The organism is Phocaeicola fibrisolvens, assembly GCF_025567125.1.
Lineage (GTDB): Bacteria > Bacteroidota > Bacteroidia > Bacteroidales > Bacteroidaceae > Phocaeicola > Phocaeicola fibrisolvens.
Window position 1 is genome coordinate 57,672 of record NZ_JAOQJI010000008.1, and the last position, 57,671, is coordinate 115,342.

The window sequence follows — 57,671 nt, forward strand, 5'->3', positions numbered from 1 at the left end:
GGAAGAATTGTATGATGTGCAGTTCATCTTGTCGCCGGATATTGATAAAACAGTGACATATTCAGGGGTACTAGGTCGGAAGAAAAGTATTACAGAAGTTTTGGATATTCTGAAGGAAACCATCCATATAGATTATAAAATCCATAATAACACCATATTTATATCCACGAGATAATATGAAAATAAAGAATATGCTGACTGTGTGCTGCTGTGTTTTGACCTTGTTCGGATGTCAGCATCAAAATGTGATAACCAAGACAGAGGACTATGCCCGATGGGTCAATCTCTTCATTGGTACGGGTGGACATGGGCATACTTTTCCGGGTCCTGTGGTTCCTCATGGTATGATACAGCCTGGGCCTGATACCCGGATTGACGGATGGGATGCCTGTGCGGGTTATCATTATGCGGATTCTACGGTGAATGGCTTTTCTCATACACATCTCAGTGGAACAGGTTGTGCAGATTATGGCGATGTGCTGATTATGCCGACTGTAGGAGAACAAATGTATGAAGAACAAGAACTGAATAGTCAGCAATTACCTTACGCATCTTCTTTTTCACATAAAAATGAGACGGCTGTTCCTGGTTATTATTCCGTTTGGCTTGATCGTTATCATGTCAAGGCGGAATTGTCGGCTACTCCACGGGCAGCCATACATCGGTATACTTTTCCTTCTCATGCACATTCTGGGTTTATCGTGGATATGGATTATTCCATACAACGGCAGAAAAATCTTGACATGGCATTGAATGTACTTAGTGATACAGAATTGTGTGGAAGTAAAGAAACGCAATATTGGGCTTCCAATCAGAAGATTTATTTTTATGCTAAATTTTCAAAACCATTTAGTTACACAATCGTTTCGGATACATTGACAGACAGGAATGGACAGTCTTTTCCACGTTGCAAAGCGCTTTTGCAATTTGCAACGGCGAAAGATGAGCAAGTAATGGTGAAGGTCGGAATTTCTGCGGTGGATATAGAAGGAGCAAAAAACAATGTAAATGCAGAAATCCCTGACTGGAATTTTGAGAAAGTGAAATCGGAAGCTTACTCTGCATGGAATAATTATTTGTCGAAAGTGGAAATAACAACTACAGACAAAGATGAGAAAACAAAGTTTTATACGGCCTTGTATCATACGGCAATCAGTCCAAACTTGTGTACAGATACAGATGGACGTTATTTAGGTATGGACCTTAAGGTGCACCAAGGTCGTGTGGAAGAACCTGTTTATACTAATTTCTCTTTGTGGAATACGTTCAGGGCACTTCATCCACTTTTGTCAATTATTGCTCCTAAATTGAACAATCAGTTCATAAATTCGTTGTTATTAAAAAACCGTGAAGGAGGCATTCTTCCGATGTGGGATTTGGCATCCAATTATACGGGAACGATGATTGGTTATCATGCTGTCTCATTGCTTGCCGATGCTTATGTGAAAGGCTATGCAGATTTTGATTTGGATGAGGCCTATGGGGCTTGTTTGAGGGCAGCAGAATATGATACGACCGGTATACAATGTCCTTCTTCGGTGTTACCTTGTTTAATGCCTATGTCAAAATATTATAAGAATAAAATTGGATATATACCTTGTGACAGAGAGAATGAATCAGTGGCGAAGGCCTTGGAGTATGCGTATGATGATTTTTGCATTTCTATTTTGGCTGAAGCAGATAGTGATTTCAGAAATTATGAAAAATATAACAGATATGCGAAAGCTTATAAACTCTACTTCGATCCTGTTACCCGATTTATGCGTGGATTGGATTCAGAAGGAGAATGGCATACCCCTTTCAATCCTAGATTTTCGAATCACAGTAATGATGACTATTGTGAAGGGACAGCTTGGCAATGGACTTGGTTTGTGCCTCATGATATAGAAGGTTTAATTGATTTGATGGGAGGACAGCAAGCTTTTGTTGAAAAACTGGATTCATTGTTTACTGTAGATTCTACTATGGAAGGAAATCTGATTTCTGCGGATGTCACAGGATTGATTGGGCAATATGCACATGAGAATGAACCCAGTCATCATGTCATTCATTTATATAATTATGCAGGAAGACCTTGGAGAACCCAAGAGTTGGCAGATTATGTCTGCCGTAATCTGTATCGTAACGCTCCGGATGGACTGACTGGCAATGAAGATTGTGGTCAGATGTCGGCGTGGTATGTTTTGAATGCAATGGGCTTTTATCAGGTCTGTCCGGGAAAGCCTGTGTATTCTATTGGCAGGCCTTTGTTTGATAAAACAGTCATCAAGTTGGCAGATGGAAAGCGTTTTGTGATTAAAACAAAGAATAATTCGGTGAAGAATAAATATATAAAGTCGGCTACTTTAAACCAGCATCCGTTGCATACTCCATTTCTTACTCATGGGGACATCATGAAAGGAGGAATCTTGGAATTTGTAATGACCGATGTTCCCTCTACATGGGGACAATAAGGTGCAAGTTGGGCAATACAATAACTGAGAATAAAGATCCTTAAATTTATAATATGATGAAAAATATACTGTGTTTTATATTGTTATGTGCAGGTTTGTTGCCTGTCTTTTCGAAAGATTATACGGAATTTGTCAATCCTTTGGTAGGCACTCAGTCTACTTTTGAACTGTCTGCGGGGAACACTTATCCCGCAATAGCCCGTCCGTGGGGAATGAATTTTTGGACTCCACAGACAGGAAAGATGGGCGACGGTTGGCAATATACGTATACAGCCAACCGTATTTGTGGCTTTAAGCAGACTCATCAGCCCAGCCCATGGATGAATGATTATGGTCAGTTTTCCATCATGCCGATAACTGGTGCTCCGGTTTTTGAAGAAGGAAAGCGGGCAAGTTGGTTTTCACATAAGGCTGAAGAAGCCAAGTCCTACTATTATAAGGTTTATCTGGCGGATCATGATGTATTGGCAGAAGTCACTCCTACTGAGCGAGCAGCGATGTTTCGTTTTACGTTTCCGGAGAATCGTCATTCCTATGTGGTCGTGGACGCGTTCCATAAAGGAAATTTCAAAGAAGCACCTTATGTAAAAATAGATAAGGAGCATAATCGGATTGTGGGATACACCACTAGGAATAGCGGTGGTGTACCGGATAATTTCAAAAACTATTTTGTGGTGGAGTTTGACAAGCCATTTACTTATATGGCCACCGCTGCAGATACGGTTGTAGCTGAAAACGTATGTGAACTTCAAGCAGACCATTGTGGCGCTATTATAGGGTTTAGTACGCATAAAGGAGAAATTGTACATGCTCGTGTAGCTTCTTCTTTCATCAGTCTGGAGCAAGCGTTGTTGAATCTGAATGAACTGGGTGAGGATGACTTTGATACTTTGGTTGCGAAAGGAAGACAGTCTTGGAATGAAGTGTTGGGAAGAATTGAAGTGGATGGAGGAACGGTGGACCAATATCGCACGTTCTATTCTTGTCTTTATCGTTCGTTGTTGTTCCCGAGAAAATTCTATGAAGTAAATGCCTCAGGAGAAATCGTACATTACAGTCCTTATAATGGAAAAGTGTTGCCGGGATATATGTATACAGATACAGGTTTCTGGGATACATTCAGGTGTTTGTTTCCTTTATTAAACTTGGTGTATCCTTCTGTCAATAAAGAAATCCAGGAGGGATTGATGAATGCCTACAAGGAAAGCGGTTTTTTCCCTGAATGGGCAAGTCCAGGACACCGAGGTTGTATGATAGGAAATAATTCAGCTTCTGTATTGGTCGATGCATATTTGAAAGGCGTGAAGGTGGACGACGTTGCCACTTTGTATCAAGGCTTGTTGCATGGTGCCAATAGTGTACATCCACAGGTTTCTTCTACGGGTCGGTTAGGTTATGAGTATTACAATACCTTGGGATATGTACCCTATGATGTGAAAATCAATGAGAATGCAGCTCGTACTTTAGAATATGCCTACGATGACTGGTGTATTTACCAGCTGGCAAAAGCGTTGAAACGTCCGAAAAAAGAAATAGAACTGTATGCAAAGCGTGCGATGAATTACCGGCACTTGTTTGACAAAGAAACCTATCTGATGCGCGGTAAGAATAAGGATGGAAAATTCATGGAGCCTTTTTCTCCTTTAAAATGGGGGGATGCCTTTACCGAAGGAAATAGTTGGCATTATTCGTGGTCGGTATTTCATGATCCGCAGGGGCTGATCGACCTGATGGGAGGAGAAACCAACTTTGTGACAATGTTGGATTCTGTATTTTCGGTTCCTCCTGTGTTTGATGACAGCTACTATGGGCAGGTCATTCATGAAATTCGTGAGATGACCGTGATGAACATGGGCAATTATGCACATGGCAATCAACCTATCCAACACATGATTTATTTATATAACTATGCCCGTCAGCCCTGGAAGGCACAATATTGGCTGAGAAAGGTGATGGATACACTTTATTCGGCTACCCCCGATGGATATTGCGGTGACGAAGATAATGGCCAGACATCTGCATGGTATGTGTTTTCTGCATTGGGATTCTATCCCGTTTGTCCAGGGACAGAACAATACGTTCTAGGAACTCCTTTGTTTAAAAAAGCGGTATTACATTTGGAAAATGGAAAGAATGTGTGTATCTATGCAAATGAAAACTCTTCGGAAAATATGTATATTCATAGGATGGAATATAATAAAAAGGAATATACCCGAAACTATGTAACACATTCCGATTTGATGCAAGGGGGAACAATTGATTTTCAGATGTCATCTGTTCCTAACTATGAAAGAGGAATACAAATGGACGACGTCCCTTATTCCTTCTCAATTGAAAGAAAAAACCTTAAAAAATAATCTGATATGAATCATACAAGAAAAAAATCACCGATATCATGGGTTCCTACGGCTTATTTTGCCATGGGACTTCCTTTTGTGGTATTGAATATGGTTACCGTATTGATGTTCAAGGGCCTGGAAGTGGATGACAAATTGATAACCTTTTGGACTTCATTGATTCTTTTGCCTTGGACATTGAAACCTTTGTGGAGTCCCTTTTTGGAATTGTTCCGCACAAAGAAATTTTTTGTAGTAGTGACTCAATTGGTTACAGGAGTCACATTTGGGTTGGTTGCATTTTCATTGGGCCTTTCCCATTTCTTCAGTGTATCAATTGCTTTGCTGGCTGTAATCGCTTTCAGTGGAGCCACTCATGACATCGCTTGTGACGGAGTATATATGAGTGAACTTTCCAATGAAGACCAGGCAAAATTTATAGGATGGCAAGGAGCTTTTTATAATATCGCTAAAATCATAGCTACGGGAGGCTTGGTATATCTTGCAGGATACCTCATTGAAGCGAATGCGGAGGCAGGTTCTTTGGAAGCCAGCAAGAAAGCTTGGATGATTATTCTGCTGATATTGTCGGGGACTATGATACTTTTGGGAATCTATCACTATTTTGCATTGCCTTCTACTCAGAATGTAAAAGTAAAAAAGATAGAAAGAAACAATAAAGAGGTCTTGAAAGAACTGGGACAGGTGTTGATGGATTTCTTTCGTAAGACGCATATTGTGTATTATATCTGTTTTATCATCTTATATCGTTTTGCCGAAGGTTTCGTCATGAAAATTGTGCCTCTTTTTTTGAAGGCAGATCGTACGATGGGAGGGCTGGGGCTCAATGAAAAAGAAATAGGTCTTTATTATGGAACCTATGGGGCTGCCGCATTTGTTTTAGGATCTTTGCTGGCAGGATATTACATTGCACGTAGGGGATTGAAAAACACCTTGTTTACTTTGTGCTGCATTTTCAACCTTCCTTTTGTTGTGTATGCCTTGTTTGCTTATTTACAGCCGGAAAGTGGTTGGGTTATATGCTCAGGGATTGTGTTTGAATATTTTGGATACGGTTTTGGCTTTGTCGGTCTAACTTTGTTTATGATGCAGCAGGTTGCACCGGGCAAGCATCAGATGGCTCATTATGCTTTTGCTTCAGGTATTATGAATTTTGGTGTAATGATTCCCGGAATGCTGAGCGGATGGGTATGTGAGAGTCTAGGAAACTGGTTTGATAAACCTGGAGGATACGAACCTTTTTTTATCTTTGTACTCATAGCCACCATCCCTGCTTTCTTGATTACTTATTTCATTCCGTTTAAGTATGATAATGCTGGAAATTTGATAAAAGGTGAACGAGAATATATAAATTAATTATAAAAATATAGAATATGGAAAAGAATTTTGTAATGCCTTGGGAAGAGCGCCCGGCTGATTGTAAGGAAGTGATGTGGCGGTATTCCAAGAATCCGGTCATTGGACGGTACCAGATACCTACATCGAACAGTATTTTCAATAGTGCGGTAGTCCCTTTCAAGGATGGGTTTGCAGGTGTGTTCCGTTGCGATAACCGGGCCGTGCAGATGAATATCTTTGCAGGTTTCAGCAAGGACGGTATCCACTGGGAAATCAATCACGAACCGATTAAGTTCCAACCCGGAAATACCGATATGATTGAGTCGGAATACAAATACGACCCCCGTGTCACTTGGATTGAAGACCGTTATTGGATTACATGGTGCAACGGTTATCACGGCCCTACCATCGGCATCGGCTATACCTTCGATTTCAAGGAATTCTATCAGTGTGAGAATGCTTTCTTGCCTTTCAACCGCAACGGTGTGCTTTTCCCGCAGAAGATCAACGGTAAATATGCCATGTTGAGCCGTCCGAGCGACAACGGGCATACTCCTTTCGGGGATATCTATATCAGCTACAGTCCCGACATGAAATACTGGGGTGAGCACCGCTGTGTGATGAAAGTGACACCCTTCCCGGAGAGCGCCTGGCAGTGTACGAAGATTGGAGCCGGTTCCGTACCATTCTTGACCGAAGAGGGCTGGCTGATGTTCTATCATGGTGTCATCACCACCTGCAACGGTTTCCGCTACTCCATGGGAGCTGCTATTCTGGATAAGGACCATCCGGAAAAGGTGCTTTATCGCACCCGCGATTATCTGCTGGCTCCTGCAGCTCCTTATGAACTGCAGGGCGATGTGCCCAATGTGGTGTTTCCGTGTGCAGCTCTTCAGGACGGGGAAAGAGTAGCAGTGTATTACGGTGCGGCAGATACAGTGGTTGGAATGGCTTTCGGCTATATCTCTGAAATCATTGATTTTGTAAAACGTACTTCTATTGTGTAAACATAAATTATGACAGGCAGTCCCCATAGTCTTCAGACCAGGGGATAGCCTTTTATTTTCTAAGCCTATGAAAAAACTAATTGCATGTCTGAATTTTTTGTTTGTGGGGCTATGTGTACAAGCCCAGGAACCAGTAGATTATGTCGACCCGTTTATCGGAACCACTAATTTCGGTACGTGTAATCCGGGAGCTGTGTGTCCGAACGGCTTGATGTCGGTCGTTCCGTTCAATGTGATGGGTTCGACAGACAACAAGTATGACAAGGATGCCCGCTGGTGGTCTACGCCCTACGACTATACGAACAGCTATTTTACGGGATTGTCTCATGTCAATCTGAGTGGGGTGGGATGTCCCGAATTGGGGTCTTTGCTGTTGATGCCTACCACCGGGGAACTGGATGTGGATTATCATCACTATGGCAGCAAGTATGAAAAGGAAACCGCTTCACCGGGATACTATAGCCTGCAACTGACAAAATACAAAGTGAAAGTGGAAGCTACTTCTACCCTGCGGACAGGATTGACCCGTTTCACTTTTCCGAAAGGAAAGAGCCACATCCTGATGAACCTGGGAGAGGGACTGACCAATGAGTCGGGGGCCTATCTGCGCCGGGTGAACGACCGGGAGATAGAAGGCATGAAACTGTTGGGCACTTTCTGTTATAATCCGCAGGCTGTCTTTCCCATTTATTTCGTGATGCGAATCAACAAGGCTCCGCAACAGACAGGGTATTGGAAATTCCAGCGTAAGATGAACGGCATAGAGGCCGAATGGGACAAAGACAACGGAAAATACAAGTTGTACACGCAGTACGACCGTGATTTGGCTGGCGACGACATCGGTGCCTGGTTCACCTTCGACACGGAAGAAAACGAACAGATAGAAGTGGCTGTGGGTGTTTCTTTTGTCAGCATGGAGAATGCCCGTCAGAATCTGGAAGCCGAGCAGCATGGAGCCGGTTTCGATGAAATCCATGCCAGTGCCCGTAACAAGTGGAACGACGACCTGAGCCGCATCACTGTGGAAGGGGGTACGAAGGCACAGAAAACTGTGTTCTACACGGCCTTGTATCACACCTTGATTCATCCGAACATCTTGCAGGATGTGAACGGAGAATATCCGGCAATGGAAACGGGAGAAACCAAGACCACGAAAAACAACCGCTATACGGTGTATTCGTTGTGGGACACGTACCGCAACCTGCATCAGTTGATGACACTGGTGTATCCGGAGCGTCAGATTGATATGGTGCGTACCATGATTGACATGTACAAAGAACATGGTTGGCTGCCCAAGTGGGAACTCTACGGACGGGAAACCCTCACCATGGAAGGTGACCCCAGTCTGCCGGTCATTGTGGACACGTGGATGAAAGGTTTGCGTGATTTCGACATGGAAACTGCTTACGAAGCCATGCGGAAGTCGGCCACCCTGCCTGGAAAGGACAATTTGATGCGCCCAGACAACGACGACTATATGAGCAAGGGGTATGTACCTTTGATGGAGCAGTTCGACAATTCCGTGTCGCATGCGCTGGAATATTACATTGCCGATTATGCCCTGTACACACTGGCCAAGAGCTTGGGAAAGAAAGCCGATGCCGACTTGTTCTACAAGCGCTCCATGGGCTATAAGCATTATTATTGCAAGGAGTTTGGTACTCTTCGTCCCATCTTGCCCGATGGCACGTTCTATTCTCCGTTCGACCCACTGCAAGGACAGAACTTTGAACCTAGCCCGGGCTTCCATGAAGGGAATTCCTGGAACTACACCTTTTATGTGCCTCACGATGTAAAAGGGCTGGCCCGATTGATGGGCGGACAGAAAAAGTTTGTCGACAAGCTGCAGATGGTATTCGACAAAGGCTATTACGATCCGGCCAATGAACCGGACATAGCTTATCCTTACCTGTTCAGCTACTTCAAGGGCGAAGAATGGCGTACCCAGAAAACGGTGCGTGAACTGTTGGCCAAGTATTTCACTCCCAAACCTGACGGTATTCCCGGAAACGACGATGCCGGTACCATGTCAGCCTGGGCCGTATTCAGCATGATGGGCCTTTATCCCGATTGTCCGGGCGTACCGGAATACACGCTGACCGACCCGACTTTCGACCGGATTACCATCCGTCTGAATCCTGATTTTTATGGAAAGGATAAATTGATCATTGAAAAGAAGGAAAGTGGCTCACCGGAAGGGTACATACAAAAAATAGAACTTGGTGGGAAAAAATGTAATTACAGAATTAATCACGCTGAGTTAGTAAAGGCCGGAACATTGATTTTTTATAAATAAGTTTTTTTATAAGGTTTCAATCAGCATTGTTGCAAGGTTTTAGGAACTTGGTGACAATGCTGATTTTTATTGGAAAAGATTTTAGAAGAAAGAAAGGGCATAAAGCGTAAAAAAAATGAAGAAAGAGTAAGTATTTTGAGTAGGTGTAATTGTTATATGCATGTAAAACCAAAACAAGAAATACTATGATGTTTAACCTTAAAAAGAAAAGCATTTCGAACAAGAATTCGTTACTTGGTTCGAGAAAACTTCTCAGAGCGTTATTGATTGCTGCATTGGCAGTACCGCCGTTTCAGGTCTCGTTTGCTCAGTTTACCCTCTCTTTATCCAATTCCAATTTAGGGACGGTGATAAGGCAAATTAAAGCCCAGTCAAATTATCGTTTCTTTTATGATGATGAGCTTGCGGCTATTCCTGTGACTTCATTGAAAGTTTCTAATTCATCTTTGACCAATGTGCTTGATAAAGCGCTGAGTGGAAAGGGAATAACCTACAGGATTGACGATAATGTAGTCTATTTGTCCAGGACGTCAAAGGAAAAAACAACGGAGCCCCGTTCGACGCAACAGCAAAAAACTGTATCTGGTAAGATTACTGATTTAAAAGGAGAGCCTTTGATTGGAGTTACGGTTTTAGAAAAAGGTACTACCAATGGTACAATTACAGATTTTGATGGAAACTATAGTTTGAGTCTGTCTAATCCCAATGCCGTGCTTCAGTTTTCTTATGTAGGCTATAAGTCTATTGAACTTGTTGCCAATAAACCGATGCTGAATTTGTCTTTGAGTGAGGATACAGAAGTGCTTGAAGAAGTTGTTGTCACTGCGTTGGGAATTAAGCGTTCTGAAAAGGCTTTGTCTTATAACGTACAGCAAGTCAATGCGGATGATATTACCGGAAATAAAGATGTTAACTTTGTCAACTCTTTGAGTGGTAAGGTTGCAGGTGTGAATATTAATGCCTCCTCTTCTGGAGTTGGTGGCGTTTCAAAAGTAGTAATGCGTGGTACAAAATCCATTATGCAGTCTTCCAATGCACTTTATGTGATTGATGGAGTTCCTATTTTCTCAGGTCGAAGTAATAAAGGTGGTACAGAATTTGATTCTCAGGGTGCCACAGAGCCGATTGCTGATATTAATCCAGAAGATATTGAATCAATGTCTGTTTTGACAGGTGCGGCAGCGGCAGCTTTGTATGGTTCGGATGCCGCCAATGGAGCTATTGTCATTACCACAAAAAAAGGGAAAGAAGGTAAATTGAGTATTACAGTTAACAGTAACACGGAATTTACATCTCCATTTGTAATGCCTCGTTTTCAGACTAGATATGGAACAGGTTCAGATGGAATATATAGTTCGACTAGTGCACGTAGTTGGGGAGCACATTTGACAGAGGCGAATTATTATGGCTATAATCCGGCTGACGATTATTTCCAGATGGGAATCATTGGAACTGAAAGCGTCTCATTGTCTACTGGAACGGAAAAAAATCAGACATATGCATCTGCAGCAGCAGTAAATTCAAAAGGTATTATTCCAAATAATAAATATAATCGTTATAATTTCACAGTGCGTAACACTACTTCATTCTTGAATGATAAGATGAAGCTGGATGTCAGTGCTAGCTACATTTTGCAGAATGATCAAAACATGACTAACCAGGGAACCTATAATAATCCATTGGTGGGAGCTTATTTGTATCCAAGAGGAAACGATTGGGAAGATATAACGATGTATGAACGCTATGATTCGGCTCGTAAGATTTATACACAGTATTGGCCGGTTGGAGATGAAGCGATGGCTATGCAAAATCCATATTGGATTAATTATCGTAATTTGCGTAATAATAAGAAGGACCGCTATATGTTAAGTGCTGGATTAAGTTATCAGATACTTGATTGGTTAAGTGTGAGTGGCCGTGTACGTTTGGATAATTCAAATAATGATTATACAGAAAAATTTTATGCATCAACTAACACTCAGTTAACGGAACAATCTAGCAGAGGTTTATATGGTATAACTCGTACACAAGAAAAGCAACTGTATGCAGACTTTCTTGTGAATATTAATAAAACATTTGGAACGGACTGGAGTTTACAAGCTAATTTTGGTGGATCATTTTCTGATATGCGATCTGATGCCTTAAAAGTACGTGGTCCTATAGCAGATGGTAGTGAGGCTTTTGGTGATGAGCCGGTGGGTTATACGAATTTCTTTGCTGTACAGAATCTGAGTCCAAGTAAAAGTACTCGTTTACAAGAGGGATGGCGTGAGCAGACTCAATCGTTGTTTGCTTCTGCCGAGTTAGGTTATAAGAGTACATATTATTTGACATTAACTGGGCGTAATGATTGGCCTTCTCAATTGGCTGGTCCAAATTCAGAAAGTAGTTCATTCTTTTATCCTTCAGTGGGTGCATCTGTGGTTCTTTCAGAATTAATGCCAAACTTGAATCACGACTATCTTTCTTATATGAAAATTCGTGGTTCGTGGGCTTCTGTGGGTAATCCATTTGAACGTTATATTGCTAATCCTCATTATGAGTGGGTTAATAACTCATGGAGTATAACTACTCAGTATCCGTTGTATAATTTGAAACCTGAACGTACTCAGTCGTTTGAGGTTGGTTTGACATTACGTTTCTTGAAACATTTTGATTTAGATGTTACCTATTATAATGCGAAAACCATGAATCAAACCTTTAATCCACAGTTGCCGGTTAGTGGGTGGTCTGCAATGTATATTCAAACAGGTGCTGTAAGGAATCAAGGAATTGAGCTTTCTTTGGGATATAAGAATACGTGGAGAGATTTTACATGGGATACAGGCATTACTTATTCAATGAATAAGAACAAAATTATAGAACTTGCTGACAATGCGATAAATCCTGTTACGGGTGAGATCTTTTCTTTGTCAACCTTGAATATGGGAGGTTTAGGAGAAACAAGATTCTTATTGAAAGAAGGAGGAACAATGGGCGATATTTACTCATTGATTGATTTAAAGAGAGATAGTAATGGAGCGATTTATACTGATAGAGAGGGAAAATTAGCGACAGAAACTATTCAGGATCCCAATCAGTATATAAAATTAGGAAGTGTTCTTCCTGATGGTAATTTGGCTTGGCGTAATAATTTTTCTTGGAAAGGCTTTAATTTAGGATTTTTGGTAACAGCTCGTTTGGGTGGAGTTGTTTATTCAAGAACACAGGCCATGCTTGATTATTATGGTGTGTCTGAGGCTTCTGCAAAGGCTCGTGATTTAGGTTATGTAGTTGTGAATGGAAATGATCGTGTGAGTCCAGAAACATGGTATAGTACTATTGGGGCTGGAACAGCTATTCCTCAGTATTATACTTACTCTGCTACAAATGTACGTTTGCAAGAAGCTTCTTTGAGCTATACTTTTCCTCGTAAAATGTTGAGAGATATCTGTGATATCAAGGTCTCTATTATCGGACGTAATCTATGGATGATTTATAATAAGGCTCCATTTGATCCTGAGACTGTGGCTTCTACAGATAATTTCTATCAAGGAATTGATTATTTCATGATGCCTGCATTACGTAATATTGGATTTAGCTTGAGCTTTAAATTTTAAATATGAAGAATTATGAAAAAAACAATATTAAATAAATTTTTATTAGGCTCTCTAATTCTTGTTTCTATCTCCTGTACAGACAAGTATTTAGATATAAATTCAGATCCCTATCAGCCTGGAAGTCTTGAAAATGATGATTATGCATTGGGATCAGCAATGACTCAGTTGGCTAGCTGTGTGGTATCATCCGATGTCAATACGGCACAGTTTACAGATTGTTTATTAGGAGGCCCTATGGGGGGATATTTTGCAGATTCGAATAAGGGATTTTCAGAGACAATTTCTAATTTCAATGCTAAGAATGACTGGACACGTGTATTTTTAATCAGCGATAAGATAATTCCTGTATTGTATGGAAATTTAAACTCGGTTCAAATAGTGTCTAATAATACTGGAAATCCGGTGCCATACGCTATAGCTCAAATTATTAAGGTCGCAGCTATGAGTCGTGTAACAGATACTTATGGTCCGATTCCTTACTCAAAGATTGGCTCTGATGGTAAAATCACTATTCCTTATGACTCTCAGGAAGAGGTCTATAATAAATTTTTTGAGGAATTGGATAATGCTATAAATGTGTTGTTAGAGAACAAAGGTGCATTGCTGGTTTCAACTGCTGATTATGTGTATGGTGGGGATGTGGAGAAATGGTTAAAATTTGCTAACTCGTTGCGTCTACGTCTTGCTATGCGTATAGCATACGCTAATCCTACTAAGGCAAAAGAAATAGCAGAGGCATGTATAACGAGTGAAGCAGGATTAATTACAGCAAATGTAGACAATGCAGCTTGGAATTATTTTGGCTCTATTACTAACTCGTTATTTACGGCGCTTCGATATAATGCAGAAACTAGTGGTGGAGATACGCATGCGGCAGCTGATATAATTTGTTACATGAATGGATACAATGACAATCGTCGTGCTAGTTATTTTGAATTAGCTAGTAATGGAGAATATGTAGGTTTAAGACGTGGAATCGATATTACCAAGGATGCCATTGCAAATCATTTTGTGGATTATTCTACAGTGAAGATTTCTGCTTCGGATCCTATTTTATGGATGAATGCGGCTGAAGTTTCTTTCTTGCGTGCTGAAGGTATTGCGATTTTTGGCTTTAATATGGGAGGAAGTGCAGAAGAGTTTTATAATCAAGGTATTCGTTTGTCCTTTGAACAATGGAAAGCTGATGGGGTTGATGAATATCTTTCTAATAGCACTCGCATCCCAGCCACTTATGTTGATCCGTTTGCTGGACAAAATTATAATACGAAATTGTCTACTATTACTGTAAAATGGGATGAAAAAGCAACAAAGGAAGAAAAGCAGGAACGTATTATTATTCAAAAATGGATTGCTAATTGGATGCTGGGTAATGAAGCTTGGGCTGATTATCGCCGAACTGGATATCCTCATTTGATTCCGGCAACCGATGAGGGTAATAAGAGCGGGGGTATAGTAGATTCTCAGAGGGGTGCACGTCGTATGCCATATCCCAATGAGGAGTACACAAGTAATTTAGAAAATGTAAATTATGCGGTTGCTAATTATTTGAAAGGGCCCGATAATATGTCTACAGATGTTTGGTGGGCATGTAAAAAATAATGTTAACAATTAAATACAATGTTATATGAAAACGAAATTAATTAATAGGCTGTTTGGAGCTGTATTATATACCTCAGTTCTTTCTTTGCCAGCGTGTACTGATTGGACTGAGCCGGAAAGTCTGACTTTGCATAGTTCTTCATTGGAAGAGCAAAATTCACAACTTTACCAAGATTACTTACTGGATTTGAAAAATTATAAGGCTAGTGAACATAAAGTGATGATTGTATCGTTTGATAATCCAGGGAACAATCCAAGTAAGCAAGCTGAACATCTGACAACTTTGCCTGATAGCATTGATTTTATTAATTTGAATAATCCGGATAATTTGAATGAAGAAATTATGCTTGAGATGGAGCAAATCAAGAATGATAAAGGTACTAAAACCTTGTATACGATTAGTCATGATGCATTTGAGACAGCATGGACTGCTAAATTAAAAGAGGAAGGTGGAGAATCTTTAACAGAAGAAGATGCGTTAAAATACTTGGGTGATTGTACAGATAAGGCTCTGGAACTTTGTGAAAAATACCATTATGATGGTATTATAGTTGAATATACCGGACGTTCTTTAGTGAGTATGACAGAAAGTGTTTTGGCTGAATACAATGCACGTCAGCAGAACTTTTTTAATCGCATTATAGAATGGAAGCAAAAGAATGAAGGGAAATCTTTATTGTTGTATGGAAATGTGCAATATTTAGTTCCTGAAAACATGAATATGCTTTCTAACTTCAATTATATTATATTGAAGAGTTTAGGTTCAACAAATGCCGATGATTTGAGTGTGAAAGCTTATCTTGCAGTGCAGGCTGGAATGGATGCTGTGGCAGGACAAGAAGGGGCAATTAATCCGGTTCCGGCAGATCGTTTTGTTGCTTGTGTGGAAACTCCACGTCCAGAAGATAAAGAACAGACTTATGGTTATTGGAGTACTATTGATGCCAATGGGGGAAAAACGTTGGCCACTTATGGTGCTGCACAATGGGTGGCTGCTAACTCTACAGATTTTGTTCGAAAAGGAGTGTATATCCAGAATGCCCATAACGATTATTATGATAATGCTTTTGTTTATCAGCATATTCGAGAAGCTATTCAGATTATGAATCCTAATAAATAATAATGAATTATGAAATTGTTAAGATATAGTTTTTTATTGTCACTGGTAGCCATGTTTTGGGGATGCCAGTCAAATAACATTGATGAGGAACATCACTATACAAATCATTTGTATATTACGTCTGATGCTATATGTAGTGACTTGTTAATTAAAGATGATGTTGTTGAATCTACTAGAAAGATTGATTACCGGATAGCTTCTCCTATATCCAATGACGTTCAGATGTCGTTCGAAGCCGTACCATCTATGACTGCAGCTTATAATTTGAGTTACAATGACAATGCAATAGCTTTGGATGAGAAATATTATGAGATACCTCAAAAGACAGCAACCATTAAGGCTGGTGATGTGACAGGAGAAAGCGTGGTAATTAATTTTAAAAATACGAATGAGTTGGATTCGGAACATCGTTATGTATTACCTGTGACGATTAGTACGGCTAGTAATATCGATATATTGCAAAGTAAACGTACGGTATTTTATGTATTTAAGGGAGCAGCGTTGATAAATGTAGTGGCTAATATTCGTAAGATTTATTTTCCGATAAACTGGTCAATTGATGTTAGTTCATTGTCTACGATTACAGTGGAAGCATTGGTGCGTGCCAGTGACTGGGAAGATGGTCGTGATAATGCATTGAGTTCCGTTTTTGGTATTGAAGGAACATTCTTAGTCAGAATTGGTGATGCAGACCGTCCGAGAAATCAATTACAGTTAGTTGCTCCTGGAGGCAATTTCCCAAATCCTAATGTAGCTCCAGGGCTTCCAACCAATGAATGGGTTCATATTGCTATTGTTTATGATGCAACAACAAGAGAACGCTTATATTATCAGAATGGAGTCTTGGTTGCGTCAGATAATGCAGCTTCTTCTTCTGTAAATCTTTCTAGAGGTTGTTATGTGGGTTATTCTTATGATAGTACTCGTTGGTTACCAGGAGAGATTTCGGAACTTAGAATTTGGAGTAAGCAAAGAAGTGCGGATGAAATTGCTAATAGCGCATATTATGTGGATCCGAAGTCTGAAGGATTAATTGCTTATTGGAGATTTAATGAAGGGACAGGTAGTGTAATTCATGATTATACTGGACATGGAAATGATATTACAGGAAGTGGAGAGCCTGCTTGGGTAAATGTGGAATTGCCGGAAAAATAACAATCTGATAACTAATGAAAATCTACCATTATGAAAACTAAATATTTGAATTCATTTTTAGGAGTTACAGCATTTTGTATGGGCGTAATGTTTTTGACGTCCTCTTGTGCCGAAGATTTGGAGGTAGGCAAGGCGATAGATGAATCGGCTTATGCTGGAATTTATGAGAATCATGCTTATTTGCGTGATGTGAAACAAAATCTATCTTCTCCTGTGATAGAACTTTATGAAGAGAGTTATGACACTTCTGTAAAAATGGGATTGAGTAAAGCCGCTACAAGTACAACTTCTGCAAAGGTTGTGATTGATGCTGATTATTTAAAGACTTATAACGAAGATCATCAAACGGATTTTGAATTATATCCGCAGGAATTGGTCTCTTTTGCTGACGGAGGAATATTGAAATTTGTTTCAGGAGCAAAGACTGCAGAGGTTGGCATGACAATTTCTGGTGGAACTGAAGTTTTGGAGGGTAAGACTTATGCGATTCCTGTAGCTATATCCGAACCGAGTGAAGATATATCTGCTACGGATTCTCAATCTACACATTGTATGTATTTGGTAAAAGATATGCGAAATGCCTCGGATGCATATAAAGGTGAAGATGCGGTAAAAGGATATTTGTTTTTTGAGGTAAATGGAGTGAATCCATTGAATGCTTTTTCGTTTGAACTGGAAAATGGGAAATTGCTTTGGGATGTTGTCGTTCTTTTTGCTGCAAATATCAACTATGATAGTGATGCTGGGCGTCCTTTTGTGAAATGTAATCCTAATGTGCAATATCTGTTGGATAATAATGAAACTTTTTTGCAGCCTTTACGTAAAAGAGGTGTAAAAGTTTTGTTGGGTTTACTTGGAAATCATGATATGGCTGGATTGGCACAGTTATCTGAGCAAGGAGCTAAAGATTTTGCTCGTGAAGTGGCACAATATTGTAAAGCGTATAACTTGGATGGCATTAATTATGATGATGAATATTCAACATATCCAGATTTGAATAACCCAGCTTTTGAGAGTCCTGGAACAAGTGCTGCTGCTCGACTTTGTTATGAAACAAAATTAGCTATGCCCGATAAATTAGTAACTGTGTTTGCTTATGGAAATATGTATGGTGTTTCAGAAGTAAATGGAGTTGATGTAGATGAATGGCTTGATATCATTGTTCCTAACTATGGAGGTTCAGCTTATCCGATAGGTAATATGACAAATAAGAAGTGTGCAGGTATGGCTTTGGAATTTAATTTAGGTATAGGAGGGTCGTTGACATCGAGTTCCGCTCAAAGGTTAATAAGCGAAGGTTACGGCTGGTTTATGGGATTTGCTCCGAGTCCAGAGAATTATGGTATGATATTTTCACGTTTGAGTGGGGCTTCTACTCTTTATGGCTCATCATTGAAGGATCCTACCATATTTTATAAGAAGGATGATCCAACTCCTTATTCATGGCCAACCGATATGTGATAATAATTTAATAACATATAATGGTATGTGGTGACTAGAGTAATTGCATACCATTATATTCCTCAATATAAATTACGCTATGAAACATTTTACATTTAGAATAACTTTAGTTTGCTCTTTTATATGCTTGGCGGGTTTAAATTTTTCTTGCCAAGAAGATGAGACACTTAACTTAGTGAAATATCCAGAGAATCCGATACAAATTAATTGTGAAGGTAATTCTGACGTTAAAGTCACTGGAACTTATGATGAGAATGGAAAACTGATTTTTAGTACACCTTTGCAAAAAACATGGAAGATTTCTTTAGCTACTCCTTCTCCCGAAGAGGTTTCTATGAAAGTTGCTCCTGTGCTGGTAAATATTCCACAAGATAAAATAGCGTTGAGTACAGATCTGTTGACTATTCCTGCTGGATTTGCTTCTGGAGATGTGACGATTGGACTTAAAGATGATGATATTTCATTTATTGAAGATAATCTTTCTGCTCAAACTTATGAACTTGGTCTTGAAATTACAGATGCAGAAGGGCTGAATTTGAATACTGAATCAGCTAAGGGGCGATTGATCATTGAGAAAGAACAATATCAGTCTCATATTGTGATGGCTGGTAATGAAGGTAATTCAATTCAAATGAAAAGAATTTATTTGAATAATGATATTATGGGAGATCCTATCTCTTATTCTTTTAAATTGCAATTGGATAAGCCTGCTAAAGAAGATTTGGTTATAAATTTTACAACGGAAGGTATTTCTGATGAGTTTAAAAGTTCTGCTGTCTTTACGCCATCTTCTGTAACAATTCCTGTTGGCAGTAAGGAATCAGAAGAAATAAATTGGACAATAACAAATGATTTTATGAAAACAACAGCGGAAGATGAGAATTTTGATATTGTCTTAAAAGGAGAATTGGGTACTACGAATTTAGCTACCTTAGAGGGTGATAATGCGACTATTAATATACATGTGGTTAAAACATCATCTATCTTGGAACTTGTAAATAGTATTCTTCAGGGGAAACTCGATAGAAGTAATTGGAGTGTTGAATTAGGAGACGGTTGGTCAGGAGATGGTTTAAACTTAATAGATAACGATTCATATTATAGTAGTGTTAGTTTCCCAGAAGTGGAAAATAATGTGGGAGAAATAGTGCTGGATATGAAGAATGTTTATAATCTAGTTGGAATAAAGACTAGTTTCTTATATAAATATGATTGGTATACAGGACGGACCTTCTTCTATTCTCCTGTAAAAACAGAAATTCAAGTATCTGTTGATAAAGTGCAATGGACTTCTTTGGGAACTTTAGAGGCAGATGGAAACTATAGCCACTATATTAGGTTTATGGTTCCTACACAAGCTAGATATGTGAAATATAAAGGAACAGTTAATTCTGAATTAGGCCTAATTCAGTTGACAGACATGTGTCTTTACAGTGAAGAGGAATAAAATATAAATTACATTGAAAAGCGGTAAAATGATTACGTGGAATTTCTTGTTCTGTGGCAATCATTTTAGCCGCTTTTTGTATTCCGTAAGCGCTTATTTATGAGAATTTTAAAAATAATTTTTGTCTTTTTGATATGTGTAATATGGGGATGTAATGGTTATTGTGCAGTTGTTTCTTCTCCAGATGGACATATTAGGCTTACTTTTACACTTGATGGATATAGTCAGTTATCATATTCAATTAGTGTGGATGATTCACTGTTTATTGCTCCTTCGGCTTTGGGCTTGGTAGAAAAGAACGGTTTGCCTTTATCTCGCAGTTTAGCCGTTGCACATGTGGATTTTAGCTCAGAGGATGAAGTGTGGAAGCAACCTTGGGGAGAAAATAAGAACATCAGGAACAAGTATAACGAGATGGCTGTGCATCTGTCTGATGGTGCTCGAGTGGATTTGACTTTGCGTTTCAGAGTGTTTGATGACGGGATAGGATTCAGGTATGAATATGATATACATAATGTGGACAGTGTGTTTGTGATGGATGAACTGACAGAGTTCAATATAGTCCAAAATGGACTTTCTTGGTCTATTCCAGCTAGTTTTGAAACGTATGAATTATTGTATCGTACATTACCGATTAGTGAAATAGAAACAGCTAATACTCCTATGACGTTCAAATCAGGTAAGGTATATGCCAGTATTCATGAAGCGGCTTTGACAGATTTTCCTGAGATGACTTTGAAATCGATGGGAGGTTGTAAGTTTAAGGCGGAATTGGCTCCTTGGCCAGATGGTGTGAAAGCTCGCATGGCAGGAGGTCGGTTTCATACGCCATGGCGTACTATACAGATTGCTCCGGAAGCAATAGGACTGATTAATTCTTCGTTGATTTTGAATTTGAATGAACCTTGCAAGCTAGCAACGACCGATTGGATTCGTCCAATGAAATACATTGGAATTTGGTGGGGTATGCATTTGGGAGTAGAAAGCTGGCAGAATGATGAACGACATGGGGCCACAACGGCCAATGCCAAACGTTATATTGATTTTGCAGCAAAGAACCATATTGATGCCGTAGTTTTTGAAGGTTGGAATCAAGGATGGGAAAACTGGGGCGGTTCGCAGTACTTTGATTATACCCAGCCATATGATGACTTTGATATATTGGATATTGCACGTTATGCCAAAGAAAAGGGAGTGGAAATTATCGGTCACCACGAAACAGGAGGAAATATATTAAATTATGAGCGTCAGTTGGATGAGGCTTATAAATGGTATGCTGACCTAGGTATTCATGTAGTAAAAACAGGGTATGCCGGAGGACTTCCCATGGGATATAATCATCATGGACAGTTTAGTGTAAGGCATTATCGTAAAGTAGTGGAAACGGCTGCCAAGTATCATACAGTTCTTGACGTACATGAACCTATAAAGGATACGGGCATACGTCGCACTTTCCCTAATATGATGACTCGTGAGGGAGCTAGAGGGATGGAGTGGAATGCTTGGAGTGAGGGAAATCCGCCTTCCCATCATGTGTTGTTACCTTTTACTCGTTTATTGGCTGGTCCGATGGATTATACTCCTGGAATCTTTGACATTACTTACGAACGAGCTAAGGCTTCACCGTTTCGGAAGCAATGGAACATGAAGGATAGTAAAGATTGTCGGGTGAATACCACGCTGGCTAAGCAAATTGCTGGATGGGTTATCTTGTATTCTCCTTTGCAGATGGCTTCAGATATGATTGAAAATTATGAAGGACATCCGGCATTCCAGTTTTTCCGTGATTTTGATCCAGATTGTGACTGGTCGAAAGCACTGGCTGGTGAGCCTGGTGAATATGTAGTTATTGCTCGGAAAGCAGGTGAACGTTTTTTCTTGGGGGCTGCCACCAACGAGGAAGGCAGAACGATAGAGGTACCGTTGACTTTTTTGGAAAATGGGCGGAAATATCAGGCACGGATTTATGCAGATGGAGAAGATACAGATTGGGAGACTAATCCGGTTGCTTATCGTTTGGAAGAACGGATAGTCACCTCACAAGATACCCTAAAAATCAGCATGGCGAATGGAGGCGGTCAGGCAGTCAGTTTCTTACCCTTCTGACCGTACGACGTACGACGAAGATGCTGACTTCGTATAAAATAACAATAGGGAATGTGACAATCAGCATGGTAAACACGTCTGAGGTAGGAGTGATGATGGCAGCTATAATCATTGCGACCACCCAGGCGTGTTTTCTGTATCGTGCCATGAAGTCGGCAGAAAGAATGCCGAATCGGGCCAGTAGCCATGTCAGAATGGGTATCTCGAATGTGATGCCCATCATCAGGCTCAGCATGTTCAGCGTGTCGATGTAAGAACTGAGCAGGATGGTGTTTTCCACTTCCTGACTCACCTGGTAGCTGGACAGGAAACGGAACGTGAAGGGGAAAATCAGAAAATAGCTGAACAGCACTCCTGTCAGAAACAGCAGGTAACCCCAGAATACCAGCCGACGGGAATATTTCTTTTCATTCTGATATAATGCCGGCGAGATAAAATGAAACAGTTGGTAAAGAATATAAGGAGATGCCAGTAAGATGCCGGCATAGAATGACACACTCATGTGTGTTAGAAATTGTCCGGAGAGCTGGGTGTTGATGAGCTTTACCGGTAAGTTCTCTACTTCCAGTCCGGGGATATGAAGTACCTGCCCGATCCATGCGAAGAAGCGATACGTGCAGAAATTACTTTCTTTGGGAGCAAGAATCACGTCAAAAAGTTCGTCTTTGAAACAGAAGGCCAGTAGCATGAGTAGGACAACGGCGCATGCAATATGGATAATCGTCTTGCGCAGTACATCCAGATGGTCCCAAAAGGTCATCTCTGTGGGTTGGGTTGGTTTCACAGCTGTTATTTCTCCTTTTTCTCGTTGGATGCGACTTCTTCTTTCTTTTCGTTGGTGTCTTTCGGGTCCTCATCCATTCCGTTCATGCCATCCTTAAAGTTTTTCACTCCTTTTCCAAGGCCTTTCATCAGTTCGGGAATTTTCTTCCCGCCGAATAACAGCAGGATGATCAGTGCGATGAACAATAATTCCTGGGTCCCGATTCCCAGAAGCAATAATGTCGTATTCATGTATTTTCGTGTATAAATGAATGGTTTGCTTTCAGTTGATTCTCTTACAAAAATATGGATTGTTTTTTATATGCGCAAATGTAATGGTACAGCTATTTCTGTTTTTCCACAAAAATGATAGGATTGGGCACATTTTTATAACTCCCCTTGTGATTAGTTTCTTTTCTTATGTTATTTTCTGTATTTCATAGTATGGGATTTGTATTTCACAGTGTGAAATATATATCCCACACTGTGGTTTTTGTATCCCACAGTGTGGAACAGAGAAATCTCCTTGATGTTTGAAAGAAAATGCAGGGAGGAATAAAAAAATCCTCCGGGAACATCAAAAAGACATTTCCCGGAGGATTTCTGCTGTTCTTATGGGGTAATACTTATTTCTTTGTCAGTGATACATTGTCAATCAATGCTTTGGAGTCTTTTGTCTGAAGCTGGATGACAATTACGAAATCGCCCAGTGTGCTGTCGGATACGGGAGCTTCAGTCACTGTACCGCCTTTGTCTTCTACACCCTTGATGCTGGCAAATGCATTGACGGTTTTTGAGAAGTCGAAAGTGGCTGATACTTTTGACCATCTGCCTGCCTTTTTGATGATGCGGCTGAAAGCTGCTGCCGACTGGTTCTTGGTAGATTCGTCATTGATGTCGAAACCTTCACGCATGATGAACAGGTTTTCAGTCTTGGCATCACGGATGAAGAAACGTACCTGTGCATTGTCTGTCAGTGCTTTCATGTCGAAAGAAAGTGTATAGACTGCTTTCTCTGCACCTTTGATGCGCTGTCCCAGATAAGCTTTGTACCAAGAGTTGTCGGTTGTATTTTCAATCTGTACAGCGTTTCCGTGCTTTTCGTCATCGGTAACCGGACTGATAGTTGTGGCACCGTTAGTCTTGTCAAATGCAAACCAGTCTTCTGTAGAAGGAATGGATGCATAAGTCTTTTCATTATTCAACGGAGTGTCGAAGTTTCCATTCTTTACCAAATTTTGTGCGTGAACTCCCATTGCCAGGAAGGCCATTGCTGCTACTACAAAAACTTTTTTCATATTGTTTACACGATTATTTGATTTATTGGTACAAATATAGTAAAACCTTCAAATATACAACGCGATTTTTTTGATAGTTTATAGTTTTAAAATACCCTCTAAGGTAAAAAGTTAAGAAATTTTCTTCGTATTTCTTATAATAATCAATAATGTCAGTTTAAAAAGCTGCTTCCAGTGGCTTTATGCAAGAATGTAAATCACTGGAAGCGGTGGGAATATAAATGGATTATTATTTAAACTTGAGACGGAGAGTCTGCACGACTTCTGCACCTTTGTTCATCCCCTTGGCTTTGATTCGGACAACGGCCTGGCCTTTTTTGCCGTTGGAACGTATGACGGCCAGTGCACGGCCTTTCCATAAATGATGTGTCTGGTCGAAAGTGGGGTCTACGTCTTTGATGTCTGCGTTGCCTAAGGCTTGCAAAGTGCCTGCTCCTTGTACGGAAACAGACAGAAGGTTATCGGCTATTGGGACTATATGACCGGCTTCATCGATTGCTTCTATTACCAGGAAGGAGAGGTCTTGTCCGTCGGCATGCAGTACCTCTCTGTCTGCTGTCAGACGAAGAGAGACTGGAGCACCGGCGGTAGACAAAGTGGTGGTTTCCATTACTTTTCCGTCGCGTAGACCTTCTGCTTTCAGCACTCCCGCTTTGTAAGGCAGTGAGAAGATGGCTTTCATTTCGTTGACGGACTTTTCTGCTATCAGTTGGTTGTCCAGATAAAGGCGGACTGTGGGGTAATGGGAATAGACTTCCACTTCAATGGGTTTGTTCTCATGGCCGGGCCAGTTCCAACATTCAAATGTGGGCCAGGTAGACCAGGAGGTAGTCCGTATCTTGCCTTTGTATCCGTCGGGTTCTTTGACGGCAATGTATAGATGTTCCTTCCCGTTTTCATTCCAGAGCATGGAACGGTAATGGCTGATGGGTTTGCGTTGGCCGGTCAGATCAATGTCTCCGCAATAGGAGGCATGCCATGGATAGAGCGGGCGATGATAGTGTTCGCCAGGCAGGTCACCATCGTAGTACCAGCGTCCGATGCCGGATTCACCGATATAATCCATGGCTGTCCACACAAAATCGCCGATGACGTATGGATGGTCTTTTACGGTTCGGAAATTTCTCCATGCATCGTTCGGAAATGATTCTGTCTGTACCATTACTCGGGAAGGAGCACGCAGGTGGTCACTTTCTGCCTTGTGTATCATATAGTTGTAACCCACAATGTCGTGGGCTTCAGCCAACGGGTCGTAGATTTCCCAGTCACTGTCCCAGGCCGCGAGTGCGGACGTGACCGGACGGGTAGGGTCCAGTTTCCGGCAAAGCGCAGCCAGTTTGCGGGCGGTAGTCACAATCTCTATCTTTTTGCGTTCAATGACCTCATTACCGATACTCCAACAGAAGATACTGGGATGGTTGCGGTCCCGGAGAATCATTGCTTTTAAATCGCGTTCCCACCATTCGTCGAACAAGGTGTGATAATCATAGGTATTCTTTGCCTCACGCCATCCGTCGAATGCTTCATCGATGACCAGCAATCCCACTTGGTCACAAGCATGGAGGAAAGCCTCCGAAGGTACATTGTGGGAAGTACGTACGGCATTGAATCCTGCCTGTTTCATCAGTTCTGCCTTCCGGAATTCTGCGCGGTCGTATGCGGCTGTTCCCAGTATGCCGTTGTCGTGATGCAGGCATCCGCCGTTCAGCAAGATGGATTTTCCATTCAGAAGAAGGCCTTTTTCGGCTGAATAGGTTATTGTGCGGAAGCCGAAAGTTTCGTCTGCACGGTCCAGGGTGTTCCCTTGCTCGGCTACTGTGACTTGTGCGGTATACAGGTTCGGGGATTCGGGACTCCAGGCTTTGGCTTCCGGAACCTGGAAGCGTTGTTCGGCCGTGATGTGTGCTTGGGGTTGCAGGTCATAAGTGCTCTTCTTGACTTGTCCGGCTATTTCCATGGAAACCTCGACTGTTTTGCGCTCTGCACTTTCATTCACAATTTCCGTCTTTACTATGGCTGTCTGCAAGTCGGGTGTCTGAATCTGGATGCCCCAGTCGGCTACATGGACTGGATTTTTTTCTATCCACCAGACGTTCCTGTAAATGCCCGATCCGGTGTACCATCGGCAGTTTTTCTGTTTTGAATTGTCGACACGTACCGCAAGGATATTCTTTCCGGTTTTCACATAAGGGGTGATATCGACAAAGAAAGAAGAATAGCCATAAGGATGTCCGCCTGCACGCTGTCCGTTGACGTATACATCTGAATTCATGTACACCCCTTCAAAATAGAGTTGCAGTTTCTTTCCATTGGCTTCTTTAGGTACATTGAACGTTTTTCGGTACCAGCCGGTTCCGGTAGGCAGATAGCCGCCGTCGTTTCCTGCCGGAGCCTCTTTGTCGAATTTTTGTTCGATGCTCCAGTCGTGTGGCAGTACCAGTTTCTTCCATGAAGCATCATCGAAGGTTTCATTTTTGGCGATTAGGGTATCACCTAACCAAAATCTCCATCCCTCATTGAATAATTGTTTCCCGGATGATGCTGAAACCGACAGTACGATTATCCACATCATTCCTAAAATAAGCAGTCGTTTTCTCATAATATTTAGTATTGTTCTTCATACGTAATCGCAAAGATAAATAAACTGTTTGGAAATCTGGTGATATTTAATCAGTTTGAAAGGTAGATGGTGTGCAAAGTAAAAGAATATGATATAAGCTGGTCTGTCAGCTGAAATGTCAGGAAGATGTCAGTAAAGTTTTTTGGTCGTTATAGGCTACGGAATGTAGTTTTGTGATTGAAGTTAAAAAATAGATTGAAGTGGAATATGAAGGGAAATGTGCATTATGTAGGAATGCGTCGTTTTTTGATTCTGTTTGTGTTGGCTCTTGTGGCAGGCTCTCTTTTTATCACGCAGAAAAAGGAGAAAGACGAAACTCCGCTTCCCGAGAAACTGGAAAAGGTGATGCGTACCACGCGGATGAATACCTATCGGGACCCTTTTTATGGGTATGTGATACATTATCCGTCCTTTTTCGAGCAAGTTTCCAATCCGCAGGTGAAAGAAAAAGGATATTGCCAGTTCCGTTTTTGGAATGTGGAGCAGATTGTACAGACTGCGTTTGTGCTTCCCAATCTGGACAGCCTGACAGTGGCGCAGGGAATGTCTCGTTTTGCCCGGGAACTTCATGCCACTTATCAACGTGAGGAGGGTGATTGCTTTATCCTTTCAGGACCGCTTCATTTGGAAAACCGGGAGGTGGCAGGGCATCGCTTTTATGCCAAGTACGTGCAGTGTCAGAAACTATGGTTCGTGCAGATTCTCACTTATCCGGAAAACTGTGCGCAGGCGGTGACGCGGCTCATCCGGGAGATTGACCGTTGGAAAGTTTGGGAGAAAAAAAGGGAAAAGAAATTGCCTGAATCGTTTGACAGTGAGCCGCAGACTACTTCACCGTATGAAGGTCCTTGTTTCCCTTGGATATTGATTACCAACTGATTTCGGAGAGGAACCTCGTGAATCCTTCTTCCACCTCTTTGTTGGGGAATCCCAGATAATATGCCCGAAACTCTTTGTCGTATCCCTTGATGGTGAGATATCCGCTTTGGTACAGGATGGGTACAGGGTTGGTGTGCATCGTATCTATACCTTCCAGAGAGTCGGCATCTGCCATTTCTTCAGTGAAGCGATACAGGTTATAGCGACTGTGTTTGAGCAACTCGACCAGGAAGGTAGGTGTTCCCGTTTCGAACCAGTAGCTTCCAAACCTCATTTGGGCAAAGGTATTCAGCAGACTGAAGGGGTTGTAGATGTCTTCACTTTTTTCGGTGAAGTGATATCCGTCGTACATTTCCTTGAGCGTGGCCTTGGTCTCTTTCTCCGTCATGCCGTTCTTTTCACCCAGTTCGATGATATCCTCCTTGAAGTCACGGTATAATTCTTCCTCCGTGATACCGCACAGACTGGCGAAACGGTTATTCATGGAAATGTCCATCAGGTTGTTCAGGTCGCTGAATACGCTTACCTTGCAGAATTTGGTTACTCCGGTGAGCAAGGCAAACTTGATATACTTGTCGCAGCTTTTCATTACTCCATAAAAGGCCTTCAAGGTATTGCGGTAGTCAGTCATCAGTTCCTCGTTGCCGATGACCTGAAGCATGGGTTTGTCGTATTCATCGATTAAGGATAACCACGTTACGTCCTGTCTTTTCGGCCGCCCGCTGGATGATACCTTGAAAACGCAGGGATAGGCTGGTTTCACTGGGACGGGTGCCATATCTTGATTCCCAACCACATAGCATATCATTGAGCATGTCATACAAGCTGTCTGGCGTATCATATTTTTGAGCGTTCAGATCCAGATGCAGAATAGGATATTCAGTCCATTCTTTTTCCAGCTTTCCCATGGAAAGTCCTTCAAACAGTTCTTTTCTCCCTTGAAAATAGGCTTCCAGCGTGGAAATAAGCAAACTCTTTCCGAACCGCCTGGGACGGCTGAGAAAATAATATTTACCACTCTCGTCAAGCTTGTAAACCAATGCGGTCTTGTCGATGTAGCAGTAGTTTCCTTTGCGGATTTCTTCAAAACTTTGTATGCCTATCGGATAATTCTTTTTCATCATTGGCTTGAATTTACCTACCCATACATTATGGAGATATATGGAGGGGGATGTTTCTACAAATGTAATGAATTTTATTTCATGTACAAAGGATATGGTTTTTCTTCCTATTCTTGAAACTACCCTACAGGGTAGTGGAAAAGTCTCGCGAAGTATGGAACTTTGCAGCAGAAATTAAAAAGCTACTATGCAATGAAGAAAATGAAAAGATTCTTGTACCTGCTTATAGGTGTTGTATTGCCTGTAAGTTTATCAGCACAAACCGTAAGTGGAAGATTGATGGATGAGAACAGCCAGCCGTTACCCTACGCCAACGTGGTACTATTGTCGTTGCCGGATTCGGTGTTTGTGAGTGGGACCATCAGCGGGGAGGACGGTTCCTTTAAGCTGGAAGCCACATCGAAAAAACAAATTCTAAAAATATCCACCATTGGATATAAGACGGTGTATAAACCGATAGCTCCGGCCAATCTCGGTACTGTTCAGCTCGTAGCGGATGCACAGCAGTTGGGAGAAGTCGTAGTGAAGGCCGATTTTCCGAAAACACGTGTAAAAGGGAATGCCATGGTGACGACCGTAACAGGGAGTGTGCTGGAAAAAGCCGGAACAGGCAATGACCTGCTTGACAAAATACCAGGCTTGTCGGCTGAAGACGGCTCAGTGAATGTATTTGGAAGCGGAGCCGCGGAAATCTACATCAACGGAAGAAAAATGAGAAACAGCTCGGAACTTGACCAACTGTCGTCCGACAATATAAAGAGTGTAGAGGTACTCCGTAATCCCGGTGCCCGATACGATGCTTCGGTAAAAGCGGTTGTACGGATTATAACCAAAAAGCTACAGGGGGAAGGATTCGGCTTCAGCAACCGTGCATACTTGGGATACTAGTATGACCTTGCCCTGCTCGACCAGTTCAATTTCAATTACCGTAAGGGAGGATTCGACCTCGGAGGAATGTTATTCGGCAGGGACAACAAGTTTGAAGAGAACAAGATGCTGACACAGAAAACCTGTCTGGATAAAGTATGGACACAAAATTCGGATATGAAAAGTCCGTTTCATACCCAGAACATTGCAGCCATGCTTTCATTGAATTATCAGTTTAACGAAAATCAGGTAATGGGAGTAAGGTATGACTTTGACAGAAGCCCTCTGATTGAGATGCAGTTGAACATGAATACTTCGATTCATGTAGATAATACCCTGGAAGAAGAAAGTAAGAGTCACACACATTCAGTCACAACAAATAATAAGCATACGGTAAATGCTTATTATAACGGTAGTTTTAATGACTGGAATGTTGATTTGAATATAGACGGAATGTGGTTGGACAATAATAATCCCATTGTGACAGATGAATATGTCAGGCAATCGGACAAGACGGAAGTAAACAGCATTGTCCATACGCAGAGTAACAGTCAGAATGAACTTTATGCAGCCAAACTGATTGTTGATCATCCGTTATGGGGTGGCAGTTTCTCCATAGGCGGTGAATATACCTACAGTAACCGCACAGACAGCTACGTAAACGATGAGCATGTGATATCTGACAACGAAAACAAAATCAAAGAAAACGCCGTATCTGCCTTTGCCATGTACGCACACAGCTTCGGTCAACTACAAGCAGAGGCGGGTGTGAGGTATGAGCATCTGAACTCCGATTACTATGAGTTCGGGAAAAGGATGGATGAGCAAAGCCGTAGATATGATAATGTATTTCCTTCCATATCCCTGTCATATCCTATAGGTAAGACCCAACTAATGATAAGTTATTCAGGTAATATAGAACGACCTAGCTACAACAGGTTGTCAAGTGCAGTAATCTATGGCAATAAATATACATATGAGAGAGGGAATCCGCTTCTGTGTTCTTCGATACAGAATACCCTGTCGCTCAATACATCCTGGAAATGGTTGTATTTCAACCTGAATTACAGCCGTATTAAGGATATGCAGATACAGATAAGCAAATCCTATTCGGATGCAGATCCTTCCATTTCTCTGTTCACGTATACCAATGTTCCAAAGGTGGACAAACTGAATGCCACTTTATCTGTATCGCCGACAATTGGTATATGGTCGCCACAATTCACAGCCATGTACAGCCAGCAATGGTTTGTGATGGACACACCGGACGGGCCAAAAAAACTCAATAATCCTATCGCATTCTTCAAGTGGGGCAATACATTTAGTTTTCCCAAGGATTTTCAGCTGAACATAGATTTGGAGACTTCCACACGAGGAGAAGACAGCAGCTGCCGTATCATTGAGCCGGGAAGTTCAGTAAATCTATCCTTATATAAAGGATTTTGGGGTGGAAAATTGTCAGTCCAACTGCAGGCTAACGACCTCTTCAATACCTCATCTTCAGACATACTGGTGTACAGCGGTAACCGCCTTACCATACTTGCTCCAGAGTCGCGCCGCAGTTTTGGTATGACCATACGATACAAGTTCAATGCTACGAAGAGCAAATATAAGGGAACCGGAGCCGGAGACAGCCAGAAAAACCGTATGTAATTTATGACTGCATCAATTTCTTATATAAATCTCTCATGGGCAGTTGTGGGCATCATCGACAAGGATGTCCACAACTCCCTTCAATCCATGAAGCGTCCGGACGAACCGATAGAAGCTACCATTGAAAGGTATGTCATCGGTTATCTTGGTTTCTGGCATATTGCCTATATTGATAAAGAAAAGATGAACAGATGTGACGATGAGAAGGTAATCGAACTTGGACGGAAGAAAATGGAGGAATACATCACCTCACATCCACCTGTAGCTACTTTACCGAAGTTCTACATTGTGTTTCTAAATCAGCCTCAGATTGGCTGCGATGCCCACGGCCTCAGTGATGTTTTCTGCGTGTAGTTTCTCAAAGAGTTTCTTCTTGTGAAACTTGATGGTATTGGTATCAATAAAGAGAGTTTCTCCTATTTCCGTGTTCGACAGTCCTTTGACGGAGAGCTGGAGAATCTCCCTTTCACGGTCGGAAAGAATCAGCCTGGGCTGTTTTTTCCATCGTCTGCCCTCGAACGAATAGATATACCGGTCAGTACATGTATGGTCTGAAATAACTACATCTCCGATGTTCTTCTCCGGTGAAAGTGAAACGGTACATAGAGCCAGCCATATATCCCCTTTGTCACTCAGCAAGATGGGGGTCAATTTGTGGTGGATAAGATGCGAATGTCTTTCTGAGGAACAGATATGAAAGTTATACTCAATGGACAAGTCAAGTCTTTTTTCTACCGGCTGGTCATAGTAAAACCGGAATCCGGCCTCGTTGATTTCCATCAGACGGTTTATTTCGTCAGGTGGAACCACCTCAAAATAGAAGGCATAACCCTTATGTCGCACTTCTTCCGGTGAACGGCCGCAGAGAAACAGGGGGTTAGACGATACATAAAGGAAATTTTTGCGGTTATAGTCGATGATGTACAGACTATGATTGGTGTTGCGGGCCAACGCATCGGCCATAGAAATGCAAACAGCCGTTTGGGCATATTCGCTGTCGGCGATTTGCATGTGTGAATTGAGGGGACGGAAAAATTGGTTGAGCTCGTGTGATGTCATATTGCTATCTTGTTTTGCGCTGTAAAGGTAAGGAAATTTTTCTTTAAAAATTTTGAGCTGTCTTGTCTCTTCCCTAAAAGATGGGTATCTTTGACTCGTTTTTCATTTAACATTGACACTCATGCAGGATTTTGTTCATTTGCACGTTCATACGCAGTATTCTATTCTTGACGGACAGGCTTCTATTCCCCGCCTGGTAGACAAGGCGATAGCCAACGGTATGCGGGGTATCGCAGTGACCGACCACGGAGATATGTTCGGTATCAAGGAGTTCTTCAACTATGTCAACAAGAAGAACGGGGGTACGAACGGGGAAATTAAGGATTTGAAGAAGAAAATTGCCGCCCTCGAAAGCGGTAAGGAAGAATCGGAAAACCCCGAAGCGGAGATTGCGGCTTGCAAGGAACAGCTGGAGGCAGCGAAAAAGAAACTGTTCAAACCGATTTTCGGTTGCGAGATGTACGTGGCGCGCCGTCGGCTGGAAGACAAGGAAGGAAAGCCCGACCAGAGCGGATATCACCTGGTGGTGCTGGCCAAGAACCTGAAAGGTTATCATAACCTGATTAAGCTGGTGTCGAAGGCATGGACCAAGGGATTCTACATGCGTCCGCGTACAGACCGTACGGAACTGGAAAAATACCACGAGGGCTTGATTGTGTGCTCTGCCTGTTTGGGAGGGGAAGTGCCCCGACGCATCACAGCCGGACAGTTTGAGGAGGCCGAGGAGGCAATCCGCTGGTACAAGAACCTGTTTGGAGATGATTATTACCTGGAGTTGCAGCGCCATAAGGCCACTGTGCCCCGTGCCAATCATGAGGTGTATCCCATGCAGCAAGTGGTGAATGAGAAGCTGATTGAATATGCCAAGAAATACAATATCAAGCTGGTATGTACGAACGACGTACACTTTGTGGACGAGGAAAATGCTGAGGCCCACGACCGGCTTATCTGTCTGAGTACCGGAAAAGACTTGGACGACCCGAACCGTATGCTTTATACCAAACAGGAATGGATGAAGACGCGGGAGGAGATGAACGAGATTTTTGCCGATGTGCCGGAAGCGTTGAGCAATACGGTGGAGGTGTGCGACAAGGTGGAATTTTATTCCATAGACCATGCGCCCATCATGCCGACGTTTGCCATTCCGGAGGACTTTGGTACGGAAGAGGAGTATCGCAAGAAGTTCACGGAAAAGGACTTGTTTGACGAATTTACCCGCGACGAGAACGGCAATGTGGTGATGGATGAGGCGGCGGCCAAGGCAAAGATTGAACGTCTGGGAGGATATGAGAAGTTGTATCGTATCAAGCTGGAAGCGGATTATCTGGCAAAACTGGCCTACGATGGGGCAAAAAGACGTTATGGTGAAAACCTGTCGGAAGAGGTGCAGGAACGTATTAAGTTTGAGTTGCATATCATGAAGACCATGGGTTTCCCGGGATACTTCTTGATTGTGCAGGACTTTATCAATGCGGCGCGTAACCAGCTGGATGTATCGGTAGGACCGGGACGTGGTTCGGCAGCCGGTTCGGCAGTGGCTTACTGTCTGGGTATTACACAGATTGACCCGATTCAGTATGACTTGCTGTTCGAGCGTTTCTTGAATCCCGACCGTATCTCCTTGCCGGATATCGATGTGGACTTCGATGATGACGGTCGAGGCCGCGTGTTGAACTGGGTTACAGAGAAGTACGGACAGGAGAAGGTGGCCCATATCATTACGTATGGTACCATGGCCACAAAGCTGGCTATCAAGGATGTGGCCCGTGTGCAGAAACTCCCGCTTTCGGAGTCCGACCGTTTGTGTAAACTGATTCCGGATAAGATTCCCGATAAAAAACTGAATTTGCCGAATGCCATTGCGTATGTGCCGGAGTTGCAGGAGGCAGAAGTATCGCCGAATCCGATTTTGCGTGACACTATCAAGTATGCCAAGATGCTGGAAGGTAACGTGCGCAATACGGGCGTGCATGCCTGTGGTACGATTATCTGCCGTGATGATATTACCGACTGGGTACCGGTAAGTACAGCCGACGACAAGGAAACCGGAGAGAAGATGCTGGTAACCCAGTATGAAGGTTCGGTGATTGAAGATACCGGATTGATCAAGATGGACTTCCTGGGACTGAAAACGCTGTCCATCATCAAGGAGGCCATTGAGAATATCCGTCAGAGCAAGGGCATTGTATTGAATATTGATGAAGTGCCGATTGATGATCCGGCAACTTACCGCTTATATAGTGATGGAAGAACGATTGGTACGTTCCAGTTTGAATCGGCAGGTATGCAGAAATATCTGCGTGAGCTTCAGCCGAGTACGTTCGAAGACTTGATTGCCATGAATGCCCTTTATCGTCCGGGACCGATGGATTACATTCCGGACTTTATCGACCGTAAGCATGGCCGGAAACCGATTGAGTATGATATCCCGGTGATGGAGAAATACCTGAAGGATACGTATGGTATTACGGTGTATCAGGAGCAGGTGATGTTGCTGTCGCGTTTGCTGGCCGACTTTACCCGAGGCGAATCGGATGCCTTGCGTAAGGCCATGGGTAAGAAGTTGCGTGACAAACTGGACCACATGAAGCCAAAGTTTATTGAGGGCGGAAAGAAAAACGGACACGACCCGAAGGTGCTCGAAAAGATTTGGGCCGACTGGGAAAAGTTTGCTTCATATGCCTTCAACAAGTCGCATGCCACTTGTTATTCGTGGGTAGCTTATCAGACGGCTTTCCTGAAAGCGAACTATCCGTCGGAATATATGGCTGCTACGATGAGCCGGAACATTTCGAACATTACGGAAATCACGAAACTCATGGACGAATGTAAGGCCATGGGAATTCATGTGCTCGGACCGGATGTGAACGAAAGTAATCTGAAGTTTTCTGTCAATCATCACGGAGATATCCGTTTTGGATTGGGAGCAATTAAGGGAGTAGGTGAGTCGGCTGTGCAGAGTATCTTGGAGGAACGTCGTAAGCATGGAGCTTTTAAGGGAATCTTCGATTTTGTACAGCGGGTCAACCTGTCGGCATGTAACCGTAAGAATATAGAGAACCTGGCATTGGCTGGAGGATTCGACAGTTTCCCTGAAATCAAACGGGAAGATTTCTTTGTGAAGAATGCCAAAGATGAATCGTTTTCGGATGTGCTGGTGCGTTACGGAAATAAGTATCAGATGGACAAAGCAGCTGCCGTGAATTCGCTTTTCGGAGGGGAACATGAGGTGGAAGTGGCCACTCCGGAGATTGTGGCTGCTCCGGCATGGAGTGATTTGGAGCGGTTGAATAAGGAACGTGAACTGGTGGGAATCTATTTGTCGGCTCATCCATTGGATGAATTTGCAGTGATTTTGGAAAATGTGTGCAACGTACACATGGCTGAATTGGCCGATTTGACTCCGTTGCAGAATCGTGATTTGATACTGGGAGGCATTGTGACAGGTGTACGTGAAGGATATACCAAAACAGGAAAACCATACGGTATTGCCAAAATGGAGGATTATTCGGGTACGGCTGAATTTGCCTTTTTCGGCAATGAATGGGTAGAAAAGAAAAACTTTTTCATGGAAGGGATGTTCCTTTTTATGAAAGGGAAGTGTCAGCCTAAGCAATGGAGGCAGGAAGAATGGGAGGTAAAGATTAACTCCATAGAACTGTTGCCGGAAGTAAAAGAGAAAGTCATCGAAAAACTGACAGTGACCGCTCCTCTCTCGGCGATTGATGACCAGATGATTATGGAATTCTCTTCTTTGGTGAAAGATTGTCCAGGAAATGCGGAACTGCATTTTTTGGTGCGCGACGAAGACGGACAGATGTATGTCAACCTGATGTCGCGTACGATGAAGATTTCTGTACAGAAAGACCTGGTGAATTATTTAAAAAACCAGCCAATGTTGGACTATAAAATAAATTAGTATATATTTGCGTAGAACTTAAAAACATAAATGATTATGGCATTGAACATTAAAGATGACAATTTTGAAGCTATTGTAGCTGAAGGTAAACCGGTGGTGTTGGATTTTTGGGCTACATGGTGTGGTCCTTGTAAACAAATCGCTCCATATATTGAAGAACTGGCAGAAGAATATAAGGATAAGGTGAATATTGGTAAATGTGATGTGGATGAAAATGCAGATCTTCCTGTACAGTTCGGTGTCCGCAGTATCCCTACCGTGCTGTTTATCAAAGATGGTAAGGTAGTCGACAAGCAGGTAGGAGCTACCCCCAAGGCAGCTTTGCAGGAAAAGGTAGAAGCTTTGTTGAAATAATTTAATCGGATAGGTTATGGGAATGGAAGACGATTTCTTGTTGGAAGATGAGGACGATGAAAAGACCATCGAGTTCATCAAGAACTATTTGCCTCAGGACATGAAAGAGGTTTTCTCGGACGATGACTTGTACTACATTCTGGATTTGATTGTGGATTACTATACCACAAGCGGTTGTCTGGACGCACAGCCGGACGACGAAGGCTATATCAATATCGACCAGGATGAAATTGTGAACTACATCGTCAAGGAGTCTACGAAGGATGGAATGGGCCCGTTTGATCCGGATGCGATTTTCTTTGTCGTGCAGGGTGAAATGGAATATGGCAATCAGTTAGGACAAGTAGAGTAACAAAGTACCATATTATCGTAAAAAAATCCGGACTTGTAAGTCCGGATTTTTTTATGGTTTATAGTCTACGGAATTCCATATAGAACAAGTCTCCGTCTTCATCTATTGATTCAAGGTAGATGATGTGATCTGTAAGCTTGGTGATTGTAAAGGTTTCCATTTCCCCATCAGCTGTAAGGGTTAATTTATGAGAATTATTGTTGTAAGTATAATTAAAGGTCATTCTTATTCCATCCTCAATCCAAATGATGTCGTTGAAATTTTGTCGGAATTGGCAGGTAATGGGACTTCCATCGTCAATGTTAAAGCTAGTCCATTCGCCACCGTATAAAAGAGATTCATCTCCTACCACAAGTTCATCTGGTTCTGGGATGCGGAACAATGTCATTGCTCCTACCTTGGTAAGATTATTTTCTTCATCCAAGCCGAATTCTTCGATAGAGAGTATATCTTGTGTTACTTTTGTTACTTGCCAGTATCCACCTTCCCAAGTTCCATCTTCAAAGAAATAGATGCGATTATATTCATCGTATTTGAATGGTACAGTGTATGGTATTCGTTCTTCTCCCTCATACATGGTAAATAATTTGTTGCCATCTTCGTTTGTCAATTTCAGTATTGGTCGTCCGGCTACTCCCCATTTCCCATAAAGCAACTCCATCCAGGCAGTGTTTACGTATGCGGTTAGCGTAAGTTCTTGTCCATCGTTGTCCTTTACTTTCAGCGTATCATTGGTCAAAGAAAGAATGGTCCATCTCACTACTTTGCCATCTATATGATGGAGCGTAAGCAGTGTGTTGGCTTCATCATATTCATAAGTGATATCATTGGCCGATGTTGCTTCTTTGGCTTTGTAACTACCGTTACCGTCACGATTGAAGGTATAGATGTCTTCTGTTTCTGAAATCCAGGTATTGTATAGCAGATTAATGTCAATGACGGGTGCTGAAGTGGCATCTTTTCTCAGGGTAATCAATTCCCCCTCTTCATCTTTTATTTTCAGCGTATCATCGCTCAGTGTGACAATCGTCCATCGCATGGTTTCTCCATCGAAATGAATCGTAAGTGCTTGGGTTGATTCTTCATACGAATAAGTAAACGGATAAGTTTCAGTAGCGCGTGAACTAGCCTTGTGTATCAGTTTAGCTGCATATACATCGTCAGTTTCAGTGTAGACTCCGGTTCCGTCCGCATTGAATGTGATGTAGGTACCTTCTCCCATATACCAGGTCTTGATAAGTTGGGAAGGAATGTTTCCGATGTTTTCATCCTCGTTGCTGCAGGAGGATACTCCTATCAGGATGAACATGAGCAACATGAGTGTGCTCGTTAATTTTAAAACTCTCATAACTTTGAAATTTAATGATATTATGCTGCAAATATCCCGAAATATTTGTGGAGGGACAAATCGGAAATTTCTCTTTTCTGTATGAGAGTGAGTAAATTGAGCATATCTTGCTATATTCTCTGCATGAGATGTAGCTTATTGCCACTCATAAGAGTACTGATAAGGGATAAAGATACTGATGGTAGTTCCTTCTTCCTTCCCGGGCAATATCTGAAATGTTATTTTTTGTTTGTTATGGGTGTTCAATAACTGTATACTTTGATAAATAATTCTGAGACCGGTTCCTGTACTTTCCAGTTTATTGTTGGATGGCGCAAATGGAGCGTATTTGTGTCCGTTGTTGTGGATGTGAATGTGGACTCCTTGGCTGTCTTCTTCTATAATGAGATCAATGTGGCCAGTTTGATTTAGGTTCACAAACCCATGCTTGATTGCATTCTCAACAGGGATTTGTATCATCATGGAAGGAATCTGTATGTTGTCTATATTCCCTTGTTTATGCAGACTGAATGTGAATTGTTTACCTGTATCTTGCAGCAGTGCCACATAGTTGGATACGAAATCAAGTTCTTCAGAGAGAGGAATCGCAAAACGGTTGGACATATCCAGCCCCTTACGTAACAGTCGGGTGAGTCGTATTAGCCGTTGATGTTCGGAGGTAGATTCCGGGTGCTGATTTATTTCATTGTTCAACACATTGAAGAGAAAATGAGGTGAAATCTTTTCTCTGATATTTTGCATTTTCAGTTTACTGATTTCGTATATATGTTGTTTAAATTCTTGTTGCTGGTTCTTTCTTACCCGTCTTTTATATTCGATAAAATACACGATAAGCCCTAAAATGAGAACGGTACCTAAGGCAACCTCTAATTGTAGAGTTTTTATTTCATTTTTCTGATTATTTATCATTATTCGGTTTTTAAGATGTGTCGTATCATTTTTATATCGTAAATCAAGCTCTGCCACATAATTATTGTGTTCTTCGCTCCGGATAGAGTCTTCTATTGGTAGCTGAGTTTCTAATATTTCTAGGGCTTTGTGGTAATTTCCTATACGTTTATAGTATTCGGTTAGTATTTCGTTTCGCCTTTGCTGGTAGTTTATAGGCACATTTAAAGTACTGTCATGTGAAATCTGTTGAACCAAATGAGCAGCCGTCTGTAGGTCATTTTGCTTCAAAGCAAGTTCCAGTTCCATTGTCATGATATAATAAATACTGATTATTCCTTTGATACTTTGGAAATAGGATTTAGCTTTTTGCAGATAATTTTTGGCTTTATCCAAATCTTTGTTTAGTTTGATAGACAGGTCTGCATAGTTTGCTTCTAATGTGGCATATTCTAAAGGCATGTCATTTTTGCGTTGTGCTACTTCATCAAATATTTTCATCAGATAATTCCATGATTCTTCATACTTTTTTTGGTAGTAGTAGAAATTGACGAAAGTGTTTAACAGAAAATATCTGTTATATAGTGGCATGTTATTTTTTTGTGGATAGACCTTATTTAAATAATAATGGGCTTGTGTATAATTTTTCAGTTGTACATAGCAGAATGCCAGCATGAAATAACTGTTGTATCTGTAAATCTGAGGAAGAGACAGCGAGTCGCATATAAAGAGAGCTTTTCTGTAGCAATAAGCTTGCATGGGAAGGTCATTTAGTGTGTAGTACACATAGCCTAAATTATTATAGACATTGGGCAGTCTTTTGTGCATATTTCCTTTTTGGTAATATTGAATAGATTTCTCGTAAGCTGTTTTGGCAGATAAAGGTTGGTTGGCGTTTTCCAGCAAAGAGGCTTTGTTGTTTTCTACTATTCCAAGAGTGAGGCAATGAATTGGCAATAATTCGGGAAGACGAAGGCAAAACTTCTCACATCTGTTTATATAATAGAATGCAGAATCCTCCTGTTGTCTTGTCATAAGTAAGGAAGAATGTACGGCTTCTGCATAATAATATTCTGTACTGTCCTGTGCTTGTCGCTTGGCCTTCTCCAATAACATTTCAACTTCCTGGGGGTTGTATCTGATAAGTGAATCCTGTAGCAATGTAGTGAGTTGGACAGAGGATGATTTTTCATAGTCTATGGTGTGCTTGCATCCGCTACTAAAGAGGCAGGCTACCAAGCAGGCACATAGTAAGTAAATAATGCTTTTCATAATTTAGGGGACACGTTAATATTTTCTGAGAACAAAAATACAAATTTTTATGGCCGATATTATAAATATTGATTCAGGCGTTTAATTTAGTGCATAAAATACGAATAATTCTGAATAATGTGATAAAATAAATACATTGGAAGCTTTGCTTCAGAAGTGAGGAAGTTGGATTGTTTGGTATTGTTTTCTACATTTGTGTGAGTTTTAAAAAAACGGTTTTGATGGAGCAAAAGGCATATAAAATATTTATTATAGAGGATTCAGATAAAGATAGGGAGTTATTGGAAAAAAGTCTTGCGTCATATAATCTGTTTCAAGTTGTAGGGTGTTTGCCTGGAGGTTCCGGAGCTTTGGCTCTCATTCAGCGTTTACATCCTGATTTGCTTTTTATTGACGTAGAATTGCCGGGGCTTCCTGGGTACGAGATTGTTAATAAGCTCCATGAGGTGGTTATGTGGGATATGAAAGTGGTTTTTTACACTGCTTATCCTCACTATATGTTGGAAGCGATACGAAGTGCCGCTTTTGATTTTTTGCTGAAACCTTTTGAGATGAAAGAACTGGACTTAATTATAAATCGTTTTGTGCAGGCAAAAATAGAAAAAAAAGAAGAGATAAATAGCGTGAGTGTTATGCGTGGGGTGGAAGGGGAAAGCGGTAAAGGTACATTTTCCATCCAGTTGCCGACGGGGGAGATTCGTGTATTGCGTCTTTCAGAAATTGGATATTTTAAATTTAATGCTTCACGCAGGTGCTGGGAAGTCTTTTTATTCATTCAGAAATTGCTGGCCATGCGTTCTTCCATCAATGCCATGAATATCTTGGGATTTTCTTCTCAGTTTGTGCAAATACATAAGTCATATATCATTAATATCCAGCATCTTGCCATGATAGACGGAGATGAGTGCATTATGTATCCACCGTTTAATGGAGAGAGACTGCCTATTTCGAGCAAGTATAAGAAGGCACTGCAAAGTAGCTTTATTCAGTTATAAATCAGAATCCCCGTTTTTCGGGAGGTACCTGAAAAACGGGGATTCTGATTTAATGTTTTAATAAGGAAGGATATCCGAAAGTATTTTTTGCTGATACCAAGGATCATCAATCTCTTTTAATTGTCTGGCCAGTTCCTGATAGAGTTCTTTCACAATCTCCGGATGTTCTTCCGGTGAAAGATTTTGTAACTGGTAGGGATCTTTCACATCGTCAAACAAAAGAGTTTGTGTCAGTTTGTTGTCTCGGTCGATGTACAGAGCCAATGTATAATGCAGTGTCTTGATTCCTCTGGAGCGAGGGAAATAAGAGATTACATTGCCGTCTTTATCTTTATCGCCATCCATGTTTTGAATGTATAAAGCGCCCGTAGGACGAGTGATGGTCTGCACAGAATCTTCATAGAAAAGAGGTGCATAATTACTTCCCTGTACAGTTGTCGGGATATCTTTTCCCAAATTACAAAGTCCCAGCAAGGTAGGCATAATGTCTGGAGAAGATAACAGCAGGTTGTCTACTCGTGCACGTATGTGTCCCGGGTAACGGATAAGGAAAGGCACATTCATGGATTCTGCGTAGGGTGAGTTCTTCGGGTCGTCCGTAAACTGGCTACACATGGTTTCTCCGTGGTCGGAGGTGAACACGACAATGGTGTTTTTGTCGAGGTTTAACTCTTTCAGGCAATCCAGAATCTGTCCGAAAGCGCGGTCCACTCCGCTGACAGAAGCAAAGTAGTAGGGCGCAGACTCCGCTTTCTTCCGTTTCTTGTCGGCATTGGGACGAATCAGCAGGCTGTCTATTGGCTGGTCTTTATACAAGTTGAAGTCTTCCTCCATGCAGTCGTTGAGTGAGCGGTACGGGCTATGCGGCGGGTTCATGCCTACCATGATAAAGAATGGTTTTTTAGGGTCCCGTTGGTTTTTCTCGTTACGCAGGTAAGAGATGACTTGCTTGGCTTCGTGAAGTGGTGACCATTCCTTCGGGTCATGGCGCTTCCCTTCAGTATCCCAATAGTGTGGGTTTTTATGTTCGTCAAACGTGCCGTAAGAATACCAGTAATTGAACCCATGGCGCCGTTCTTTGGGAGTATAAGCATCCCAAACCGGGCGTTGGGTTTCTACGTATTCACCCGGATGAGCCGGGTCGTTGGGCGTAGGAAAGTCAGCATGCAGCTTACCGAAGTAAGCACAGTCATAGCCGTTTTTGCTGAATACGTCGCTTACGCACTCCACGTCGGTACGGAGGGAACTGATAGGACGTGTGGAATTACAGTTCAGAGGTATTCCACTTTTGTTGGGATACATGCCAGTTAGCAGAGAGCCTCTGTGCGGACTGCTCAGCGGGCAGTTGCTCATGGCAGAAGAAAGTACCAGTGATTCTTTGGCAAAACTGTCGATGTGGGGAGTATATACCGGGTCGGCTGCAAAGTGAATGTGCTCCTTAAAGCCCTTTTCATGCCAAAACCCCATTGCCATATTACGGTACTGGTCGGGAAACACGTAAATGACATTGGGGTATTCTTGCTCAGCAATTTGCTGTTTGCTGGCACAACTTTGCAATGACAACAACCCGAGTCCTCCTATTAGTGAATAGGAAAGGTGTTTCATGGCGGTTGGTTAGGTTAGATTATTCGTTGACGAAAGAGAACGGCTGATTGTTTTCGATATTTCTCTTACGAATCAGTGCCTCTTCATAATAATAGTCGGCATAGTTCAATGGCACATCAATTTCTGCACCGTGAGGAATACTTCCTACAGAATGCATCAGGATAAAGTTGCCATTTTCTCCTACTTTTGCCTTGTAGTCAGGACCAGAAAGATTCTTCACAATTTTGTCGGCCAGTTCCTTGTAGTTCTTTCCCGGACAATATCCGTCCATTTCATACAAGGCAGAAGCCAGACATGCAGCGGTAGATACATCTCTCGGTTCGTTTGGAATATTAGGTGCATCGAAATCCCAGTAAGGAATCAGGTCTTTCGGCAGATTCTTGTCGTTCAGGTAGAAATTCAGGGTCTTTTCAGCCTGGTCCAAATAACGTTTGTCGTGTGTATAACGGTAGCACGTTGTAAAACCGTATACAGCCCATGCTTGTCCGCGAGCCCATGCCGACTCATCGGCGTAACCTTGTGCAGTCTGACGGTTTCTTACGCTTCCATCTTTCAAAGAGTAGTCCACTACGTGGTAACAGCTGTTGTCCGGACGGAAATGGTTCTTCATGGTTGTATTGGCGTGTGAAACGGCAATTTTATAGAACGTTGAATCACCGGACAGGCGAGTAGCTTCGAACAGCAGCTCCAGGTTCATCATATTGTCGATGATAACCGGACATTCCCATCCGCGTTCACCCTGCCATCCTCTGTCGGCATCCCATGACTGAATGACGCCAGCTACCGGACGGAAGCGGGTAGAAAGAGACTGTGCAGCTGTGATGATGACATCTTTGTATTCCGGTTTCTTGCACAAGCGATAGCCTGTCAGGTAACTGCATCCAATCATGAAACCTACATCATGATGCCATTTCAGGTACTTCACAGAGTCAAGGTCTTCTGTATATTTTTCTGCGAGTTTTTTCCATTTTTCATTTTTAGTCAGGTCATAATCCAGCCACATGGTGCCAGGGAAGAAGCCGCTGGTCCAGTCATCAATGGGAACATATACGATGTTGCCTTTTTCATCGATGGTACGAGGGTTCAGAATCTTGCCACTTTTTTCAATCAGGTCGGTCTGCAAAGTGTGCTGAGCTTCGATGTTCTTGATTTCATTTTCCAGGAAGTTGTCTGTCTCCGCTGGCTTTTGCTGGCAGGCAGTAAAGGCAAGCGCCAGCATACTGATGAATCCTAAGTGCTGTTTGATCTTCATACGATTGTTTTTAAAAAGAGATTGTTTTTGAATTTGTTTCCAAAGTTAGTCTTCTTATGGGATTTTGATAGGGTAAAATTGTTCAAAAAGCGTCTTATTCTGTTTGTTGTACAGAAGTTAGCCTGAACTCTTGCGGTTGTCCGTCCTGACAGGTCACTTGAATTATCGTATTACCATCCGAATCATGCTGGAAACGGATTTGTGGATTGTCGGCGACGGTCCATTTCCCTTTCACGGTAATTTGCTTTATCAGTGGACGGCTAGGTTGTGCGGTTGTATAAGTTTTTTCGGAGATGTTCAGGTTGGGTGAGCAAATGCTGAGCCAGACCGACTGACCTTCCGGTTTGTACATGACCAGTGTTTCGGCATCGGCCTTCTGGAGGAAGGGGGCTTGCGTGCAATTGTAGGTTTCGAAGAAAGCGCAGGCAGTGACCTGTGTCAGTTTGTCGAACAGGATGTGTGCCTGGTTGTCGTGCTGCTGTATCGTATAACTTTCGAGGGCACTTTTCCTTTCTTCGGCAGTGGGCTGGAGCAAAATCAGGTATTCATATTGTGCATTCTGGGGAGCTTTTCCGTGGTTAATCCATGCGGTAAGGAAGTTACCCTCTGTCGCTTTTTTATTTTTATTGTGGAAGGAATGTTGCAGTCCTTCGGCTTGTTGTACTTCTCCGTCTTTCACATAAAAATAGTTTCCGAAAGGATCTCGAAGTATTTGGGGGTCCGTTTGAATGTATCTCTTGTAATTTTTAGGAAGGGCACATTGAAACAGAGTGGTTTCGGTAGGGTAGTCCGAATTGCTGTTGTGAATGCCGCTTCCCAGACAGATAATCCGGTTGCCGAAACATGCTACGGATTTGCGGGCCACGAAATCAGGTGTAAAGTTAGGCAACTCGCCTTCCGTAAGTTTCATGGCAAAAAGTCCGTATTTTCCTTTCAGAGAACTGCATCCCGAGAAGTTTTCTTTGGAACGGACCATAGTGGTACCCTTGCGTGGACTGTCGAGCAGATGAAAAGGAAGGTGAATAGTGGTGGTGCCTGGCAACCGATTCCAGTCCCAACCTTCTTCTTTAAAGCCGCTACCCTTACGGGATACAGGTTTCCCGTTGCCCATCAACAGGACTGCTCCGTAACTTTGGTAACGTCCGTAGCGGTTGTCTTTCTGATAGATTTCAGCTCCCCATACATCCGTGTTATAGCCTTTTAGGGTGACCATGTATTTCCCGTACCGGTAAATTCCGGCTGATCCGTAATTAAAAACAAAGAAACCTTCCGGATTGGAGGCAGCTTGGCAACCTTCTGCGACGAAATAGTTGTGCATGACAGTCGGGTTCGGTTGCAGGCGAAGGTAATCTGCTGCCAACTGACGGTCGAACGCCTGTCCTTCTTTTTTCTCGGCCAGTGCCAGCATGGCAAAAGCTTCAATATCCGATTTCTCCATTTTTCCACTGAAGGGATGTCGTCCGCCTAGTGAAAGAGCCCATTCTTGCCAGTTACAATAATTGCGCATGCTTTCCAAAGCCAGACGGAATACCGTTCGTCCTTGTGGAGTGATTTGATAGGGTGTGTCAAGTGTAAAGCCGATGTAGCTTCCGACGGCTCCTAGCGCTCCGGTGGTGTATCCTGGATAAAATCCTCCGTGGTGAAAGGCCGTTCCATCCACCTTGATACCTCCTAAAGTGCCCGGAGTGAAACGTAGTGAGCTGGATAACCATTGAGATAACTGAGTCATCCGATGGGCTTTTTCTGTATCTTTTTCTGGAAGCAGGGCTGCAATTACTTTGGGTATTAGTAAGGTATGCCATGTGTCGAGCAGTTCATCTCTTCCTTCTTTGCAAGGTTTTCTTGTTTCTTGAATTCCAGACCAATAAGTAAGCATATCCATTATGTCCTTTTTGTCGGGTTGCTGACAGATTTCTTTTCGCATCAGCCAGGCAGAAAGATAGATTTGTCGGGTCTGGTAGCCATAATGATGGTTGGTACCCATGCCGCTTCCGTAGGCAAATCCCTGGTTGATGGCATAGCGGAATGTCTCGAAATAAAGCTCCCGAGCGTGCAGGTTTCCGTTGAAGAGATAGTCGGCGGCGAATCCACTTAACATATTTTCTACATCCTGCCAGGTAATATCCTCTGCTGATTTCTCATCGGGGGCTACAAGAGGTTTGCCGATGTATCCGTTGCCAGACTTTTGGATGTGACAGCTTTCGAAGAGGCTTGTTGCCTGGGAAATGTATTTTCGGGAGAGGTTTTCACGGCAATAATCTGAAACTTTTTCCATTATTCTTTGCAGGGTTTCCTTTTCCTGTGTGGTGAGTTTCTTGGGGCTGTTGGGCAGATCTTCGTATTGCTCCCATTCCCAAAGCCTACACCAGTGCCATAGATTGCGTGAACTCAGTGAATTGTTATCCGGCATTTGTTTGTCGGGTGTGGTACGGTCGTTGATTTTTTTGACAGGATAAGTCATCCGGTCCAGGTAAATTTTGCCTTTTGTAGCAGGTGAGGTTATCCGGCATTGGGCAAGAGACAGGTTCTCTTTCTTTCCTTGCATGTGTTTGAAGCCTATCCAGCAAGCTCTCCATCCGGTGGCGGCCAGATGGAAACTGAATTGGAACTGTACGGTTCCTTTTTCATCCAGGAATTCAAAGCGCAGGGAGTCCTTTTGAGGAATTTCATTGTAGATCCATAGCGTAATGCCATAGTTCTGCACTGTGGAAGAATTGAGCTGTACGGGAACATGAAAAATCAGGTAGGACTGGGGCTGGTAATCCCATTCCAGGCTTTTCCTTCCTTCTTTATAATAGGTGGTGCTGAGACTGATACGATTTCCTTCCGTTGTTTGTATAGAGGAAGGAATCGCATCTTCGAAGTCGTATTTTTCAGCTTGTACGTATAAAGTGGAAAGGAGAAAAAAAAGGAAGAAAAGACATTTCATACCATTGTGATTTAAGTTTTTGTATTAATTTTTTATCTAGAAACAAATAAAATAATTTTAGAGTCGATTAATGTTCTTAAATTGTACAAATGGTGTATTGATATTGTCTTTTTTGTTTTTTTGCCCTTGTATATTTCAAGATTTTTATCGAATATTGCAAGATATTGCTTCGATGAACCTTACTAAAAACATGAAGAAATTAATATTTTATTGCTTTTTATTATTCGGACTGCTGGTCATGCATCTTCCTCGGCTGGCGGCTCAAAATATTACTTTTAAACATTTGTCTACCGATAACGGATTGTCACAGATTTCGGTGAATGATATTTATGTGGATGAGAATAATCTGATATGGATTGGCACAAGAGAGGGGTTGAACTGTTACGATGGTAATGACATCACTATCTATCGTTTGGAGAAAAACAATCCGTACAGCCTCTTTTCAAATCATTTGCTTCGTATTACCGGCGACCAGAAAGGACATCTTTATTTGCTTTGCATGGATGGAGTGGCCAGTTTTGACATGGATACCCGTCGATTTACCACCTTGCTTAGCGGGAAAGTGGATGCCATTACTTACCATAACGGTCTTTATGTAGCTTGTGGCAATGAGATTTTTCACTATAATGAGCAGACTTCCAGTTTTGACAGTTATTACCGTCTGCCTTCGTCCGAAGGAGACATTTCTTCTTTGTTTCAGGACTCAGCCGGACGTTTTTGGATTGGGACGGAACATGAGGGATTGTATTGTTTGTCGGAGGATAGAAACTTGTCGCATGTCATCCGTTCCCAGCGTATTTCGTCTGTGTATGAAGATGCATCGCATCGTATTTGGGTAGGGACCTGGAACAACGGCATATTCCTTCTGGACCGGAAAGGTAATATCCGGAACATTAAGGCCGAGGCTCATTCTACGCAGACACTTTCTTCAAATTTTGTGCGTTGTTTTGAGGAAGACAACGAGGGCTGTATGTGGATAGGTACGGAAGCCGGACTGGATTGCATGAATCTGCAAACGGGGGTGATTACGCATTATACGGAAGGAGAGCAGCCATACGGACTTACGCATTCTTCTGTATGGTGCATACGGAAAGATGCCCAGGGAACCATTTGGGCCGGTACCTACTTTGGTGGAGTGAACTATTTTAATCCTGAATATGCCATATATCGTTTCTTCCGTCAGGCAGATACTCCAGCAAGAGGTCTCAGCAGTCCGGTTGTGGGAAATATGATTGAGGACAAGCGGGGAAATATCTGGATTTGTACGGAAGGGGGTGGACTGAATGTCTTTGACCCCGTGAAGAATACTTTTCAGTGGTATACGCATCGTTCGTCGGTCAACAGTATTTCGCATAATAATGTAAAGGCCATCTGGTATGATGAAGCGGCAGATTGTATGTGGCTGGGATTGCATCTTGGTGGAATTAACAAGCTGGACATTAAGACCGGACGTTTTTCTGTCTATCGGAAAGTGGAAGGCGACAAGGAAAGTATACCTTCCGATATTGTGCGTGACATCGTTCCTTATAAAGATAGTCTGGTCGTTGCCACGCAATCGGGAGTCTGTCTGTTTTCGCGTGCTACCGGCAAATGCCGACAGTTGTTTCAGTCGCACAAGGAGGGGAAACTCATTCGTATGGTGGCCGATCTGGAATTTGATAAAAACGGTGTCTTATGGATGGCTGTGACAGGAGAAGGGGTCTTCTCGTACGATTTTAAGACCGATGCCTTGACACATTATGTGTATCGGAAAGGAGAACCGGGAATCAGCAATAACAATGTGAACAGCATCTTTTGCGACAGCGAAAATAAAATATGGTTCTGTACATCCGGCAGCGGGCTTGATTGTCTGGACCAACGGACGAGAGCTTTCCGTAATTACGACGTGTCTAACAGCGGCTTTTCAAGTGATTGCATCTACAAGGTCTGTGAGGGAGACCATAAAGAACTGCTGATGATAACCAATCAGGGATTTTCCTGTTTCGATTATCGGAAAGGCACAATTCGGAATTATTGGTCGGGAAACGGCTTCCCGTTGAATTCCGTCAATGAAAATGCCTTGTACCTTTCTAAAAAGAAGGAAGTCTTTTTGGGAGGCACATCAGGTATGGTCATGTTCTCCTTGAATAGCTTGAATTACCGTCTGAAACCGTATCATATCATGTGGACGCGTCTGGTGGTAAACGGAAAGGAAATCGGGGTGAACGATGCCAGCGGAATCTTGTCGCATGAATTGAACCATACTTCTTGCATTACGCTGAAGGCCAATCAGAATATGTTCAGTATTTACTTCTCTACTTCCAATTATATCCCTGAAAACCGGGAGCAGATGGAATATCTGCTGGAGGGCTTCTCCAAGGAGTGGACCAAAGTAAGGGAGCAGCCGGTCATTACATATACGAACCTGAATTCCGGAACATATACTTTGTGGGTACGTTCTGCCAATCCCGACAGCTTGAGCAAACCTATTTGCATGCAGATTGTGGTAAAGCCGCCTTTTTATGCATCGGAATGGGCTTTCTTGTTGTATGTGTTGCTGGTGGGAGGAATTGTTTTCTATCTGATGCGGATGTATCAGAGCAGGGTGAAGCTGCAGGCCTCGTTGACTTATGAACAACGTCATTTGCAGGATATCGAACGACTGAACCAGAATAAATTGCGCTTCTTCACCAGTATCTCACATGAATTCCGCACACCGCTTACCTTGATTTTAGGGCAACTGGAAAAGTTGATGCAGATGCCTCAGCTTTCTCCTTCCATGTATTCCACCGTGTTGCTGGCTTATAAAAGTGGTATGCAGCTGAAGGAACTGATAGGGGAGCTGTTGGATTTCCGGAAACAGGAACAAGGAAAGATGAAGCTGAAAGTCAGCCGGATGAATTTGGTAAATTTCCTGAATGAAACGTATTTGCTTTTCCAGCCGTATGCAGAGAGTAAACAAATACATTTTGAGTTTCATAAGTCGCAGGATGACATTGAATTGTGGTTCGACTGGAAGCAGATGCGGAAGGTGATTAACAATTTGCTGTCGAATGCCATGAAGCACGTACCTTCACAAGGAAAGATTGTGATGGAGGTAGGAGTGACAGATACGGAAGCCTGGTTCTCGGTAGAAGACAATGGCAGTGGAATTCTTCCGGCAGACATAGACAAGATTTTCGACCGTTTTTATCAAAGTTCGGCCGATACGGAATTTAATGTAGGTACAGGTATCGGACTGGCCTTGACGAAGGGTATTGTGGAATTGCATCACGGAAAGATTTCCGTGGAAAGTGTCAAAGGCGAAGGTGCGAAATTTACCGTACGCATTCCTTTGGGAAAAGAACTCTATAATCCGGATGAGATTCTTGAAGCTGCAGACGGGGCCATTATCAGTCAGTTGACGCTTGATGAACAGAAGAAAGAACTGGCTACCGAATTGTCGGATGAGAAGGATGCCTCTGTCGAAGGGCTGGTAGGAGGAAAGGATGGATTCCGTCCTCGTATCCTGATTGTGGAAGACAATGCTTCTATTCGCCGGATGTTGGCTGAACTTTTTGAAGGATTGTATGAGGTGACTACGGCGGTAGACGGGCAAGATGCCTTGGAAAAGGTGGCTGAGGTTTCTCCGCACATCGTATTGAGCGATGTGCTGATGCCGCGTATGTCGGGTATTGAACTGGTGAAACAGTTGAAAGGAAATTTGGATACATGCCATATTCCGGTGGTGTTGCTTACTGCCCGCACAGAGATAGAACAAAACTTGGAAGGGCTGAAAATTGGTGCCGACGATTACATTACGAAGCCGTTTGATTCACGTCTGCTCGTGTTCCGTTGCAACAATCTGGTTAATAACCGCCGTAAGTTGCAGGAGTATTTTACCAAGCAGCCTACTGTGGATACTCCTGTACTGGCTACGAATCCGCTGGACAAGGAATTTTTGGACGAAGTGATTGCGGTTTTCGAACAGCATTTGGATGATTCGGACTTTACGATTGATATGCTGGCTCAGAAAATGTTGGTTTCACGTACCAGGATGTATGCGAAAATCAAGGCCATTACCGGGCAGACTCCGAACGATTTCTTCATTACGTTGCGTTTGAAGAAAGCGGCCTTCTTGTTGCGCAACAATCCGGAACTGAATGTCACGCAGATATCCGACCAGACAGGGTTCAGTTCGCCGCGTTATTTCAGCAAGCTTTTCAAAAAAGCCTATCAGCTGACGCCGATGGCTTACCGTCAGGGCGAGGAACAGTAGTTTGCACTTACTAACCTAAATATAGAAACATGAATCAGAATCTTATTGTTTATTTTTCTGCCTTTTCCGGTTTGGCAGGATTGACTGGATGCGCTCAGGCTCAGAAGCAGGAAGCGCCCGATTTGAAGCGGCCGAATGTGATTTTTATTTATTCGGACGATTTGGGCATCGGTGATTTGAGCTGTTACGGAGCCACGAAGATTTCTACTCCGAACATTGACAAACTGGCTGCACAGGGAGTCCAGTTTACCAATGCGTATGCTACTTCGGCCACCAGTACACCGTCGCGCTATGGTATGCTGACAGGTTGCTATCCGTGGAGAAAAGAAAATACGGGTATTGCTCCTGGAAACTCAGAACTGATAATCGACACCACTTGCGTAACCTTGGCTGACGTATTTCACGAAGCGGGGTATCATACAGGCGCCGTGGGAAAATGGCATTTGGGGCTGGGACCTGCAGGAGGAACCAACTTTAACGGACTGATTAAACCTAACACTCAAAGCATCGGCTTTGACTACGAGTTCATTATTCCGGCTACGGTAGATCGTGTGCCTTGTGTGTTTGTAGAAAATGGACGGGTGGCCGGACTGGACCCTTCTGACCCTATTACCGTGAGCTATGACCACAAGGTCGGCAACTGGCCCACGGGAGAAGAGAATCCGGAACTGGTGAAATTGAAACCCAGTCAGGGACATAATAATACCATTATCAACGGTATCCCGCGTATCGGTTGGATGACAGGCGGAAAGTCGGCTTTGTGGAATGATGAGGAGATTGCTGATGTCATCACTGGAAAGGCCAAAGACTTCATTTGCTCGTCTACCGACAAGCCTTTCTTCCTGTATATGGGAACACAGGATGTGCATGTGCCACGTGTACCCCATCCGCGTTTTGCCGGAAAGAGCGGGCTGGGAACCCGTGGAGATGTCATTCTTCAGCTGGACTGGACCATTGGTGAGATTATGCATACCTTAGACAGTTTGGGTATTGCCGATAACACTTTGTTTATTTTTACTAGCGACAACGGCCCGGTAATAGACGATGGATATCAGGACCAGGCCCGCGAGATGTTGAATGGACATACTCCGATGGGTATCTACCGGGGTGGAAAATACAGTTTGTATGAAGCCGGTACCCGTATCCCATTTATTGTACGTTGGCCGGCAGCTATTCAGAAACCTTGCAAGCAGCAGGGATTGTTCTCACAGATTGATGTGTTTGCTTCCTTGGCCGAGATTATGGAAATGCCGTTGGCCAAAGGGGTAGCTCCCGACAGTCATGCCCGTTCACAGGCTTTGATGGGAAAAGACCAGACCGACAGGGAATATGTGGTAGAGCAGAATTTGAACAATACACTGGCTATTATTCAGGGAGAATGGAAATATTTGCAGCCAAGTGACAAACCTGCTTTGGAATATTGGACCAAGACGGAATTGGGAAACTCTCCGGAACCTCAGTTGTATAATCTGCGTACAGATCCTTCTGAAAAGGTGAATGTGGCAGCTCAGCATCCGGAAAAGGTGAAAGAACTGGCCGCCTTGCTGGATAAGGTAATCGCAGCTCAATAAAGAGCAAATTACTTTGCTTAAATACCTTGACACGAACGTGATGAGAGGTAGTCACGTTCGTGCGGAGAGCTCGACACGTTCGTGTCAAGGTGTCGTCACGTTCGTGACGAGGTAAAAATCGAAATGCGTTTGAAATAAAGTGGCAGTAGAGCGTGAAAAAAATCGTCCTTTATTTAGTCTGACTGTATCCTTCTGTTTTCAGCAAATCAATGATACGCTGCTTGAATTCTCCTTGAATGAGAATTTCTCCATCCTTCACGGCACCTCCCACGCCACATTTCGTCTTGAGCTTTCTGCCCAGTTCCTTCAAGTCCTCTTCCGAGCCGATAAATCCGGATACGACGGTGACGGTTTTTCCTCCTCGTCCTTTTTTCTCGATGCTGACTCTCAGCTTCTGCTGTTTCGGGTCGAGAGCTTCCGTTTCTACTTCTTCTCCTTTGTCATAATTGAAATCCGGATTGGTGGAATATACAATGTTCAAGCGCTCTTTCCAGTCGTTCTTTTTCATGTGAATTTAATTTAATCCGCTTCAAAGGTATGACATTTTTCAGAAATCGTACCCTCGATTTACGAGAAATAGTTTAATTTTGCACTATTGAATAATAGAGCAAATCTGGATGGCTGTACGAAGTCGTAAAATTACGGACAAGATTCCTGAGCCTACTTTACGCAGACTCCCGTGGTATCTTTCGAATGCGAAGCTGATGAAAGAGAAAGGGGAGAAATATGTGTCTTCTACTCAGATTTCCAGACAGATAAACATTGATGCCTCACAGATAGCGAAAGATCTTTCGTATGTGGATATCTCCGGACGTACGCGGGTGGGGTATGAAGTGGATTTGCTGATTCAGGTGCTGGAAGACTTTCTGGGATTTACGAACATGCACAAGGCCTATCTGTTCGGAGTCGGCAGTTTGGGAGGCGCCTTGCTGAGGGATTCCGGTCTGTCGCATTTCGGATTGAAGATTGTAGGTGCATTCGACATTAATCCGAATCTGGTGGAAACTACCGTAGAGGGAATTCCCATTTATCATACTGATGAGTTTGAACAGCGGATGGCGAAAGACGGGGTGAAAATCGGGGTGCTGACCGTACCCATCAACATCGCACAGGACATTACAGACAAGATGGTGGCCGGAGGAATCAAGGCTGTATGGAATTTTACGCCGTTCCGTATCCGTGTGCCGGAAACCATCGTGGTGCAGAACACGTCACTGTATGCCCATCTGGCCGTGATGTTCAATCGTTTGAATGAAATTATAAAGAAATAACTCCATGAAAATTATTGCTATAGGCATGAACTACAGCCTGCATTGCCATGAACTGCATGCAGGAGAAGCCTTGCCCCAAGAACCGGTCATCTTTATGAAGCCGGACTCTGCCTTGCTGAAAGACAGCAAGCCTTTTTTTATCCCTGATTTTTGTGAACAGGTGGATTACGAAACGGAGATGGTGGTGCGTATCTGCCGCCTGGGAAAAAACATCTCTGAACGTTTTGCCCATCGCTATTATGATGCGGTGACCGTAGGCATTGATTTTACGGCCCGCGACTTGCAGCGCAAGTTCCGTGCCGAGGGAAAGCCTTGGGAGTTGTGCAAAGGATTTGACAACTCGGCAGCCATCGGCGATTGGGTGCCGGTGGAAAAAGTAGGCGACATTCAGCACGTGAATTTCCATTTGGATATCGATGGAAAGACGGTACAGCAGGGAAATACGGGCGACATGCTGTTCACCGTAGACCAGATTATTGCCTACGTCAGCCGTTTCTGCACCTTGAAGATTGGAGATATGCTGTTTACTGGTACGCCGGTGGGGGTAGGTCCTGTGCAGATAGGCAATCATCTGGAGGGATATTTGGAAAATGAAAAACTTCTTGATTTTTACATACGATGAAGATAAGAGTTGGATTTGGGTTCGATGTGCACCGTCTGGTGCCGGGACGTGAATTGTGGCTGGGTGGAATTCGCTTGGAACATGAATTGGGCTTGTTGGGGCATTCGGATGCCGACGTGCTGATTCATGCCATCTGTGATGCACTGCTGGGAGCGGCCAACCTGCGTGACATTGGCTATCATTTCCCCGACAATTCGGTGGAATTCAAGAATATCGACAGCAAGATTCTGCTGGCAAAAACCGTGGAACTGATTGCCGAAAAAGGCTATCGGGTAGGGAATATCGATGCGACGGTGTGTGCCGAACGTCCGAAACTGAAAAACCGCATTCCGGAAATGCAGGAAGTGCTGGCAAAGGTGATGGGCGTGGAGGCAGACGATGTCTCCATCAAGGCAACCACGACCGAGAAACTGGGATTTACCGGACGGGAAGAAGGTATCTCAGCGTATGCCACGGTGTTAATTGAAAAAGATTGAGAAAGGGGAGGAACGATGAATCCGAAATATTCAGTGGTCATACCGGTGTACAACCGCCCGGATGAGGTGGACGAACTGTTGCAGAGCCTGACCGGACAGACCTATAAGGACTTCGAGGTGGTGGTAGTGGAAGACGGTTCTTCCATTCCGTGCAAGCAGGTTGTGGAAAAATATGAAGGAAAACTGGATGTCCATTATTTTGAGAAACCGAACTCCGGTCCGGGGCAGACGCGGAACTATGCGGTCGAACGGAGTCGTGGAGAGTATCTGCTGATTCTGGATTCCGATTGTATTTTGCCTGCTACTTACTTGGCTGCGGTGGAAGCGGAATTGCAGCGGGAACCGGCAGATGCGTTCGGTGGTCCCGACCGGGCGCACGATTCGTTTACTGACGTACAGAAAGCCATCAATTATGCCATGACTTCTTTTTTCACCACGGGAGGAATCCGGGGAGGAAAGAAGAAAATGGACAAGTTCTACCCCCGCAGTTTCAACATGGGAGTCCGGGCCGATGTGTATAAGTCACTGGGCGGATTCTCCCGGATGCGTTTCGGCGAGGACATCGACTTCAGTATCCGTATCTTCAAGGGAGGATATCGCTGTCGGTTGTTTCCGGAAGCATGGGTGTGGCATAAGCGCCGTACGGATTTGAAGAAATTTTTCAAGCAGGTACACAATTCCGGCATTGCCCGTATTGACTTGTACAAGAAATATCCGGAATCGTTGAAAGTGGTACATCTGTTGCCGGCAGTGTTTACGGTCGGTGTGGTACTGGTTCTGCTGGCTGCTTTTATCTGTCCGTGGAGCCTGCTTTTACTGGCTTTGTTTGCCGTCGTTATTTTTACAGACGCTTCTCTTCGTAATAAAAGTCTGAAAATTGGTGGACTATCCGTCTTTGCTGCGTTTATACAGTTGACGGGCTATGGTTCCGGTTTTTTACGGGCATGGTGGAAACGCTGTGTATGCGGAGGAAAGTCATTCTCTGCTTTCGAAAAAACTTTTTATAAATAGAAGAATTCCTTTTTCTCCGGTCCGATGGTTCCGTCAGTCACTTTTAAAAGGAAGAACCATGAACGAGAAATTGCGTATAACCCAGTGGGCGGAAGAGGATCGGCCCCGGGAGAAAATGATGCTGCATGGCCCTGCGGCACTGAGCAATGCAGAACTGCTGGCTATATTGATTGGTTCCGGCAATGCGGAGGATACGGCGGTAGGATTGATGCGGAAAGTGCTGGAAGATTGTCATAACCGGTTGAGTGAGCTTGGAAAATATACGGTAGACGATTTGTGCCGTTACAAGGGGATTGGTCCGGCAAAGGCTGTCACGATTCTGGCAGCCTCAGAGTTGGGAAAGCGGAGACGGGAAGAGGAACCTTCCGAGCGTAAGCGGATTACCAGTTCGCAGGACGTGTATACCTTTTTTCATCCATTGCTGTGCGACTTGCCCGTAGAAGAATGCTGGGTGATGCTGCTCAATCAGGCTGCCAAGGTCATTGATGCCGTGAAAATCAGTCAGGGAGGATTGGCCTCCACGCAGGTGGACGTGCGTTGTATCTTGCGGGAGGCACTGTTGAAACGGGCCACTTCCATGATTCTTTGTCACAACCATCCTTCTGGAAACACCCGGCCAAGTCAGGATGACGACCGTCTGACCCATGCGTTGCTGGAAGCAGGGCGTACCATGAACATCCGCTTGTTGGACCATCTGGTTGTTTCGGACGGAAGTTACTATAGTTACGGAGATGAAGGACGTCTTTGAGTTCGTTTTTTTGCAGGGTAAGGATGAAAAAATGGAGATTTTTGCCTATGTTTGCAACAAAGAATAAAGATTGAATGATTATGGACAACGACAAGAAGTTGAAAATTGAGGAAAAGATTGTGGATATGCTGAAAACCGTGTACGACCCGGAAATTCCGGTAAACGTGTACGATTTAGGCTTGATTTATAAGATAGACCTTCAGGACGACGGCGAGCTGACCGTCGATATGACCTTGACGGCTCCCAACTGTCCGGCAGCCGATTTCATCATGGAGGATGTACGCCAGAAGCTGGAATCGGTGGAAGGGGTAAAATCTGCACAGATCAATCTGGTCTTTGAACCGGAATGGGACAAGGACATGATGACGGAAGAGGCAAAACTGGAACTGGGATTTATGTAAACAAATGCTTATGGATACGATGAAAAGTGTATATTTCCTTTCGGATGCTCATTTGGGTTCAAGAGCCATTGCGCACGGTCGTACGCAAGAACGTCGGCTGGTGAACTTTTTGGACAGCATCAAGCATCAGGCGGCTGCCGTGTATTTGCTGGGCGACATGTTCGATTTTTGGTATGAGTTCAAGCTGGTGGTTCCGAAGGGCTATACCCGTTTCCTGGGA

At 43.0% G+C, this 57,671-nt stretch carries 41 protein-coding genes and 1 pseudogene (2 of these 42 cut by a window edge); 30 read left to right on the plus strand and 12 right to left on the minus strand.

Features of this window, described 5'->3' with window-relative positions:
* From OCV81_RS05265 to OCV81_RS05325, 13 genes are all read left to right on the plus strand, one after another.
* On the plus strand, nucleotides 1-175 hold the final stretch of the coding sequence (locus OCV81_RS05265; RefSeq protein ID WP_239464745.1) for a FecR family protein. Its footprint begins 635 nt before the window's first position; 175 of the gene's 810 nt are visible here — the last part of the coding sequence; its start codon lies beyond the left edge, outside the window; it ends in the stop codon at nucleotides 173-175.
* Nucleotide 176: 1 nt separating this feature from the next.
* Nucleotides 177-2,453, plus strand: coding sequence for a GH92 family glycosyl hydrolase (locus OCV81_RS05270; protein ID WP_148329016.1), 2,277 nt, complete (start codon nucleotides 177-179; stop codon nucleotides 2,451-2,453).
* 56 nt (nucleotides 2,454-2,509) lie between these two features.
* Nucleotides 2,510-4,810: a GH92 family glycosyl hydrolase gene (locus OCV81_RS05275; RefSeq protein WP_148329083.1), complete on the plus strand. Its 2,301-nt coding sequence runs from the start codon at nucleotides 2,510-2,512 to the stop codon at nucleotides 4,808-4,810.
* A gap of 6 nt (nucleotides 4,811-4,816) precedes the next feature.
* A complete protein-coding gene (locus OCV81_RS05280) occupies nucleotides 4,817-6,166 on the plus strand; it encodes an MFS transporter (protein WP_148329018.1) in 1,350 nt (449 codons plus the stop codon).
* A 17-nt stretch (nucleotides 6,167-6,183) separates the two neighbouring features.
* Nucleotides 6,184-7,155: a glycoside hydrolase family 130 protein gene (locus OCV81_RS05285; RefSeq protein WP_148329020.1), complete on the plus strand. Its 972-nt coding sequence runs from the start codon at nucleotides 6,184-6,186 to the stop codon at nucleotides 7,153-7,155.
* A 67-nt stretch (nucleotides 7,156-7,222) separates the two neighbouring features.
* Nucleotides 7,223-9,451 carry a GH92 family glycosyl hydrolase gene (locus tag OCV81_RS05290; RefSeq protein WP_148329022.1) on the plus strand — a complete coding sequence of 743 codons (2,229 nt, stop codon included), beginning with the start codon at nucleotides 7,223-7,225 and terminating at the stop codon, nucleotides 9,449-9,451.
* A 188-nt stretch (nucleotides 9,452-9,639) separates the two neighbouring features.
* Nucleotides 9,640-13,050, plus strand: coding sequence for a SusC/RagA family TonB-linked outer membrane protein (locus OCV81_RS05295; RefSeq protein ID WP_148329085.1), 3,411 nt, complete (start codon nucleotides 9,640-9,642; stop codon nucleotides 13,048-13,050).
* Nucleotides 13,051-13,062: 12 nt separating this feature from the next.
* Entirely contained in the window at nucleotides 13,063-14,652 is a 1,590-nt protein-coding gene (locus tag OCV81_RS05300; protein WP_148329024.1) for a RagB/SusD family nutrient uptake outer membrane protein, read from the plus strand.
* A 25-nt stretch (nucleotides 14,653-14,677) separates the two neighbouring features.
* The gene (locus OCV81_RS05305; protein WP_148329026.1) at nucleotides 14,678-15,772 is read left to right on the plus strand and encodes a glycoside hydrolase family 18; all 1,095 of its coding nucleotides are present in this window, start codon (nucleotides 14,678-14,680) and stop codon (nucleotides 15,770-15,772) included.
* 9 nt (nucleotides 15,773-15,781) lie between these two features.
* Nucleotides 15,782-16,927 carry a DUF1735 and LamG domain-containing protein gene (locus OCV81_RS05310; RefSeq protein ID WP_148329028.1) on the plus strand — a complete coding sequence of 382 codons (1,146 nt, stop codon included), beginning with the start codon at nucleotides 15,782-15,784 and terminating at the stop codon, nucleotides 16,925-16,927.
* 30 nt (nucleotides 16,928-16,957) lie between these two features.
* A complete protein-coding gene (locus OCV81_RS05315; protein WP_148329030.1) occupies nucleotides 16,958-18,388 on the plus strand; it encodes a BT_3987 domain-containing protein in 1,431 nt (476 codons plus the stop codon).
* Nucleotides 18,389-18,467: 79 nt separating this feature from the next.
* Complete coding sequence (locus tag OCV81_RS05320; RefSeq protein ID WP_148329032.1) at nucleotides 18,468-19,835, plus strand: DUF4989 domain-containing protein; 1,368 nt, start codon at nucleotides 18,468-18,470, stop codon at nucleotides 19,833-19,835.
* 99 nt (nucleotides 19,836-19,934) lie between these two features.
* On the plus strand, nucleotides 19,935-21,941 hold the full coding sequence (locus tag OCV81_RS05325) for a glycoside hydrolase family 97 protein (RefSeq protein ID WP_148329035.1): 2,007 nt from the start codon (nucleotides 19,935-19,937) through the stop codon (nucleotides 21,939-21,941).
* On the opposite strand, the gene tatC is transcribed toward OCV81_RS05325, so the two are convergent.
* From tatC to OCV81_RS05345, 4 genes are all read right to left on the minus strand, one after another.
* The gene (gene tatC / locus OCV81_RS05330) at nucleotides 21,922-22,701 is read right to left on the minus strand and encodes a twin-arginine translocase subunit TatC (RefSeq protein ID WP_148329087.1); all 780 of its coding nucleotides are present in this window, start codon (nucleotides 22,699-22,701) and stop codon (nucleotides 21,922-21,924) included. The genes OCV81_RS05325 and tatC overlap by 20 nt on opposite strands.
* Before the next feature lie 29 nt (nucleotides 22,702-22,730).
* Nucleotides 22,731-22,955 carry a Sec-independent protein translocase subunit TatA/TatB gene (locus OCV81_RS05335; protein WP_022354096.1) on the minus strand — a complete coding sequence of 75 codons (225 nt, stop codon included), beginning with the start codon at nucleotides 22,953-22,955 and terminating at the stop codon, nucleotides 22,731-22,733.
* A gap of 374 nt (nucleotides 22,956-23,329) precedes the next feature.
* The gene (locus tag OCV81_RS05340; RefSeq protein WP_022353355.1) at nucleotides 23,330-24,001 is read right to left on the minus strand and encodes a DUF4627 domain-containing protein; all 672 of its coding nucleotides are present in this window, start codon (nucleotides 23,999-24,001) and stop codon (nucleotides 23,330-23,332) included.
* A 229-nt stretch (nucleotides 24,002-24,230) separates the two neighbouring features.
* Complete coding sequence (locus tag OCV81_RS05345; protein ID WP_148329037.1) at nucleotides 24,231-26,600, minus strand: sugar-binding domain-containing protein; 2,370 nt, start codon at nucleotides 26,598-26,600, stop codon at nucleotides 24,231-24,233.
* 228 nt (nucleotides 26,601-26,828) lie between these two features.
* On the opposite strand from OCV81_RS05345, the gene OCV81_RS05350 reads away from it, so the two are divergent.
* A complete protein-coding gene (locus OCV81_RS05350; RefSeq protein WP_262640154.1) occupies nucleotides 26,829-27,500 on the plus strand; it encodes a hypothetical protein in 672 nt (223 codons plus the stop codon).
* 7 nt (nucleotides 27,501-27,507) lie between these two features.
* Here OCV81_RS05350 and OCV81_RS05355 read toward each other — a convergent pair.
* A pseudogene (locus OCV81_RS05355) lies at nucleotides 27,508-28,624 on the minus strand (ATP-binding protein); the annotation flags it as partial.
* A gap of 189 nt (nucleotides 28,625-28,813) precedes the next feature.
* On the opposite strand from OCV81_RS05355, the gene OCV81_RS05360 reads away from it, so the two are divergent.
* From OCV81_RS05360 to OCV81_RS05370, 3 genes are all read left to right on the plus strand, one after another.
* Complete coding sequence (locus OCV81_RS05360; RefSeq protein ID WP_262640170.1) at nucleotides 28,814-29,509, plus strand: carboxypeptidase-like regulatory domain-containing protein; 696 nt, start codon at nucleotides 28,814-28,816, stop codon at nucleotides 29,507-29,509.
* 66 nt (nucleotides 29,510-29,575) lie between these two features.
* Nucleotides 29,576-31,141, plus strand: a complete 1,566-nt coding sequence (locus OCV81_RS05365) for an outer membrane beta-barrel family protein (RefSeq protein WP_262640171.1) — start codon at nucleotides 29,576-29,578, stop codon at nucleotides 31,139-31,141.
* A 3-nt stretch (nucleotides 31,142-31,144) separates the two neighbouring features.
* A complete protein-coding gene (locus OCV81_RS05370; RefSeq protein WP_148329039.1) occupies nucleotides 31,145-31,495 on the plus strand; it encodes a hypothetical protein in 351 nt (116 codons plus the stop codon).
* Here OCV81_RS05370 and OCV81_RS05375 read toward each other — a convergent pair.
* The gene (locus OCV81_RS05375) at nucleotides 31,436-32,200 is read right to left on the minus strand and encodes a helix-turn-helix transcriptional regulator (RefSeq protein ID WP_148329041.1); all 765 of its coding nucleotides are present in this window, start codon (nucleotides 32,198-32,200) and stop codon (nucleotides 31,436-31,438) included. The genes OCV81_RS05370 and OCV81_RS05375 overlap by 60 nt on opposite strands.
* Before the next feature lie 121 nt (nucleotides 32,201-32,321).
* On the opposite strand from OCV81_RS05375, the gene dnaE reads away from it, so the two are divergent.
* The 3 genes from dnaE to OCV81_RS05390 are packed head-to-tail and all read left to right on the plus strand — an operon-like array spanning nucleotide 32,322 to nucleotide 36,825.
* Nucleotides 32,322-36,119 carry a DNA polymerase III subunit alpha gene (dnaE, locus tag OCV81_RS05380; RefSeq protein WP_148329043.1) on the plus strand — a complete coding sequence of 1,266 codons (3,798 nt, stop codon included), beginning with the start codon at nucleotides 32,322-32,324 and terminating at the stop codon, nucleotides 36,117-36,119.
* A gap of 36 nt (nucleotides 36,120-36,155) precedes the next feature.
* Entirely contained in the window at nucleotides 36,156-36,473 is a 318-nt protein-coding gene (gene trxA, locus OCV81_RS05385; protein WP_022353362.1) for a thioredoxin, read from the plus strand.
* 16 nt (nucleotides 36,474-36,489) lie between these two features.
* A complete protein-coding gene (locus OCV81_RS05390; RefSeq protein ID WP_022353363.1) occupies nucleotides 36,490-36,825 on the plus strand; it encodes a hypothetical protein in 336 nt (111 codons plus the stop codon).
* Between the two features lie 58 nt (nucleotides 36,826-36,883).
* Here the strand turns inward: OCV81_RS05390 and OCV81_RS05395 are convergent, their stop codons facing one another.
* Nucleotides 36,884-38,173, minus strand: a complete 1,290-nt coding sequence (locus OCV81_RS05395) for a lipocalin family protein (protein ID WP_148329045.1) — start codon at nucleotides 38,171-38,173, stop codon at nucleotides 36,884-36,886.
* A 135-nt stretch (nucleotides 38,174-38,308) separates the two neighbouring features.
* Complete coding sequence (locus tag OCV81_RS05400) at nucleotides 38,309-40,333, minus strand: tetratricopeptide repeat-containing sensor histidine kinase (protein WP_148329047.1); 2,025 nt, start codon at nucleotides 40,331-40,333, stop codon at nucleotides 38,309-38,311.
* Nucleotides 40,334-40,554: 221 nt separating this feature from the next.
* On the opposite strand from OCV81_RS05400, the gene OCV81_RS05405 reads away from it, so the two are divergent.
* Nucleotides 40,555-41,328 carry a LytR/AlgR family response regulator transcription factor gene (locus tag OCV81_RS05405; RefSeq protein WP_148329049.1) on the plus strand — a complete coding sequence of 258 codons (774 nt, stop codon included), beginning with the start codon at nucleotides 40,555-40,557 and terminating at the stop codon, nucleotides 41,326-41,328.
* Between the two features lie 57 nt (nucleotides 41,329-41,385).
* On the opposite strand, the gene OCV81_RS05410 is transcribed toward OCV81_RS05405, so the two are convergent.
* The 3 genes from OCV81_RS05410 to OCV81_RS05420 all read right to left on the minus strand — a co-directional run bounded on the left by OCV81_RS05410 (nucleotide 41,386) and on the right by OCV81_RS05420 (nucleotide 47,114).
* Entirely contained in the window at nucleotides 41,386-42,933 is a 1,548-nt protein-coding gene (locus tag OCV81_RS05410) for a sulfatase family protein (RefSeq protein WP_204434743.1), read from the minus strand.
* 19 nt (nucleotides 42,934-42,952) lie between these two features.
* Nucleotides 42,953-44,185 carry a glycoside hydrolase family 88 protein gene (locus OCV81_RS05415; RefSeq protein ID WP_022353368.1) on the minus strand — a complete coding sequence of 411 codons (1,233 nt, stop codon included), beginning with the start codon at nucleotides 44,183-44,185 and terminating at the stop codon, nucleotides 42,953-42,955.
* Between the two features lie 94 nt (nucleotides 44,186-44,279).
* Nucleotides 44,280-47,114: a chondroitinase family polysaccharide lyase gene (locus OCV81_RS05420; RefSeq protein WP_148329051.1), complete on the minus strand. Its 2,835-nt coding sequence runs from the start codon at nucleotides 47,112-47,114 to the stop codon at nucleotides 44,280-44,282.
* A 190-nt stretch (nucleotides 47,115-47,304) separates the two neighbouring features.
* On the opposite strand from OCV81_RS05420, the gene OCV81_RS05425 reads away from it, so the two are divergent.
* Complete coding sequence (locus tag OCV81_RS05425) at nucleotides 47,305-51,351, plus strand: two-component regulator propeller domain-containing protein (protein ID WP_148329053.1); 4,047 nt, start codon at nucleotides 47,305-47,307, stop codon at nucleotides 51,349-51,351.
* A gap of 29 nt (nucleotides 51,352-51,380) precedes the next feature.
* On the plus strand, nucleotides 51,381-52,922 hold the full coding sequence (locus OCV81_RS05430) for a sulfatase family protein (RefSeq protein ID WP_148329055.1): 1,542 nt from the start codon (nucleotides 51,381-51,383) through the stop codon (nucleotides 52,920-52,922).
* Between the two features lie 169 nt (nucleotides 52,923-53,091).
* Here OCV81_RS05430 and OCV81_RS05435 read toward each other — a convergent pair whose 3' ends face one another.
* Complete coding sequence (locus tag OCV81_RS05435; RefSeq protein WP_148329057.1) at nucleotides 53,092-53,430, minus strand: translation initiation factor; 339 nt, start codon at nucleotides 53,428-53,430, stop codon at nucleotides 53,092-53,094.
* 109 nt (nucleotides 53,431-53,539) lie between these two features.
* Between OCV81_RS05435 and OCV81_RS05440 the strand changes: the two genes are divergently transcribed.
* The 7 genes from OCV81_RS05440 to OCV81_RS05470 all read left to right on the plus strand — a co-directional run.
* Nucleotides 53,540-54,193, plus strand: coding sequence for a redox-sensing transcriptional repressor Rex (locus tag OCV81_RS05440; RefSeq protein WP_148329059.1), 654 nt, complete (start codon nucleotides 53,540-53,542; stop codon nucleotides 54,191-54,193).
* A gap of 4 nt (nucleotides 54,194-54,197) precedes the next feature.
* Nucleotides 54,198-54,815, plus strand: a complete 618-nt coding sequence (locus OCV81_RS05445; RefSeq protein ID WP_022354469.1) for a fumarylacetoacetate hydrolase family protein — start codon at nucleotides 54,198-54,200, stop codon at nucleotides 54,813-54,815.
* A complete protein-coding gene (gene ispF, locus OCV81_RS05450) occupies nucleotides 54,812-55,291 on the plus strand; it encodes a 2-C-methyl-D-erythritol 2,4-cyclodiphosphate synthase (protein WP_148329061.1) in 480 nt (159 codons plus the stop codon). The genes OCV81_RS05445 and ispF overlap by 4 nt, the downstream gene beginning before the upstream one ends.
* A gap of 15 nt (nucleotides 55,292-55,306) precedes the next feature.
* Nucleotides 55,307-56,302 (plus strand): glycosyltransferase, encoded by a 996-nt coding sequence (locus tag OCV81_RS05455; RefSeq protein ID WP_148329063.1) that lies wholly within the window; start codon nucleotides 55,307-55,309, stop codon nucleotides 56,300-56,302.
* A gap of 58 nt (nucleotides 56,303-56,360) precedes the next feature.
* Complete coding sequence (radC, locus tag OCV81_RS05460) at nucleotides 56,361-57,050, plus strand: RadC family protein (protein ID WP_022354466.1); 690 nt, start codon at nucleotides 56,361-56,363, stop codon at nucleotides 57,048-57,050.
* 80 nt (nucleotides 57,051-57,130) lie between these two features.
* Nucleotides 57,131-57,451, plus strand: a complete 321-nt coding sequence (locus OCV81_RS05465; RefSeq protein WP_022354465.1) for a metal-sulfur cluster assembly factor — start codon at nucleotides 57,131-57,133, stop codon at nucleotides 57,449-57,451.
* 19 nt (nucleotides 57,452-57,470) lie between these two features.
* On the plus strand, nucleotides 57,471-57,671 hold the beginning of the coding sequence (locus OCV81_RS05470) for a UDP-2,3-diacylglucosamine diphosphatase (RefSeq protein ID WP_148329091.1). Its footprint extends 567 nt past the window's final position; 201 of the gene's 768 nt are visible here — the first part of the coding sequence; it begins with the start codon at nucleotides 57,471-57,473; the stop codon falls past the right edge of the window.

Excerpts from the sequence above, each read along its gene's own strand:
- OCV81_RS05290 (WP_148329022.1), top strand. The coding sequence starts at position 7,223 with ATGAAAAAACTAATTGCATGTCTGAATTTTTTGTTTGTGGGGCTATGT.
- OCV81_RS05465 (WP_022354465.1), top strand. The coding sequence starts at position 57,131 with ATGGACAACGACAAGAAGTTGAAAATTGAGGAAAAGATTGTGGATATG.
- OCV81_RS05390 (WP_022353363.1), top strand. The coding sequence starts at position 36,490 with ATGGGAATGGAAGACGATTTCTTGTTGGAAGATGAGGACGATGAAAAG.
- OCV81_RS05410 (WP_204434743.1), bottom strand. The coding sequence starts at position 42,933 with ATGAAACACCTTTCCTATTCACTAATAGGAGGACTCGGGTTGTTGTCA.
- OCV81_RS05350 (WP_262640154.1), top strand. The coding sequence starts at position 26,829 with ATGAAGGGAAATGTGCATTATGTAGGAATGCGTCGTTTTTTGATTCTG.
- OCV81_RS05365 (WP_262640171.1), top strand. The coding sequence starts at position 29,576 with ATGTTATTCGGCAGGGACAACAAGTTTGAAGAGAACAAGATGCTGACA.
- OCV81_RS05440 (WP_148329059.1), top strand. The coding sequence starts at position 53,540 with ATGGCTGTACGAAGTCGTAAAATTACGGACAAGATTCCTGAGCCTACT.
- OCV81_RS05270 (WP_148329016.1), top strand. The coding sequence starts at position 177 with ATGAAAATAAAGAATATGCTGACTGTGTGCTGCTGTGTTTTGACCTTG.
- OCV81_RS05335 (WP_022354096.1), bottom strand. The coding sequence starts at position 22,955 with ATGAATACGACATTATTGCTTCTGGGAATCGGGACCCAGGAATTATTG.
- OCV81_RS05285 (WP_148329020.1), top strand. The coding sequence starts at position 6,184 with ATGGAAAAGAATTTTGTAATGCCTTGGGAAGAGCGCCCGGCTGATTGT.
- trxA (WP_022353362.1), top strand. The coding sequence starts at position 36,156 with ATGGCATTGAACATTAAAGATGACAATTTTGAAGCTATTGTAGCTGAA.
- OCV81_RS05295 (WP_148329085.1), top strand. The coding sequence starts at position 9,640 with ATGTTTAACCTTAAAAAGAAAAGCATTTCGAACAAGAATTCGTTACTT.
- OCV81_RS05455 (WP_148329063.1), top strand. The coding sequence starts at position 55,307 with ATGAATCCGAAATATTCAGTGGTCATACCGGTGTACAACCGCCCGGAT.
- radC (WP_022354466.1), top strand. The coding sequence starts at position 56,361 with ATGAACGAGAAATTGCGTATAACCCAGTGGGCGGAAGAGGATCGGCCC.
- OCV81_RS05400 (WP_148329047.1), bottom strand. The coding sequence starts at position 40,333 with ATGAAAAGCATTATTTACTTACTATGTGCCTGCTTGGTAGCCTGCCTC.
- OCV81_RS05305 (WP_148329026.1), top strand. The coding sequence starts at position 14,678 with ATGAAAACGAAATTAATTAATAGGCTGTTTGGAGCTGTATTATATACC.
- OCV81_RS05320 (WP_148329032.1), top strand. The coding sequence starts at position 18,468 with ATGAAACATTTTACATTTAGAATAACTTTAGTTTGCTCTTTTATATGC.
- OCV81_RS05405 (WP_148329049.1), top strand. The coding sequence starts at position 40,555 with ATGGAGCAAAAGGCATATAAAATATTTATTATAGAGGATTCAGATAAA.
- OCV81_RS05340 (WP_022353355.1), bottom strand. The coding sequence starts at position 24,001 with ATGAAAAAAGTTTTTGTAGTAGCAGCAATGGCCTTCCTGGCAATGGGA.
- OCV81_RS05280 (WP_148329018.1), top strand. The coding sequence starts at position 4,817 with ATGAATCATACAAGAAAAAAATCACCGATATCATGGGTTCCTACGGCT.
- OCV81_RS05395 (WP_148329045.1), bottom strand. The coding sequence starts at position 38,173 with ATGAGAGTTTTAAAATTAACGAGCACACTCATGTTGCTCATGTTCATC.
- dnaE (WP_148329043.1), top strand. The coding sequence starts at position 32,322 with ATGCAGGATTTTGTTCATTTGCACGTTCATACGCAGTATTCTATTCTT.
- OCV81_RS05345 (WP_148329037.1), bottom strand. The coding sequence starts at position 26,600 with ATGAGAAAACGACTGCTTATTTTAGGAATGATGTGGATAATCGTACTG.
- ispF (WP_148329061.1), top strand. The coding sequence starts at position 54,812 with ATGAAGATAAGAGTTGGATTTGGGTTCGATGTGCACCGTCTGGTGCCG.
- OCV81_RS05445 (WP_022354469.1), top strand. The coding sequence starts at position 54,198 with ATGAAAATTATTGCTATAGGCATGAACTACAGCCTGCATTGCCATGAA.
- OCV81_RS05310 (WP_148329028.1), top strand. The coding sequence starts at position 15,782 with ATGAAATTGTTAAGATATAGTTTTTTATTGTCACTGGTAGCCATGTTT.
- OCV81_RS05430 (WP_148329055.1), top strand. The coding sequence starts at position 51,381 with ATGAATCAGAATCTTATTGTTTATTTTTCTGCCTTTTCCGGTTTGGCA.
- tatC (WP_148329087.1), bottom strand. The coding sequence starts at position 22,701 with ATGACCTTTTGGGACCATCTGGATGTACTGCGCAAGACGATTATCCAT.
- OCV81_RS05360 (WP_262640170.1), top strand. The coding sequence starts at position 28,814 with ATGAAGAAAATGAAAAGATTCTTGTACCTGCTTATAGGTGTTGTATTG.
- OCV81_RS05415 (WP_022353368.1), bottom strand. The coding sequence starts at position 44,185 with ATGAAGATCAAACAGCACTTAGGATTCATCAGTATGCTGGCGCTTGCC.
- OCV81_RS05325 (WP_148329035.1), top strand. The coding sequence starts at position 19,935 with ATGAGAATTTTAAAAATAATTTTTGTCTTTTTGATATGTGTAATATGG.
- OCV81_RS05375 (WP_148329041.1), bottom strand. The coding sequence starts at position 32,200 with ATGACATCACACGAGCTCAACCAATTTTTCCGTCCCCTCAATTCACAC.
- OCV81_RS05435 (WP_148329057.1), bottom strand. The coding sequence starts at position 53,430 with ATGAAAAAGAACGACTGGAAAGAGCGCTTGAACATTGTATATTCCACC.
- OCV81_RS05300 (WP_148329024.1), top strand. The coding sequence starts at position 13,063 with ATGAAAAAAACAATATTAAATAAATTTTTATTAGGCTCTCTAATTCTT.
- OCV81_RS05425 (WP_148329053.1), top strand. The coding sequence starts at position 47,305 with ATGAAGAAATTAATATTTTATTGCTTTTTATTATTCGGACTGCTGGTC.
- OCV81_RS05315 (WP_148329030.1), top strand. The coding sequence starts at position 16,958 with ATGAAAACTAAATATTTGAATTCATTTTTAGGAGTTACAGCATTTTGT.
- OCV81_RS05420 (WP_148329051.1), bottom strand. The coding sequence starts at position 47,114 with ATGAAATGTCTTTTCTTCCTTTTTTTTCTCCTTTCCACTTTATACGTA.
- OCV81_RS05275 (WP_148329083.1), top strand. The coding sequence starts at position 2,510 with ATGAAAAATATACTGTGTTTTATATTGTTATGTGCAGGTTTGTTGCCT.
- OCV81_RS05370 (WP_148329039.1), top strand. The coding sequence starts at position 31,145 with ATGACTGCATCAATTTCTTATATAAATCTCTCATGGGCAGTTGTGGGC.